The organism is Sphingobium abikonense NBRC 16140, assembly GCF_001598335.1.
GTDB lineage: Bacteria > Pseudomonadota > Alphaproteobacteria > Sphingomonadales > Sphingomonadaceae > Sphingobium > Sphingobium abikonense.
The window spans coordinates 56,482-111,252 of record NZ_BCYT01000003.1 but is presented as its reverse complement, the minus strand read 5'-3'; the positions used below and the strand labels follow the sequence as shown (position 1 = coordinate 111,252).

Annotated in this window: 55 protein-coding genes and 1 tRNA gene (2 of these 56 cut by a window edge); 20 read left to right on the top strand and 36 right to left on the bottom strand. The window is 63.1% G+C overall.

Annotation, left to right across the window (positions count from 1 at the left end; translation table 11 throughout):
* The 17 genes from SAB01S_RS04330 to SAB01S_RS04255 form a co-directional block, all read right to left on the bottom strand.
* Positions 1 to 964, bottom strand: partial view of a contractile injection system protein, VgrG/Pvc8 family gene (locus SAB01S_RS04330; protein ID WP_083951153.1) — the 5' portion only. 47 nt of this gene lie to the left of the window's left edge; 964 of the gene's 1,011 nt are visible here — the first part of the coding sequence; its start codon is at positions 962 to 964; its stop codon lies off the left edge, out of view.
* A complete protein-coding gene (locus SAB01S_RS04325) occupies positions 961 to 1,374 on the bottom strand; it encodes a phage tail protein (protein ID WP_062731904.1) in 414 nt (137 codons plus the stop codon). Before SAB01S_RS04325 ends, SAB01S_RS04330 begins: the two co-directional genes overlap by 4 nt.
* 11 nt (positions 1,375 to 1,385) lie before the next feature.
* A complete protein-coding gene (locus SAB01S_RS04320; RefSeq protein WP_062731903.1) occupies positions 1,386 to 3,836 on the bottom strand; it encodes a phage tail tape measure protein in 2,451 nt (816 codons plus the stop codon).
* Positions 3,836 to 3,967 carry a GpE family phage tail protein gene (locus SAB01S_RS04315; protein WP_062731902.1) on the bottom strand — a complete coding sequence of 44 codons (132 nt, stop codon included), beginning with the start codon at positions 3,965 to 3,967 and terminating at the stop codon, positions 3,836 to 3,838. The genes SAB01S_RS04320 and SAB01S_RS04315 overlap by 1 nt, the downstream gene beginning before the upstream one ends.
* Before the next feature lie 8 nt (positions 3,968 to 3,975).
* A complete protein-coding gene (locus SAB01S_RS04310) occupies positions 3,976 to 4,284 on the bottom strand; it encodes a phage tail assembly protein (protein WP_062731901.1) in 309 nt (102 codons plus the stop codon).
* A 58-nt stretch (positions 4,285 to 4,342) separates the two neighbouring features.
* Positions 4,343 to 4,855 (bottom strand): phage major tail tube protein, encoded by a 513-nt coding sequence (locus tag SAB01S_RS04305; RefSeq protein WP_062731900.1) that lies wholly within the window; start codon positions 4,853 to 4,855, stop codon positions 4,343 to 4,345.
* A 41-nt stretch (positions 4,856 to 4,896) separates the two neighbouring features.
* Positions 4,897 to 6,069: a phage tail sheath subtilisin-like domain-containing protein gene (locus tag SAB01S_RS04300; RefSeq protein WP_062731899.1), complete on the bottom strand. Its 1,173-nt coding sequence runs from the start codon at positions 6,067 to 6,069 to the stop codon at positions 4,897 to 4,899.
* Between the two features lie 15 nt (positions 6,070 to 6,084).
* Positions 6,085 to 6,426, bottom strand: coding sequence for a GPW/gp25 family protein (locus SAB01S_RS04295; RefSeq protein ID WP_369405238.1), 342 nt, complete (start codon positions 6,424 to 6,426; stop codon positions 6,085 to 6,087).
* Between the two features lie 8 nt (positions 6,427 to 6,434).
* Positions 6,435 to 7,007, bottom strand: a complete 573-nt coding sequence (locus tag SAB01S_RS04290) for a phage baseplate assembly protein V (protein ID WP_083951171.1) — start codon at positions 7,005 to 7,007, stop codon at positions 6,435 to 6,437.
* Between the two features lie 195 nt (positions 7,008 to 7,202).
* Complete coding sequence (locus tag SAB01S_RS18400; protein ID WP_157078277.1) at positions 7,203 to 7,760, bottom strand: hypothetical protein; 558 nt, start codon at positions 7,758 to 7,760, stop codon at positions 7,203 to 7,205.
* Positions 7,761 to 7,907: 147 nt separating this feature from the next.
* The gene (locus tag SAB01S_RS04285; RefSeq protein ID WP_062731897.1) at positions 7,908 to 8,723 is read right to left on the bottom strand and encodes a hypothetical protein; all 816 of its coding nucleotides are present in this window, start codon (positions 8,721 to 8,723) and stop codon (positions 7,908 to 7,910) included.
* A gap of 2 nt (positions 8,724 to 8,725) precedes the next feature.
* Positions 8,726 to 11,164 carry a TrbJ/VirB5 family protein gene (locus SAB01S_RS04280; RefSeq protein ID WP_062731896.1) on the bottom strand — a complete coding sequence of 813 codons (2,439 nt, stop codon included), beginning with the start codon at positions 11,162 to 11,164 and terminating at the stop codon, positions 8,726 to 8,728.
* A 3-nt stretch (positions 11,165 to 11,167) separates the two neighbouring features.
* Positions 11,168 to 11,611, bottom strand: a complete 444-nt coding sequence (locus tag SAB01S_RS04275; RefSeq protein ID WP_062731895.1) for a hypothetical protein — start codon at positions 11,609 to 11,611, stop codon at positions 11,168 to 11,170.
* Between the two features lie 2 nt (positions 11,612 to 11,613).
* Positions 11,614 to 13,344: a gp53-like domain-containing protein gene (locus SAB01S_RS04270; protein WP_062731894.1), complete on the bottom strand. Its 1,731-nt coding sequence runs from the start codon at positions 13,342 to 13,344 to the stop codon at positions 11,614 to 11,616.
* Positions 13,344 to 13,985, bottom strand: a complete 642-nt coding sequence (locus SAB01S_RS04265; protein ID WP_062731893.1) for a phage tail protein I — start codon at positions 13,983 to 13,985, stop codon at positions 13,344 to 13,346. Before SAB01S_RS04265 ends, SAB01S_RS04270 begins: the two co-directional genes overlap by 1 nt.
* Positions 13,982 to 14,887: a baseplate assembly protein gene (locus tag SAB01S_RS04260; RefSeq protein WP_062732088.1), complete on the bottom strand. Its 906-nt coding sequence runs from the start codon at positions 14,885 to 14,887 to the stop codon at positions 13,982 to 13,984. Before SAB01S_RS04260 ends, SAB01S_RS04265 begins: the two co-directional genes overlap by 4 nt.
* Before the next feature lie 533 nt (positions 14,888 to 15,420).
* Positions 15,421 to 16,791: an IS1380 family transposase gene (locus SAB01S_RS04255; protein ID WP_062731892.1), complete on the bottom strand. Its 1,371-nt coding sequence runs from the start codon at positions 16,789 to 16,791 to the stop codon at positions 15,421 to 15,423.
* Between the two features lie 120 nt (positions 16,792 to 16,911).
* Between SAB01S_RS04255 and SAB01S_RS18395 the strand changes: the two genes are divergently transcribed.
* Entirely contained in the window at positions 16,912 to 17,493 is a 582-nt protein-coding gene (locus SAB01S_RS18395; RefSeq protein ID WP_157078276.1) for a hypothetical protein, read from the top strand.
* 44 nt (positions 17,494 to 17,537) lie between these two features.
* Here the strand turns inward: SAB01S_RS18395 and SAB01S_RS04250 are convergent, their stop codons facing one another.
* From SAB01S_RS04250 to SAB01S_RS04200, 11 genes are all read right to left on the bottom strand, one after another.
* Positions 17,538 to 18,209, bottom strand: coding sequence for a phage virion morphogenesis protein (locus tag SAB01S_RS04250; protein WP_062731891.1), 672 nt, complete (start codon positions 18,207 to 18,209; stop codon positions 17,538 to 17,540).
* Complete coding sequence (locus tag SAB01S_RS04245; RefSeq protein WP_062731890.1) at positions 18,206 to 18,724, bottom strand: phage tail protein; 519 nt, start codon at positions 18,722 to 18,724, stop codon at positions 18,206 to 18,208. The genes SAB01S_RS04250 and SAB01S_RS04245 overlap by 4 nt, the downstream gene beginning before the upstream one ends.
* Positions 18,724 to 18,846 (bottom strand): hypothetical protein, encoded by a 123-nt coding sequence (locus SAB01S_RS18965; protein WP_281179028.1) that lies wholly within the window; start codon positions 18,844 to 18,846, stop codon positions 18,724 to 18,726. The genes SAB01S_RS04245 and SAB01S_RS18965 overlap by 1 nt, the downstream gene beginning before the upstream one ends.
* Positions 18,847 to 18,856: 10 nt before the next feature.
* A complete protein-coding gene (locus SAB01S_RS04235; protein ID WP_062731889.1) occupies positions 18,857 to 19,252 on the bottom strand; it encodes a hypothetical protein in 396 nt (131 codons plus the stop codon).
* The gene (locus SAB01S_RS04230) at positions 19,249 to 19,734 is read right to left on the bottom strand and encodes a glycoside hydrolase family protein (RefSeq protein ID WP_062731888.1); all 486 of its coding nucleotides are present in this window, start codon (positions 19,732 to 19,734) and stop codon (positions 19,249 to 19,251) included. The genes SAB01S_RS04235 and SAB01S_RS04230 overlap by 4 nt, the downstream gene beginning before the upstream one ends.
* A gap of 2 nt (positions 19,735 to 19,736) precedes the next feature.
* Positions 19,737 to 20,069, bottom strand: coding sequence for a hypothetical protein (locus SAB01S_RS04225; RefSeq protein ID WP_062731887.1), 333 nt, complete (start codon positions 20,067 to 20,069; stop codon positions 19,737 to 19,739).
* Positions 20,070 to 20,072: 3 nt separating this feature from the next.
* Positions 20,073 to 20,297, bottom strand: a complete 225-nt coding sequence (locus tag SAB01S_RS04220; RefSeq protein ID WP_062731886.1) for a tail protein X — start codon at positions 20,295 to 20,297, stop codon at positions 20,073 to 20,075.
* Positions 20,297 to 20,779 (bottom strand): head completion/stabilization protein, encoded by a 483-nt coding sequence (locus SAB01S_RS04215; protein WP_083951151.1) that lies wholly within the window; start codon positions 20,777 to 20,779, stop codon positions 20,297 to 20,299. Before SAB01S_RS04215 ends, SAB01S_RS04220 begins: the two co-directional genes overlap by 1 nt.
* A 222-nt stretch (positions 20,780 to 21,001) precedes the next feature.
* Entirely contained in the window at positions 21,002 to 21,805 is an 804-nt protein-coding gene (locus SAB01S_RS04210) for a phage terminase small subunit (RefSeq protein ID WP_062731885.1), read from the bottom strand.
* Between the two features lie 39 nt (positions 21,806 to 21,844).
* On the bottom strand, positions 21,845 to 22,936 hold the full coding sequence (locus tag SAB01S_RS04205) for a phage major capsid protein, P2 family (RefSeq protein WP_062731884.1): 1,092 nt from the start codon (positions 22,934 to 22,936) through the stop codon (positions 21,845 to 21,847).
* A gap of 57 nt (positions 22,937 to 22,993) precedes the next feature.
* Positions 22,994 to 23,803, bottom strand: coding sequence for a GPO family capsid scaffolding protein (locus tag SAB01S_RS04200; RefSeq protein WP_083951169.1), 810 nt, complete (start codon positions 23,801 to 23,803; stop codon positions 22,994 to 22,996).
* 162 nt (positions 23,804 to 23,965) lie between these two features.
* Between SAB01S_RS04200 and SAB01S_RS04195 the strand changes: the two genes are divergently transcribed.
* The 6 genes from SAB01S_RS04195 (at position 23,966) to SAB01S_RS18390 (ending at position 32,694) form a co-directional block, all read left to right on the top strand.
* Positions 23,966 to 25,819 (top strand): terminase large subunit domain-containing protein, encoded by a 1,854-nt coding sequence (locus SAB01S_RS04195; RefSeq protein WP_062731882.1) that lies wholly within the window; start codon positions 23,966 to 23,968, stop codon positions 25,817 to 25,819.
* Entirely contained in the window at positions 25,816 to 26,865 is a 1,050-nt protein-coding gene (locus tag SAB01S_RS04190; protein WP_062731881.1) for a phage portal protein, read from the top strand. Before SAB01S_RS04195 ends, SAB01S_RS04190 begins: the two co-directional genes overlap by 4 nt.
* A gap of 139 nt (positions 26,866 to 27,004) precedes the next feature.
* Positions 27,005 to 27,805, top strand: coding sequence for a DNA adenine methylase (locus tag SAB01S_RS04185; protein WP_062731880.1), 801 nt, complete (start codon positions 27,005 to 27,007; stop codon positions 27,803 to 27,805).
* 380 nt (positions 27,806 to 28,185) lie between these two features.
* Positions 28,186 to 30,501, top strand: coding sequence for a glycosyltransferase WbsX family protein (locus SAB01S_RS04180; RefSeq protein WP_157078275.1), 2,316 nt, complete (start codon positions 28,186 to 28,188; stop codon positions 30,499 to 30,501).
* The gene (locus tag SAB01S_RS18025; protein ID WP_083951147.1) at positions 30,498 to 31,442 is read left to right on the top strand and encodes a glycosyltransferase family 2 protein; all 945 of its coding nucleotides are present in this window, start codon (positions 30,498 to 30,500) and stop codon (positions 31,440 to 31,442) included. The genes SAB01S_RS04180 and SAB01S_RS18025 overlap by 4 nt, the downstream gene beginning before the upstream one ends.
* 232 nt (positions 31,443 to 31,674) lie before the next feature.
* The gene (locus SAB01S_RS18390; protein ID WP_157078274.1) at positions 31,675 to 32,694 is read left to right on the top strand and encodes a hypothetical protein; all 1,020 of its coding nucleotides are present in this window, start codon (positions 31,675 to 31,677) and stop codon (positions 32,692 to 32,694) included.
* Between the two features lie 32 nt (positions 32,695 to 32,726).
* Here SAB01S_RS18390 and SAB01S_RS04170 read toward each other — a convergent pair whose 3' ends face one another.
* From SAB01S_RS04170 to SAB01S_RS04160, 3 genes are all read right to left on the bottom strand, one after another.
* Positions 32,727 to 33,581 carry a glycoside hydrolase family 99-like domain-containing protein gene (locus SAB01S_RS04170; RefSeq protein WP_169802546.1) on the bottom strand — a complete coding sequence of 285 codons (855 nt, stop codon included), beginning with the start codon at positions 33,579 to 33,581 and terminating at the stop codon, positions 32,727 to 32,729.
* A gap of 711 nt (positions 33,582 to 34,292) precedes the next feature.
* The gene (locus SAB01S_RS04165; protein ID WP_062731876.1) at positions 34,293 to 34,982 is read right to left on the bottom strand and encodes a helix-turn-helix domain-containing protein; all 690 of its coding nucleotides are present in this window, start codon (positions 34,980 to 34,982) and stop codon (positions 34,293 to 34,295) included.
* A 105-nt stretch (positions 34,983 to 35,087) separates the two neighbouring features.
* Positions 35,088 to 35,164 (bottom strand) — tRNA-Met (locus tag SAB01S_RS04160).
* 275 nt (positions 35,165 to 35,439) lie between these two features.
* On the opposite strand from SAB01S_RS04160, the gene SAB01S_RS04155 reads away from it, so the two are divergent.
* From SAB01S_RS04155 to SAB01S_RS04115, 9 genes are all read left to right on the top strand, one after another.
* Positions 35,440 to 36,849, top strand: a complete 1,410-nt coding sequence (locus SAB01S_RS04155) for a circularly permuted type 2 ATP-grasp protein (protein ID WP_062731875.1) — start codon at positions 35,440 to 35,442, stop codon at positions 36,847 to 36,849.
* Positions 36,850 to 36,853: 4 nt separating this feature from the next.
* A complete protein-coding gene (locus SAB01S_RS04150; protein WP_062731874.1) occupies positions 36,854 to 37,786 on the top strand; it encodes an alpha-E domain-containing protein in 933 nt (310 codons plus the stop codon).
* Between the two features lie 19 nt (positions 37,787 to 37,805).
* On the top strand, positions 37,806 to 38,678 hold the full coding sequence (locus SAB01S_RS04145; protein WP_062731873.1) for a transglutaminase family protein: 873 nt from the start codon (positions 37,806 to 37,808) through the stop codon (positions 38,676 to 38,678).
* A gap of 76 nt (positions 38,679 to 38,754) precedes the next feature.
* Entirely contained in the window at positions 38,755 to 39,492 is a 738-nt protein-coding gene (locus tag SAB01S_RS04140; protein ID WP_062731872.1) for a proteasome-type protease, read from the top strand.
* A gap of 111 nt (positions 39,493 to 39,603) precedes the next feature.
* A complete protein-coding gene (locus SAB01S_RS04135; RefSeq protein WP_062732085.1) occupies positions 39,604 to 40,212 on the top strand; it encodes a TetR/AcrR family transcriptional regulator in 609 nt (202 codons plus the stop codon).
* Between the two features lie 373 nt (positions 40,213 to 40,585).
* Positions 40,586 to 40,978, top strand: a complete 393-nt coding sequence (locus SAB01S_RS04130) for a hypothetical protein (RefSeq protein ID WP_062731871.1) — start codon at positions 40,586 to 40,588, stop codon at positions 40,976 to 40,978.
* Entirely contained in the window at positions 40,975 to 42,237 is a 1,263-nt protein-coding gene (locus SAB01S_RS04125; RefSeq protein ID WP_062731870.1) for an efflux RND transporter periplasmic adaptor subunit, read from the top strand. Before SAB01S_RS04130 ends, SAB01S_RS04125 begins: the two co-directional genes overlap by 4 nt.
* 87 nt (positions 42,238 to 42,324) lie before the next feature.
* On the top strand, positions 42,325 to 45,510 hold the full coding sequence (locus SAB01S_RS04120) for an efflux RND transporter permease subunit (RefSeq protein ID WP_062731869.1): 3,186 nt from the start codon (positions 42,325 to 42,327) through the stop codon (positions 45,508 to 45,510).
* 11 nt (positions 45,511 to 45,521) lie between these two features.
* Positions 45,522 to 46,928 (top strand): efflux transporter outer membrane subunit, encoded by a 1,407-nt coding sequence (locus SAB01S_RS04115; RefSeq protein WP_062731868.1) that lies wholly within the window; start codon positions 45,522 to 45,524, stop codon positions 46,926 to 46,928.
* Between the two features lie 43 nt (positions 46,929 to 46,971).
* Here the strand turns inward: SAB01S_RS04115 and SAB01S_RS04110 are convergent, their stop codons facing one another.
* The 4 genes from SAB01S_RS04110 to SAB01S_RS04100 form a co-directional block, all read right to left on the bottom strand.
* Positions 46,972 to 47,565, bottom strand: a complete 594-nt coding sequence (locus tag SAB01S_RS04110) for a nitroreductase family protein (protein ID WP_062732084.1) — start codon at positions 47,563 to 47,565, stop codon at positions 46,972 to 46,974.
* 83 nt (positions 47,566 to 47,648) lie between these two features.
* Entirely contained in the window at positions 47,649 to 47,810 is a 162-nt protein-coding gene (locus SAB01S_RS18385; RefSeq protein WP_157078272.1) for a hypothetical protein, read from the bottom strand.
* A 346-nt stretch (positions 47,811 to 48,156) separates the two neighbouring features.
* Complete coding sequence (locus SAB01S_RS04105) at positions 48,157 to 49,014, bottom strand: SMP-30/gluconolactonase/LRE family protein (protein ID WP_062731867.1); 858 nt, start codon at positions 49,012 to 49,014, stop codon at positions 48,157 to 48,159.
* On the bottom strand, positions 49,014 to 50,162 hold the full coding sequence (locus SAB01S_RS04100) for an aldose epimerase family protein (RefSeq protein WP_062731866.1): 1,149 nt from the start codon (positions 50,160 to 50,162) through the stop codon (positions 49,014 to 49,016). The genes SAB01S_RS04105 and SAB01S_RS04100 overlap by 1 nt, the downstream gene beginning before the upstream one ends.
* A 124-nt stretch (positions 50,163 to 50,286) precedes the next feature.
* Between SAB01S_RS04100 and SAB01S_RS04095 the strand changes: the two genes are divergently transcribed.
* Positions 50,287 to 51,594 carry a sugar MFS transporter gene (locus SAB01S_RS04095; RefSeq protein WP_021226474.1) on the top strand — a complete coding sequence of 436 codons (1,308 nt, stop codon included), beginning with the start codon at positions 50,287 to 50,289 and terminating at the stop codon, positions 51,592 to 51,594.
* A gap of 90 nt (positions 51,595 to 51,684) precedes the next feature.
* Here SAB01S_RS04095 and SAB01S_RS04090 read toward each other — a convergent pair whose 3' ends face one another.
* Complete coding sequence (locus SAB01S_RS04090; protein WP_174525614.1) at positions 51,685 to 52,449, bottom strand: FadR/GntR family transcriptional regulator; 765 nt, start codon at positions 52,447 to 52,449, stop codon at positions 51,685 to 51,687.
* A gap of 183 nt (positions 52,450 to 52,632) precedes the next feature.
* On the opposite strand from SAB01S_RS04090, the gene araD1 reads away from it, so the two are divergent.
* The 3 genes in view from araD1 to SAB01S_RS04075 are tightly spaced (at most 21 nt apart) and all read left to right on the top strand, a layout consistent with a single transcriptional unit that may run on beyond the window.
* Complete coding sequence (gene araD1 / locus SAB01S_RS04085) at positions 52,633 to 53,625, top strand: AraD1 family protein (RefSeq protein ID WP_062732082.1); 993 nt, start codon at positions 52,633 to 52,635, stop codon at positions 53,623 to 53,625.
* 5 nt (positions 53,626 to 53,630) lie between these two features.
* On the top strand, positions 53,631 to 54,557 hold the full coding sequence (locus SAB01S_RS04080) for a Gfo/Idh/MocA family protein (protein ID WP_062731865.1): 927 nt from the start codon (positions 53,631 to 53,633) through the stop codon (positions 54,555 to 54,557).
* Between the two features lie 21 nt (positions 54,558 to 54,578).
* Positions 54,579 to 54,771, top strand: the beginning of a protein-coding gene (locus SAB01S_RS04075; protein WP_062731864.1) for an alpha-N-arabinofuranosidase. It continues 1,373 nt past the right edge of the window; 193 of the gene's 1,566 nt are visible here — the first part of the coding sequence; it begins with the start codon at positions 54,579 to 54,581; its stop codon lies off the right edge, out of view.

The following is a 54,771-nucleotide window of genomic DNA, read 5'->3' as shown; positions in this document are numbered from 1 at the left end:
TGTCGAGCCGGTGGGTCACTTCCGAAACCAGCCATTGGGTCGCATCGATTTCCGCCTTGAACCCCGTCACCGCTATGCGGGCTTCGGGCACGGCGTCGGGTCGGCCTAGCGCCAGCTTCATGTCGAAGGTCGCGGGCGCCCGCTTGATCCGGTCGCGTTCGGCGCTGGCCGCGCGGCGCGCCGACGCCTGATCGGGATAGACCTTGCGCAGCTTCTTAGCGCCGTCTTCCGCGCCCATGGTGACGGTCTGGCGCTTGGCGCTGCCCCTGTCATGCCAGGTCGCGGTCACGCCTTCCTGCCCGTCGCGCTTCTGCCGCTGCCACTGGTGACGATCGCCGTCACGGCGGCGAATGGTCAGGGTCGGCAGCGCCTGGCCGGTGCTGGTCTGGCCGGCGCCCTTGGGCGCGAAGATCAGATGCTTGTCCTTGATGGTGGCGACGGCGTCATTTTCCCGCCCCAGGCGGCGCAGGAAGGCGATATCGCTTTCCCGGCTCTGTGTGGCCGCCGGCAGCGCGATCGACGCCAGCGCGGGCGCTATGCGGGCCGTCAGGCCATTGCGCCCCGCCACCTCGCGCAGGACCGCGCTCAGTGTGGTGTTCTTCCAGCTTTGCGCGCGGCGATTCCTGATCGCGCTGGTGAAGTCGGCGGCGCGCGCCTTGATGGTGATCTGGTCGGGCGGGCCGCTGTGCGACACGTCATCGACCTTGAAACTGCCCTTGTCGATCAGCCCGACCGTGACATCGCGCCCCTGTTTCCAGCCCAGCTGGACGCGCAGCACGGCGCCCTCCTTCGGGATGGCCAGCGCGCCGTCATGATCGGTCAGGACAATATCCAGCTGGTCGGCTTCATCGCCGCGCTTTTCCGAAAGGGTCAGCGACACCAGGCGCGGGCGCAGCCGATCGGTCAGGTCCGCGCCGTCCAGCGTCACCCGCCAGTCCGCCATATTGTTGATGCGATCGGTCACGCCGCAGCCCCGGCGCTGTTGGTGGGCGCGGGATCATCGACCCGCAGCAGGTCGATGGCGAAGTCGATCCGGCGGGCCGCGCCATCGGCGAGCAGATAGGCGTGGCGCTCATCGATCGCCTCGATCACGAAATTGCCGTAGACGCTGCCGCCGCCATCGACCAGCGGCAGCGCCTCGCCATCATCGGCCATGGCGCGCAGATCATCGAGCGAGACACGGCCATCGGCAATCTCGGCATAGACCGAGCCGGATAGGCTGATCGTTTCGTCGCCCACGCCCATATATTGGGTGGCATCGCGTGCGCCGACACGGGTCGAGCGGGCATGACGCCACTGTGTCTTCCGCTGCATCTCGTCATAGGCGAGTGTCGGGATCTGGAACAGGAACATGCCAAGGGCCATCAGGTGCATGCAAGCCTCCCTCAATCGTCGCCAAAGCCGCGCGCGTGTCGTTCGCGCTCGATCTGCTCGATCGCGGCGCGCACCTGGTCGGCGATGTCCTGTGCGGGCGCCGCGCCGGCGTGGATGGTGATATTGTAGGTCGCCTGCATCGGTGCGGCGGCCGGGGCGGCAGCGGTGCCGGCGGGCTGCGCCATCGCCATGCCGGCGCCGGCGACCGCCGCGCCGGCGGCGCCGACGCTCAAGGCTCTCGTCATCTGGCCCGAAAGGTCGGTGATGCGCGCCAGCGGCCCGTCCGCATTGGCGGCTAGACCCTGATCCAGACCCGCCATGACGAAGCCGCCCAGCCCGGCGAACACGCGCGATGGCGAGTTGATGCCCAGCTTTTCCTTGAACCAGTTGGCGACCGAGGTTGCGGCATTGACAATCGTGGATTTCAGCGCGCCCAGCATCCCCGTTACGCCGTTGATCAGCCCCTGTATCAGGTTCCGCCCGATCTCGGTGAAGTTGAGCGATCGGAGATAGGCGAGCGCGGGCATGAAGGCGCGGATCAGCAGGCCGAGCGGGTGGAAGGACAGGAAGGCGTTGATTAGAAAGCCGATCGCGCCGGACACTATGGCCTTGATGCTGCCCCACAACCCGCCGAACCATCCGGCAATCGCCCCCCAATTATCGTAGATCAGGAAGGCGGCGGCCGCGACGGCGGCAATGGCCGCGACGATCAGCAGCAACGGCCCCAGGGCGATGCCCAGCGGCGCGGCGGCGGCGGTCAGGGCGGCGAAGGCGAGCGCGATGCCGCCGAGCAGGATCAGCAGCGCCGCCCCCACGCCCATGAAGATCATGATGCCCTTCGCCAGCAGCGGATGTTCCTGCGCCCAACCGCGCACGGCCGACGCGGCGGCGCCCACATATTCGGAGACCTTGACCACGGTCGGCAGCAGCGCCTTGCCCATGGTGATGTTGAGACCCGACAGGGCATTGCTCGCGAGGCCCGCCGCGCCCTCTGTGGTGGCGATGCGGTTGAGAAATTCCCCATGCATGGAGCCGGCGGTCTTGTTGGCGTCACCGACCAGGGCGAGCCGCTGTTTCAGCCCGTCGAGATTGGTCAGCATGGGCGCAATGGCCGCGACGCTTTCCGATCCGAATAGCTGGGTCAGGATACCCGACTGCTTGTCTGGGTCCAGCTTGCCGATGCGCTCCATGACGTCAATGATCGCGCCGGCGGCATCCTTCTGCATCCGCTTGCCGACGTCGGTCGCCTCCAGCCCCAGCGCCTTATAGGCTTCCTGCTGGCCCTTGGTCGCTGCTTCGCCCTTGGTCAGGGCCAGCATCGTGTTCTTGATGCCGGTGGCGGCGACTTCGCTGGGGATGCCGATGGAATCGAGGGTCGAACCCAATGCCGCGATTTCCGGCGCGGCCAGGCCGGCGACCTTGCCCAGCGGCCCGATGCGGGTGATGATGTCGGTGACATTGGCCGCTTTGCCGCCAAAGCGATTCGTGAGAGCATTGACGCCGTCGCCCAGGGCGCGGACGCCCTCCTGAGGCAGTTCAAAGGCGGTGCGCCACTTGGCCATCGTCTCGCCCGCGACGTCGGCCGTCATGTCGAAGGCCACGCCCATTTCGGCCGCATCGGTAGTGAAGGCGAGCAGTTGCTCGCGTTGATCGCGCATCGGCTTGCCGAACTTGTCCATGCCGACGCCTGCCGCGCCGGCGGCGCCGGCGATAGTCGCCAGTTCGCTGGCCGCCATCGGGATTTGCTCGCTCATGTCGAGGAAGTCGTTCGACATGCGATCGATCTGGGGCGACGCCATGTTCGTGACCTTGCGCACGTCGGCCATGGCGCTTTCCAGCGTCATCGCCTGTTTGGCCGCCATGACGATCGGCGTGCCGGCGGCGGCGCCAGCGGCGATCATGCCCAGGCCCATGCCGGTGGCCTTGTTGCTGACGTCGTTCAGCTTCTCGCTGTCGCGTTTCGCCTGGTTGACCTTCTCCAGCTGGGCGGCCTGCTGGCGCAAGACCCGGTTCGCGTCGGCGGTGCGATCGGCGAGCCGGTTTTCATGGGAGGCCAGATCGGCGACGTCGATGCCGGCGGCCGACAGCTTCGCCGACAGCTGCTGCAATTCCGCGCCGCCGCTGTCGAGGCGGGTGGCAAGCGCGGCGGCCTGTCTCTCCGCGCGCTCGAACTCGGTGCGCAGCTTCTTCGTCGGCTTTTCGGTCGCCTCCAGCTGGTCGCGCAGGGCCGCCAGTTTGGCCTGCGTCTCCTGATATTGGCGGGTGTCATCGGCGAAGCGGGATTCCGCGGACTTGAAGCGACCGACCTGCTTTTGCAGCGCGTCGAGGTTTTTCAGTTCCTCCTGCGTCTTCGCCAGATCCTTGCGCGCGGCGGACGACGCACCGGTGATGGATTTGAGCGGCGCCGTCACCTTGTCCAGCGCCTCAAGAATGACCTGTAGTCGGAGGTTCCTGTCGGCCATTATCGCTTTCCGGGTTTCTCAGGGTGTTGGGAGCGGCGCGCGGCCTGCGCGCGCCAGCCCATCAGTTCGGACAGGTCCATCCCGTCCATGGCCTGGGGCGGCCAGTGGAAGATGATGGCGACGTCCGCCATCGCATCATCTACTGATCGAGGAGCGCCGTGCGCTGCGACTTCTGAAGCAAAAAACTGCCGATCTCCGCGCCGCAGGCGAGCAGGTCCGCCGGCTCCATATTGGCCGCGTCCGCCTCTGTGATGACGGGCATGGCGATGCGGGGCAGCAGCTTGGTCAGCGCGTCGACCTTCAACTGGCCCAGATCGACCAGGGAGAGGCCGCGCAGTTCGCCGGACTTGGGCTTGCGCAGCTGGAGGGTTTCGATGGTCTGTTCGCCGCGCACGATCGGCGCGTCGAGCGTGATGGTGCGAAATTCGGGCGTGGTGGGCGCGGACATGATGCTCTCCGGTGGTCAGGGGAAGGGAGCTGGCCCGGCGCGGCGCCGGGCCGCAGGGTCAGTAGCTGCCGATCGCGGCGCGCAGTTCGGCGGTGCGGTCGACGCCACCGACAATCTCGATCATGTTGATGGGGTCGATCTCGATTTCGGTGCGGCCGTTCCAGACCAGCTTGTAATAGGCCAGCGCCATGGTGGCGGTGAACTCGCCCGGCTCGCCGACTTCCTGATCGCCCATCTCGATCTCGGAATAGCGGCCGCGCACGATGACCTCGATCGCGTCGACCGCGCCGCTGTCGTCCTGCTGATAGCCGCCGGCAAAGCGCAGATAGACGCCGTCGATCGTCGGCACGCCCCACTGGCGCAGCACGTCGCGCAGCGGGCCGCCGCCGGTGAAGGACATTTCCATGGCCTCCATGCCCATGTCCATCATGACCGGTGCGTTCATGCCGCCGCCGCGATATTCCTCCATCTTGCGGGTGAGGGTGGGCAGGGACACGGTCTTGGCCTCGCCACCATAGGCGAGACCTTCGTTGAAGAGGTTCATGTTCTTGAGGGTGCGGGGCAGGCCCATCGGAAACTCCTGTCGTGAAAGGGGGAATAGCGGGGCGGGGATCAGGCCGTTTCGGCCAGCTGGCTCGCAAAGTCGGCGAAATAGCTGTCGGTGATGCGCTGGCCGAAGGTCAGGTCTTCGAGCGGCGGCGGCACGGTATAGTCATAGTCGATGCGCAGCTTGCCGGCGGACAGGCTGGCCTTGCTGTTGTTCGCCTCATCGAACCAGGCATTGAAGCCCAGGACGATGCCCTGCGCCTTCAGCTGGCGGCCGAAGCCGTTGATGGTTTCGATGATGTCCTTCGCCAGCGCCGGGGTCAGCGGCTTGTCGAGCGCCCAGAGCATCCCCTTGACGATCGTATCGGTCAGCAGCTGCGCGACGCGCACCGTGCTTTCGAAGGCGAAGAGTTCATCGTCCGATGTGGTGCGGTTGCCCCAGAAGCGATAGCCCGTCCCGCCCCGGATCAGCGCCGTCACCTGCGCGGCGTTGAGCAGACCGGCCTCGCTCGCCTGATCCTCGATATCCCAATGGATATCCTTGCTGAGGCCGACCACGCCCTGCACCGCGACGTTGGACAGCGTCTTGTGCGGCCCGGTCTGGGTGTCGATCAGCGCGCGCAGGCCCATGGCGTGGGCAGCGGCGAAGCTCTGCACATTGGCCGCCGCCACCGTATCGAACACGACGAAATCAGGCATCAGCAGCATGAGTTCACGCGCGGCGAAGCCGGCGCGGTAGGCGGTGGCCGCAGCGACCGTCTCGCCGATCGCGCGGGCATAGACGAAGCCGCGCAGCTTCTTCGCCACTACCACCAGCGCGGCGGTGACGGCCTGCGTCTCAAGGCCGGGCGTGCCGAGAATCTTCGGCTTCACGCCCAGCTGGCCTTCGGCCGCCAGCAGCGCCTGCATCCCGGTCTTGATCCCGTCCCCGCCGGTGGTGCCGATGACATTGGCGTTGGTTTCGGCGGCGTCGGCCCCCTCGGCCACGCGCACGACGATCAGGACGGGGCGGGTCTGGTCGGCGATGGCGCGCAGCGACTTCGCCAGCGTCCCTTCGGTGCCGGCATCGCCGATCGCCGCCTCAATGTCGGTGATCAGCGCGGGGCAATCGAGCGGGAAGGTCGCCGCGTCGGCATCGTCGGCGGTGGCGACCAGGCCGATGATGGCGGTGGAAACGGCGGTGAGGGTGCGGGCGCCCTCATTGATCTCGGTAACGGTGATACCATGCTTGAACGGCATGAGGGTTTCCTTTGACTAGAGGGAGAGAGGCAGGACGAGGCGGGTGCGGGCATTGGCGGCGGGAAGGTCGGTTCGGTCGGCGTCGATGATGATTTTCGCCGCGCCCCGGTTTTCGCCGGCGGACAGGCTGACCCGGCGCAAATGCAGCCGGTCTTCCCAGCGGGTCAGGGCGACGGCGGTCGCCGCGTAGAGGCGCAGGATGTTCGCGGGGGTCATGGGCTGGTCGATCAGGTCGGGCAGCAGCGATCCATAGTCGCGGCGGCCGACGCGCGTGCCGATCGGCGTGCCCAGGATATCGCCCACCGACTGGATGATATGGTCGACGCCATCGAGCGCGCCGCCGGTCCTGCGGCTCATGCCCGCCATCACACCGGTCCCTGCGTCTGCGCGCCGCCCGCCTGCACGCCGCCATGCTTGTGGCTTTTGAGGCTGATGCCGCCGCCCAGCACGTCATCGGTCGCAGTCACCCGGCCATTGACGGTGAGATTCCCGTTGACGGTCAGGTCGCCGTTGATCGTGGTGTCGGCGTTGATGGTCGCCCCTTCGGGCGCGTCGATCGTAGCGGTGCCGCCGGCCGGTAGTGTGACGGCCAGCGCATGGGCCGCATGGTCATAGCGGATGACCGCGCCATCGGGCATTTCCAGATGGACGACATCGGGGGAATTGGAGGGCGGCGGGAAGGCATCGGACCACAGGCCGACGATGACCAGGCCGTTCGCCAGATCGCCTTCGGGACAGAGGACCACGCATTGTTCGCCCACGCTGGGCGGGGACCAGAGCCGGGCGCCGCCGGCGCGCTGGGCGACCCAGGGCAGTTCGCCGGTTTCAAGGTCGCCCAGCTGCACGGTGCAGGTGGCATTGGCATGATCGACCGACGCGACGGCGCCATATTGGATCGCCTCGCCGGCCATCTGCTCAAGATCGGGGGATTGCACCATGGCGGGACCATGGCGCGAGCGCGCGCGCCTTGCGCGGCCCTGCATTTGGACAGGCGGCTATCCAAATGCGAATTATCTATGTCTTTGGCTGAGGGACAGGACTAAGCACATCGGCGGCTTGTCGAAGTTCACTTCATCTCTCAAGCAGATGCAGAGACGGTAGCGCGCTGGTACGCTACCGTCTTGGTATATTGTTTACGAGTGAGTGCTGCTCCATGCCTGCCACACTGATTTCAGTTCGACTAATGGCTTTTCGCGCAGCCCCAGCTTCCACTGTCGGTCTATAGCAAATACAAAAGACGCAGCATCCGGATCGAAATCTGGGAGAGTGTTTTGGTTTGGTTGAAAGTGGAATGGGTGAGGTCGGTTGTACGTTGCTAATTTCGTCTGCCAAACATCATTTAGACCATTGTTGCATGCATTATGCGCAAGTGATCGGTAATTTTCAGGAACCGGCAAATCGCCTTGTAAAACGAGGGTCAGCAATCCTCGACTTTCAAAAGCAATGACAACTGGCCATAGTAAGCCCAAAAGATGTAGGCGCTCAATTGCACAAATTACGCGTTCATCGTGGTCTTCGTCCCATATGACCGCGAAATCATGAATTGTCATTTCACAAGTAGTATCACCTGCCTTGTTGCGACTTTGAGTTGAACGAAATACGGAGTATGGTGGATTTCCGCCGTTCGTCTCTATTGACCCTTTTTGGTCGTATAGGCAGGAAAATAGGTTCGAGTACTTATGATCTACCATGGTCATCTCCTTTCGAGAGTGCAGCATCACGCCACAGCGCGGGAACTTTCGGCTAACGCGCTAACGTTCCATTACCCGTTTGAACCACAGCCTGGCAAGCGCGCAGATCAGACATTTGTTGCTATTTGAACGCAAAAACGGCTCGGCTTACGCGATTACCCCCGGATATTTCTGCGCCAGCAGGCCAAAGAAGGTCTCGCGCACCGACGCCATTTCATCGCCATACATGTGCCGGTCGAACACATAGACGTCATGCACCGCGCCCTTGAACAGCATCGATCCGGCATTGCCCAGGGCGTTGAGCTTGCCTCCTATGACCAGCGGGCGGCCGCCTTCGGGCAGGCCCGACAAGCCTTCGGCCTGTAGCACATGCGGGACCGGCGAGTTGATGAACATCTGCCCCCGATCCGCCGCGCTGCTGTAGGTCATGCCAACCAGGAAGCGGCCGCCGGCGGTGAAGCGGTTGCCCGACGTCGCATTCTGTAGCGTTCCGTGCCGGTGATAGAGGGCGTTGTTGAGCATATAGAGTTCGCAGTCCTGCCCGCCATCGATCCCGGCATGGATGATCTGATAGGCGGTGCCGCTCGTCACCATGTCGGTCGCCCAGCGCAGCGCGACGAAGATCGTATAGTCGCCGGTGATTTCGACATCGCGGACATGGAGCGGCAGTTCATTGGCGCCGGTGATGCCGCCGGGCATGAAGATCGACGCGCGCCCGTCGACAGTGTCAGGGCCGACCGTGATCGCGTTTTCGCTGGTGAACGCGGTGACGCCCAACGGCCCCCAGACCCGCGTCGCGCTGCCCACGCTCTCATAATTGCCGTTGGCGGCCGTGATCCAGGCGCGCAGTCCGGCGAACTGGATGATCTGGCGGTCGATTTCGCTGAACTCCGTCAGATCGTCGGCCACGTCGGCGAAACCGGGAAGGGGGAAAGGCACGTTGATGATGCTGCCGAGCGGCATGGTCAGGACTCCTGCGTCGCGGTGATGACTTGGATATTGGCGAAGATGGGCAAGGGGCGCCCGTCGATCAGGGAGAAGCGTTCCCAATCGCTGCGGCGAAAGATGGTGCGCTGCCCGCCGGCATAGCCCTGGCTGGGCGGGTTGGTCGTGGTCTGGTTGCCATAGCCCATCCGCACTTCCACCACGGCGTCCGCCGGCAGCGCGCTCGCCAGATCGATGAGCAACCGGCGCGGGTTCGCGGGATCACGGCGCACGCGCGATATGGTTGGTGTCGCGCCGTTCAGGTTTTTTATGCTGGCGCCGCCATCCACCGCCGTCATCTGCACGGTTTCCGTGTCGAAGATGAAGGAATGGGTGAAATCGACCTTTACCTGACTGCCCAGCCAGGTGGCGGTGGTCATATGCAGCGCCGCATCCTGACCGCGCTGGAACCAGTCGTTCATGACGTCGGCCGCGATCGCCCCGCGCCATGTCTCGTCCGACGCCTTGTAGTGGATGGCGTCGCCGTCAAAGTCGCAGATATAGCCCGGCGGCAGGATATGGACATCGGCATGGGACGCGGCGATCTCCATCTGGGCGAGGCCGGACAGCGCCGGCTGCCGCAGGGAGCCGGCGGCCTGCACCGTCTGGGCGAGGAAGACTTGCGGCGCGTTCGCCTGCCCGCTGATCGCCACGATATCGGCCTGGGCGATCGGGATGAACGCCAGCAGCTGATCGCCCCAGGTCGCATTCGTCCAGTCCGCTTCGCCCTGTTCGATCAGCATGTTGACGCGCAACTGGAGGCCGTTGGCGTCGGCAATCTCCTTGGCGCGCGTGACCGAGGCGAGGAAGTTCAGATAGGGCTGGCGCCGGGTCGCGCCGTCCCAGAAGAGTTCGGCGAATTTGGAGGAGCCAAAGCCGAAGGAGGCGCAGGCGACATAGCGCGCACCGTTCCAGCCCCAGGGACCATTGAGGTGGATGGCGAGCGCGCTGCAATAGCTTTCGCGCGTCCACCCGCCCTTTTCATGCGCGCCGTCCTGCCCCAGCCCCTCGCGGATCGGCACCAGGCTGTTGATCCGGGCGGGATCGATGGGCACGTCGCGCGCATAGCCGCCGCCGGCAACCACGACATCGCCGTCCAGATTGCCCTGATGGGGAATGGTCCCCGTGTTCCAGGTAAGATTGAGCGCCCGAAACGGTCCTTTGCGCAGGACCGGCGGCGTGCGGATGGTTTGTGGCCCGGTGACGCCGGTGGGATTGGTGCCGTAACTGCCGGCCGCCACGCTGTTCGACTGGCCCGCCACGCCCAGATATTCCAGGATGGTGGGCAGGTCGCTGACCGGCGGCACCTTGTGCAGATGAGCATAGCGCACGGCATGGCGGGTGTTGCTGATTGCGTCATGGTCGTTGGTTTCGATACGCAGCAGGCCGGGCATGGTCACGGTCGCGCGGCGCACGGTTTCAAAGCCGGTGATGCCGTGCTGGCTGTAGGTCAGCTGAACCCTGGCCAGCGTCGTGCGGTTTGCGCCTTCGACCAGATAGAAGAGTTGGGGCACCTGATTGTCATCACCCTGCCGCAGCACGCGGCCATTGGCGTGCAGCGGCGCGAGGCGGACATGGCCGCCCGGTTCCCAGCCAGCGACCGCGCGGCCCGCGCCGTCGAACTCGGTCGGCCACCAGCCCTGACGCGGCGGATCGGTCATGAGGCCGACCGGCGCGCCGGGTAGTTCGATGCGGCGCGACTTCATGCTGTAGCGCACGGAGACGCGACCACGCGCGTCGGTGATGAGCGGAACATAGCCCCCCAGGATGATGGCGTCATGCCCCGGCAGGGCGAGATTGGCGATCTGGCGGCGGCCGGTGATCAGATCGGTGCCGTCGAGCGTCTGGCGGCCGTCGCTGGCATGGATATGGACCCGCCCCTTCACGAAGGATTGCGGCTGGGGCAGCCGCGCCGCCGCCAGTGCGGCGGCCTGACGGCGGGACAGGCTTTCGGCCTCGTCCGCCTGTTGCCGCGCCAGCGCCTCGTCGGCGTCGCCCTGGGCGCGGGCCTGCGCTTCGGCCTGGTCGCCCTGGATGCGCGCCTGCTCCTCGCCCAGATCGGCCTGAATGCGGGCCTGCTCTTCGGCCGAATCCGCTTGCACGCGGGACAGCGCTTCGGCGGTCAGTCCCTGTTCGCGCAGAGCCGCTTCACCGGCGATGCCCTGCGCCCGCGCCTGTGCTTCGGCAAGGTCGGCCGCTTCGCGTTGCAGCGCCTCGGCCGCGACGGCCTGCGCGCGCGCCTGCTGCTCGACGCTCAGCCCCTGGCCGAGCGCGCCGATGTCGACCTTCATCTGCCCGAAGCCGAGCGCGTCGAGATAGTCGCCGAGGCGCGCGCGCCCGGTTTCCTCCTCGCGCTCGATCAGGACGGTTTCAGCGCCGGTGAGGTTTTCGAACTCCGGCAGGTCGGCGATCTTGGGCATGGCTTACTCGGCTGGCCAGAGGGGATGGGATGCGATGATGATGGCCTTGAGGCCCGTTGCCGTGGCGGCGGCGATTTCCGCCTCGATCGCGTCGGAGGCGGCGCGGATCGCATCGATCAAGGCAAGGCGGGCTGCCCCCTCTGCCGATGGCGCCCGCTGATCGTTCAACTGGCGCCAGAGCGGGGCGGCAGCCTCGATCCGGCGCGCGGCTTCCCGTTTCGCCTGGGCGACAGCCTTTGCGCGCCGCTGGGCCAATGTCTGGCGGGGGATGGTGGCAAGGCAGGGCCGGCCATCTGCGCCGGCAAGGATCGCGCGCCCCTGCGACTGCCCTGCGATCAGCGCGCGATGTTCGTCCGCCGAGATGGGCACAGCGTCATCGGGGATGGCATCGCCATGCAGTGCGTCGGTGAAGAAGGCGCGCGCGCCGGGCGAAAAGAAGATGTCCATTTTCAATATCCGATCGCGATCCAGTCGAAGCCGTCGGCGCGGTTGTCCGCGCTGTCGCCCGCCTGGAAAAAGACGTTGAAGCCCGTGGTCGTTCGCTCGCGCATCTGCACGAAGAGATCGCGGACATTGCTGTCGGCCGACAGATAGGTGATCGGTCCGACCCAGATGCACGCGTTGGGGAAGGCGACCGGAAACACCATCGGCGCCGCCAGTTCGGTGGTGACGGTGGCGCGCATGGTGCCGGCCTGGACGATGATCGGCGTGCCGGGGATTCGGAACAGGGGGACGCTCGACTGCCATCCGCCCAGTTGCGTGAGGGCGCCGATCAGGCTGGCGGGCGTCACCGCCTTGCTGGCGAGCGCCCCTTCGGCCGTTTCGGCCACGCTGGCGGCTTCGACATGGAGCGCGCGCCCCTGCGTCAGGTCGCCGCCGCCAGTGACAAGGCCGCTGCCCGTGATCGTGAGCGCCGCCTGCACGGCGCGCAGGGCGGCAGGCGTGAGCGCGCAGTCGGTGGCGGTGCCGGCGATGGCTTCCGCCCCGCTTGCTGCCCTGACATCCACGGTGCGGGATTGGGTCAGATCGCCGCCGCCGGTGACAAGGCCAGTGCCACCGAGCGTCAGCGCGGCCTGCACAGCGCGCAGGGCAGCAGGCGTGAGCGCGCAATCACTGGCGGTGCCGGCAATGGCTTCCGCGCCGGTCGCCGCGCGCACGTCAACGGTGCGGGATTGGGTCAGATCGCCGCCGCCGGTGACAAGGCCAGAGCCACCGATCGTCAGGGCCGCCTGCACGGCGCGCAGGGCAGCGGGCGTGAGTGCGCAGTCGGTGGCGGTGCCGGCGATGGCCTCCGCGCCGGTCGCCGCGCGCACATCGACGGTGCGGGATTGGGTCAGATCGCCGCCGCCAGTGACAAGGCCAGTGCCGCCGACCGTCAGCGCGGCCTGCACCGCGCGCAGGGCGGCGGGCGTGAGCGCGCAATCGGTGGCGGTGCCGGCAATGGCTTCCGCGCCGATCGCTGCCCGCACGTCGACGGTTCGGGATTGGGTGAGATCGCCGCCACCCGTTACCAGGCCGGTGCCGGTGATGGTGCGTGCCACCAGCGCCGCGATGATCGCATTGAACCCGTCCGCCAGACTGTTGAGGTCCGCGTCGGTCGATTCGGACAGGGCGTTGATGGTGGCGGTCAGCGCCAGCGCGAGCGCATCGAGGCGCTGCCGCAACGTCAGGGGCGTGATGATGGTGTCATGATCGGCGCCGGCCTCGGCCAGTGCGGGGTCAGCGATCCGCGCGACGCCCTTCACCGTCTCGGTCGCCGGCGGCATGAGGAAGCTGGTATCGCCAAAGACGATGTCGCCCGCCGCGCCATTGCTGAAGGCGATATCGAGCGCGAGCAGGAAGAAGGCGATCGACACCTTGCGGAAGATCGGCGTTTCCTGGCTATAGACGGCGAAAAGCGAACCATTGGGCAGGAACAGGCCAAGGCCGCGAAGATCATAAATATCCTCGCTATTGTCCTGCGCCGTCATGTGGATGACGGTTTCGCTGACCGACTGGCCCGACACGGCGCTGATGCGTTTGAATTCGCCGGGCAGGCTGGTGATGGTGGGCGCCATCACGAAGGCGCTTTGCGTCAGTCCGACCTGCGCGATCTGAACGGCATCGGTCGCGCCGCTCTGCGCGTCGACCAGGGCGTCCAGCCCTGCTGCCGTGATCATCATGCGAATGGGATCGGCCATTATACCTCCAGAAAGGCGCCCAGCGCCGAAATGATGGGTTCGCCGTTCGCCGTCTGGAGGTAGGTTCCCCAGACCGGATCGGTGGCGCTGTGAAGATCGGCGGCGGCATCCATGCGGCTGATCCCGCCGGCCAGCGCGCCCGATGTCAGCCAGGCTTCGGCGTCCGCGCGCAGTTTGTGGACGGCGACCATGCGGGCGCGGACCGGCTTGACGGCGGCGATGTCGCGCAGGATTTGCGCCACCAGCGCTTCGTCATAGATGACAGGACTGTCGACCGAGAGGGGCAGTTCGAGCCGGAACATGTAGGGATCGAGCGTGTCGCGATCCTCGAACCATTCGACGATCCTGATCAGCGGGTCGAAGCGATCGAGGACGGTGCGCAGCGACGCCGCCGTGCCCTTGCGCCGGTGGAAGCCGATGGCGTCGGCCACCGCCGCGCGCTTGACCGCTTCGGGCCAGTCGGCATCCCAGATATCGACCGACAGCCCCCAGGCAAGCCATGGCAGATGGGCCGCCGGGCACTCCATGGGCGACCAGAGCTTGCGCATGTCGACCGGCAGATCGAGCAGGAAGGCTGTGACCTGTTCGAGCGCCTTTTCCAGCGGCGTCGAGCCGGGCGGCAGGACCGAAGCATAGGTCATTCGCCGGTCCCCAGATGCCGGGCGGTGACGCCGGTGCAGACAGGCGCCTGCGTCCTGCTGATCGCGATGTCCGCCGGCGGGCTGCGCAATATGATGTTCTGGACGCCGGCGACATGGGCGGCGGCGAAGATCGCCGATCGGGTGATGTCCATGCCCAGACGCCGGCTCTGCGCGACATAGGCATCCACAGCGGCCTTCGACGCGGCGAACACGACACCGCCATCGGGGCCGTTATAGGTGGTCAGATCATAATCGACGGCATATTCCACCAGCTGCGCTGACTGGACGGTCACATAGTCGGTCAGGGGGCGGCGCGTGTCGGCCGAGAGGTAGGCGGCGACCTTGTCGACCAGCGCGGGCGAGGCGCCGCCGTCGCCGGTGCGGGACAGTATGGCCACCAGCACTTCGCCGGGGGCAGGGCTGGTCGCGCTGGCGTCCAGCACGTCGGCATCGGCCGAAAGGGCGTGGGAGATATAGGCGCCCTCCGGCCCGGCGACCGAATAGCCTTCGGGCGCCAGCACCATGCGGCGGCGGAAATCATCGTCGCTTTCCAGCACCGCAGGCGCGCCGGTCGCTGCATCCGCCGGGGTGATGACCAGGCGCGCGATGCCGAAGGCGGCGGCGATATTGTCGAGATCGGCGCCGGTCGCATAGGCGGGCATGACGGCGCGGGCGGCATCGTTGATGCGCTGGCGCAGCAGCTGGACGAAATAGGAGAAGGTCTGGAGCAGCTTGGTCGCCGGGTCGCTGTCGCGGCTTTCGAAGGTCAGGCCGCTCGCGGCCATCTCGTCCTTCATGCGCGCGACGGCACCGCTCAGGATCGTTTCGAAATCCAACGGCTCGATAATGTCGGGCGCGAGCAAGCGCGAAAGATCAACGGCGGTATAGGGAGCGTCGGCCATGCCCGTCATGTCGGGCGAGCCGCGCCTCCAAGGCTACGGCCTGCATTTGGACAGGCGGCTATCCAAATGGAAGGGCGGATGCGGACCGCGCTTCAGGTCGCTTTGGTGTCGAAACAATTCATGATGGCGGAACCGCCGGTGTTCAAGATTGTCAAAAGCTTCGCATGCCGATGGGTAGATGGTCACAATGCAATCCTTTCGCCCAGTGCGGGTATACTTCTAGTTTCTCCTGCGTAATGAAATTGGCAAAACCTTGCCTTCTTGCTACCGCTGTCTGCGCATTTGAATCACAGAGACAACGGGGGATTGCACATATGAGAATGATAATTCTGCCTATCTTCGTGTGCGTAGGGCAACTGCTTAACCCGCACTATTCATGAGGCTGCAGCGCTGGGCTTGTTCGGCCGCGATGTGTCGACGGCTAGGTGATCAGGGCGAGCATCTCCACCGGTGTTTTTCACCGCGTCAGGATTAATGGGCTTTTCGAGGTTGATGGGCTGGAGCTTGGGGGAGCGGCGGCGTGGCCGCGCCGGCTATGTCGGCGCGGGCCTGAAGGCGGCGGCAACGGTTTGAAACGTGCTGGCCTCGGGGCAGGCTGACGCGAACGCGACGCGGATGCGCGTGGCGGTTTCGATGACGCGGGCGGCGACCTTGAGCAGCCGCAAGCGCAAGGTGGCGAACTCAGCAACGGCGAGCGCGGTTGTCTTGGGGATTGCCTGCTGGATGCGCCACATCAGCCAGTAGGCCGCGGTATGCAGAATCAGCCGCATCTGGTTGGCGTTGGCCGAGCGGCACGAGGTGCGATCGCTGGCGAGCTGCGATTTGTGGCGCTTGATCAGGTTTTCGGCCTGGCCGCGCGCGCAGTAGAGCGTGTCGTAGATGTGCTCGGCCGAACCATCGGTCAGCGAGGTGACGACATAGCGGATGTCCATGCCCAGCGTGCTGGCTTCAATCCGGGCGACGACGCGGCGCTGGCACTTCCAGCTCTTCGCCCCGTAGCGGGTCTCGGCATAGTTGCGCAGCACCGGATACTGGGCCTTGGCCCGCCTGACCGCGCAGGCATCGGCGACGGCAACGATGATCGGATCGGCACGCAGCGCGGCGTTGGTCGGCAGGCCGAACACGTAGTCGACGCGGTGCGCCTCGCAGAAGGCCATGACCTCGGGCCGGCCGTAATGTCCGTCGCCACGGACGGTGATGTGGGTTTCGGGCCAGTGCCGGCGGATATGGCGCACCAGGCGCCGGATGTGGCCGGCCGCTTCGGCGCCCGATGGCGTCTTGCCGGTGCACAGCAACATGGCAACCGGCCGGCCGGTGGCGGTGTCGTAGACATGGATCGGCAGGAAGCAGCGCTCGCCATGATGACCGTTCCAGAACGAGAGCTGCTGGTAGCCGTGGACGACATCGCAGGTGTCATCGATGTCCAGCGTCACCGCTGCCGGCGGGGCGGGATAACTGGTGCAATAGATGCCGATCATCGCGGCCATCATCCGGGCCAGTTCGCGCGTGGTCGGTGCGTTCTCCCAGCGGCTCATCGTCGGTTGGCTGGCAAGGCCCGAGCCGGAGCCCGGCAGCTTGCCCAACGCCAGGCGGAAGCCGGGATCATCGCGCAGAGAATCAAGGTCGTCGGCATCTTCGTAACCGCAGCAGATCGCCAGGACCCGCGCCCGCAGAATGTCGTCCAGCGCATGGATCACCCGAGAGGGCTCGCGCGGATCGGCAATACAGCTGGCGAGCCGCGCGCAAATCCGCATCTCGCGCTCGGCCCGCGCCAGAAGCAGAACTCCGCCGTCTGAGGTCAATCGGCCTCCGTCGAACGCCGCGCTCACTTTCTTGCGCCCGATGGCTGGAAACGAAAACCGGGGCGCGCTAACCTCGCTACCGGCGGGTGTGGCTTGTGGCATTTTCTGTCCTGAACAGGAATGGTGTAGACAACCAATTTCCTACTTCAGAACAGTGCCTTACGCCACTCTCGCCAACCTCCTCCTGCCCTCCGGTGAATAGCAAAGGTTAGCGGCTGTGCAATGATGGACAGAAGCGCGATGTCTTATAGGCCTGATATCAAAGGCGGCTATGGCCAACGGGTGTTCATCTGGAAGGCAGATTATTCCGCAGGTATCGCTTCGCAAGGCGGCGTATGCGCGCAAGGTGCGCTCACGGCAAATGCCAAGTCTATGGAAATGACAGCAAATCTTAGCAATGATATCGTTCAAATTGCTAAAGCATCGCCAAATTCACTGGGCGAAGGCGACTTAGCAAAGGTTGGCATTGCGGCCAACAACAACGTGATGCTGACGAACGCTACAAACGGCCAAACAGCATTCGCAAACATCGCATTTTTCTATCTATGTCAAATAACATTAAACAATAATTCTCGTAAATTTGTTCATACAGAAGGACATAGCGGGAAAACTCTTCAATCGGACACGGATTCGCTTTCGGGAGAAAATATCGTTCAGATGTGGAAAGATACGCTGGATAGAGTTTCGCTTATTTCATCAGATTCTGCGAAAACATCAGAAACTATTTCTAATAAATATGTCAATAATCAAGGATTGGAAGGGGCTGCCGAACCGCATGATGTTGAAGCGCCAGATAAAAACTGATGATAGGATTTCTGAATCAAACTCGAGACGGGTGGTAGCTTCTGTTAGTCCGTGGCGAGATGGGAATAAAGCAGGTCCAGCAACTGGTCGCGGTCCGCCGGGGTGGCGCCGATCAGTTCGCGGCGGGGATAGGACACGGCTTTCGCGCGGAGCGATGGCTTGTCGCGCAGGCCATAGTGATGGACGCTGGCGATCTGTGAGACCTTGCCGGTGAAGCCGACCCAGAAGCCCTGATCGTCGGTGCCGGTTTTCAGGAATCGGGACGATGCGAGGCGGCGGAACATGGCGCGGCGGCGCAGGCCGCCCCGGCGGCGCAGCTTGCCGCCGCCGGCATTGCGATGCTCCTCGGGCACCGGCAGCCATTTGACGATCCGGTCGAATTCGAAGGAGCGGATGCCGCCGGCCTCGATGTCGAAGCCGGTCATCATCCGGCCATTGCCCCAGGTGAAGCTCTTCATGATGACGCGGCGCGGTTCGCCGCCGCCACCCGAGGGATAGAGGAAACAGGCCGCGCCCCGGCCTGACACCGGCGGTTCTTTCTGCTTTCGTGCCTCGAACGCGGTCCCGTCCGGTTGCCGCTGGGCGCTGATGCGCTCGCGGTTGCTGATCGCCAGCGCGCGGGCCATCTTCCGCATCAGCGTGCGGCGCTCGCCCGACGACAGGCTGCGTAGCAGGCCGCCGGCGATGCGCTCGATTTCGGCCAGATCGTCGGTCATGCCGCCGGGGGAATGGCCGGGGTCAGCACGGCTTCGGGATCCTGCGTCTCCGCCAGCAATTCGACATTGCCGAATCCTTGCAGGAAGGACGCCTGCACGTCGGGCCAGCTGTCGGTGAAGTCCGGTTCGGGCGGATGATCGACGTCATAGCCGCTATGATCGGGGCGCGGCATGACCAGGACCATTTCAGTGAGGTCGATCGCGATTTCGATATCAAAGCATTCGCTGTCGAGCAGTTCGGCTTCGAAGCTGAAAGGCTGGCTGTCCGGTCGCTGGAGCAGCTGCGGCTGTTCCTTCTCGATCCATGCCAGCACCGGCACCATGATCAGGTCGGTGTCGCCGGCATAGTCGGTGATCAGCAGCTTGAGCGTATAGCTGTAGGTGAAGGACAGGCTGGCGGATCGGCGCGCGTTGACGGCGCCGCCCTCGACATAGATTTGCATCCGGTCAGGGTGCGTCCGAAATTCAGGCAGGGAGGCGGAGAGCCAGCGCCGCAAGCTGTCGGCCTTGCGCATCAGTGGTCCGCCTCGCCGCCGGCGGCGCGCGCCGCGCCTTGCAGTTCGATTAGCGTTGCGCGGATTTGCCCGGCGACGTCGTAGAGGCTGAGCAGGCTGGCATGGCACTGGCCGCCGGTCATCGCGCCGGCCTCAGTCCGCTGGACCGGGGGCAGGCGCGGCGGTGGCGCCAGCAGGGTCGCGGGCACCTTCGCCATTGGCCGTGGCGGCGGCGCGGTCGAGCAGGCCGACGCCATCAGCATCGACGCACATAGCGCCATAAACCGGGCGCTCGATGATTTTCTGGCTTTCATGATAGATTTCCCTGACATCGCCCTGTCGGGCATATTCGGCGGCCTGGGCGCGCTGCGCCGATGCATCGAGCCGGGCCTGCAACTGCTGGCGCTGCGTCTCGCGGGCGTCGTCGGCCCGCTTCTGCGCCGCCTGTTCCTGGGCGGCGCCGACGCGGGCGCCATAGGCAAAGCCGCCCATGCCGGCGAGGCAGGCGGCGAGCGCGGCGCCGAGGATCAGATGCGCGCGGCCGATCATGCCGCGCCGGTGCGCATCATGGTGGACAGGCGATCGGCGCGCTTGCCGACCTGCCCCGCCCATCTGGACTTGAGCATGTTGACGGCGGCATCGGCGTAGCGGCCCGCCTTCACCATCGCGAGGGTGTTCACGAAGCCCAGCAGGCTCCCGATGCCCAGATTGAAGCACATATTGAGCAGGATGCGCTGGCGCACCGCATCGAGCGTCCGCCACCAGCGCAGGCGACGGTCAAGGTCGGCCTCGCACCGGGCGATGTCATTGTCGAGCAGGGCGCGGGACTGGCTGCGGGTGATGCCGGTGGCGATGCAGCTGGCGAGGGTGATGCCCAGATCGCGCGTCTCCTGCGCGCTGATGCCGACATCGTCCAGATTGCGGCCGACGCCGATCGTCCGCTTGCCGGCGGTGCAGCGATAGACTTTCAGCCTTTCGCCCTCGTCGCGGACCAGTTCGGCGGCCAGGGCCGCCCGATCGAATAGGGGCATGATCAATCCTTCCGGGGCAGAAAGCGGTCAGCGATGCGGGAGGGCGCGGCGGCGAGCGTGTCGATCGCGGCGCGGGCGATGCGCGGGGTGGCGTCGAAGGCGATGAGCGCGATGGCGAAGGCGATCGATTGCGCGACGAACTGATTCCAGTCGGTGACCGCGACGATCGCCTGCGTCGCATAATAGCTGACCGTGGATCCCACGATCCATTGCAGGAAGCGCTGGCGGAACGGCAGGGCGGGCTTCCATGCCTGGGCGACGGCCGAGCCGATCAGCGACGGGGTCAGCGAACCGACCATTTCGGCCCCCGATTCGAGAAAGGTGCGAAGGTCCATGGATCAGCTCCAGAGTTGAATGAGCGGCAGGGTGCGGGTGGTGGCGGCTTCCTCGCTCGCGGGGACGATGACGACGGTGCCGAGCGGCAGGATGGAACCAAGGTCGGCAAGGCCGGGGTTGGCGTCGAGAACAGGCGTGATCTTGCCGGGGCCAAGCCCCGCCTCGCGCCAGAGCAGCTGGTCGAGCGTATCGCCTTGCCGGGCGACCAGGCGTTGCGCGCTCACCATCAGATCAGGTCCACGGTCGCGCGGGTCAGCCCCTTGATGTCGCGCACGGCGTGCTGCGCGTCGCGGCGCAGTTCGCCGATCGAGGGGGTGAGTTCGTCGGCCTGGTTGCCGCCGGCGGCCGTGGTGTCGAAGTCGCGGTGGCGGTCGATCAGTTCGGCCTTGGCATAGAGCGACACCGCGCGCAGGTAGCGAACGACCTGCACGCTCCTGCCGTCCAGCTGGGGCGCGGGCATGGCGGCCAGCGTGGCGTGACCGGCGGCGATGGCGGCGGCGGCGAAGGCGCGCAGATCGATTTCCACGGTCATGATCGCGGCGAGGATCGCGGCGCGCAGGCGCGGCGCCGTGATGCTGGTGGGGATGCGCGCGACGTCGCGCACGTCCGCCGTATCGACGTCGGGAAAAAAGCCGTCATTGACCACCGGCGCTTCGGGCGCGGGCGGCTGATCGACTTCGCCGGCGGGCGGGCGCGCGACGAAGGTCATGCCATCACCATGCGGGCGGCCAGATCGAGGACGGCGAAGAGGAGGATCGCGCCGCCAATGAAGATCGGCGGCGGCACATGCGGGAAATGGCTGTGATGGTTCATGGTGCCTTCCAATCCGGCCCGCCGGCTTACAGGGGTGGGGATCGGGTCAGATGCGGCCCTGCGGCCCGAAAGCCTCCCGCATCGCGCGATCCGCCCCTGAGCGCCGGGGGCGAGCCTGTCAGGCGGCGTTGTCGCCGCCCTGTTCCGTGTTCGGGTCGGGCGCGGCGGCGGGGATGGCCGCCAGCAGCTTGCCCGCCCGCTTGATTCTGTCCTTGACGCTGATGCGGTCATGGAGGCGCTGGGCCTCGGTCAGGCGTGCCAGCGCCTGTTGCAGCACCGGCTTGCCCTCTTTGGCGGCCATATCTGCGCCCCGGTCCAGCTGCTCGACGCCGATCGCCTTCATCAGCTTGGCGCGGACCTGATCGTGAATGTCGAGATGGCCGGTCAGGTCGGCTACTTGCTCCAGCGTGGCGAGCGAGAAGCTCTCGTTCGCGCCCTGCGCCTTGATCGCGGCGTCGGCGATTTCCTCGATCAGGATGGTCGCCGCGTCGCGCTGGTAGCGCGAAGGCATGGCGACCCTGTGCCGCATGATGAATTCGGCAAGGGTGATGGCGGCGTCATAATCGCCAACGTCGATCAGCCAGACCATGCAGGTCGGGACGACTTCGGCGGCAAGGCCCGCGCCCACGCCCGCATCGGCGGCGATGATCCCTTGCACCCAGGCGCGATATTCGGGCAGCATTTCGCGCTTGGCCGCGACCTTCGCGTCGATCGAGCGGATTTCCTTGAGACGCCGCAGATCATGGGTCAGGCGCAGGCCGATCTGGCGGGCGGCGATGTCCGCCGGGGAAGGCTTGGCCGCCCCCGCTGCCCGGAGAGGGGAAACAGCGGGGGCGGTTGCCCCTCCATGTGCAGGTGCAGCCGCTGCGCTGATGGTCTGGGCAGCGAGGATGCGTTCACGGTGGCGGCGAGCGAGGCTCATGCGCGTGTCCTGTCAGATGGAGGTATTGGGGAAGCGCGATCAGGCCGGTTTCTTGCCCATCACGATATTTTCCACGAGGGCGGCGCGGCCATAATCCTCGACCACATAATCCTCGTTGACCGACTCATAATTCTCGATCTGGTCGAGCGCCGGTTCGTCCTTCACCTGACGGCGGCGGGTTTCTTCCTGCACATAGATGGCCAGATTATCGAGGCTGGTGATCATCAGCGCATCTTCGGGGAAGAAGGGCACGATGACCGCGCGCTTGCCGGCCAGCTGCTTGGGCAGGGTCAGGATGCGATGCGCGGCCTCATTCTCGGTCGCGGTCGCGCCCGCGCCCTGGAGCAGGTTCAGATATTTGTCCTTCACCAGCGCCCAGCCGACGATGACGACAAGGTCGGTGTCGCTGCGATGCCAGGGGTCGAGCAGGTCGAGCGCGTCGAACGCCAGCGCGTCGAGATTGGCATAGTCGGCGTCGGCCGTGGCGACGTTGGTCTGATCGCCGTCGACCACTTCGACACCGGCGGCGACATAGATCGCCTTGGTGGGATCGGTGGTCAGGGCGCCGTCGTCCAGCACGCGTTCGGCCGCATGGGTGCGGATCTTGTGCAGCCAGCCTTCGTTGACGTCCTGGAGCAACGGATTGGCGACGCGGTCGGTGGCAGCGGCGACCGACGTGCCGTTGAAGCCGATCATGATCCGGTCGCGACCCTGCTGTTTCAGGATGACGTCGCGCAGCAGCGTCTGGAATTCGGGGCGATGGCGCCAGGCGTCGAGCTTGGCATATTTGATCGCCGTGTCATAGTTGGTCTGGCGGCAGTGGTAGCCGCCGTCATCGCTGGTATCGGTCGGATCGGTGGGGGTGCGGCGGTTGCCGGCGGCGGTGTTGGTGCGGCTCGCGATCGGGCGGGTGGCGCCGACGCCGACCTTGGCGCCGGTCTGGCTGGGGACCATGACGACGCTGACCGAACTCAGGAAGTCGCTCGACTCCTGGATTTTCTCTTCCAGTTTCTGTTCGACATTGGGCGCGACGGTGAACTTGGTCGACGTGACTTCGGCGGCCTCGACGCCATTGAGCAGCGCGATCTGGCTGACATAGGCGGCAAAGGCGATGCGGGTTTCTTTACGCATGGGGACTCCTGAGTGCGGGGGCGGGCGCCGGTGTGGTCGGAGGGGTCTGGGGACGGATCAGCAGTCGGTGACGATCGCAGCCTTGCCGCCGGTGGCAGGCGCGCGCTTGAAGGTGCCGGGCTTTTCCTCGCCCTTGAGCCGCGCCTCCATCGCGTCGAAGCGGCTGCTGAGCGCGGCGACGGCATCATTGGCGGGCTTCACCGCCGCCGCGATCTGGTCGCCCATGATCGCGGCGAATTTGGTCATGTCGAAACCATTGTCATTGGCCGGGGGCGGCGTCTGCGCCGGTTCGTCCTTGGGCTTTTCCTTGGCGAACAGGCTGGTGAAGGCGCTCATCAGCCCCGTCTTCACGCCTTCGGCGATGGTGGCGCTGTCGGTGGCCGGCTCCAGTTCGATCGCGGTTTCGTAAGCGGTCGAGAAGATGTTGCTGCGCGACTGCGCCGCGAATTTGAGCGCTTCGGTGCCGAGCGACGCCGGGCTGTCAGTGACGGCCAGGCCGACCAGATAGGCTTCGCCGGCGCCGGCGAAATCCGGGTGAATTTCCATGCTGGTGAACAGCTTCTGCCCGGCCTTGTTGATGGTGAGCAGCTGATCATTGGCGTCGATTTCGGCATAGAGACCGAGCAGCGTCTTCTTTTCGCCGGCGAGCGTCAGTTCGACCTCTTCGGTCTTGAGCGACAGGACCGAGCCATAGGCGTTGAACGGCTTGTCGGGACTGTAGCCGGCAATATGTTCGCAGTTGATGCGCGCGGTGTAGGTCGCCGGGTCATAATTGGCGGCCATCTGCTCCAGCCATTCACGCTGGATCACGCGACCATCGACAGTGGCGCCCTCGACGCCGACGCGGAAAAACTTGCTCTTGGCCATGATCGGTCCGGTTCCCGTGGTTGCGGGGCGGCGCGCCCCTGATGACAGGAAGGCAGAAAGGGACCGATGCCGGGCCAGCCTCAAGCCCCTGCATTTGGACAGGCGGCTATCCAAATGGACCACGGTGATTAGCGGCTGATCCGCGCGGCATGGTCCGCCGCGATGACCCAGCAACCGATCCTCCCCGGCGCGCCGTCTGTCCTGTGGCAGTTCGACCCGCGCCGCCATGCGCGCAGCCTCTACTGGCGCGGATGGGGCGTGACGCAGATCGCCGACGAGTTCGCGCTGCATGGCGTGGTGAACGACAAGGGCGGGCCGATCCCGCGCGCGACGATCGAGGCATGGAAGCAGCGCGACCGATGGGATGATGCGCCATCGATCCGGAAGGTCGAGGACGGTATTGAAATCCGCCTGCTGACGCTGGTCGCGAAGGAAAAGAAGACCAGCGCCGATTATGTCGAGATCGAAGCGCTCAACCGCTCGATCGAAAGCCTGGCCAAGGTCCGCCGCTATGAGGCGCCGGGTGGCCATGCCGGCGACCTGAACGACAAGGTCGCCAACCGCAACGCTGGGCCGCGCAAGAAGGCGAGGAAGAATCATTTCACCGCCGATCAGGCCGCCGAACTCAAGCGCCTCTTCCTCGACGGCCTGTATGATTATCAGCACCGCTGGTGGCAGGCGAAGGATCAGCGCACCCGCATGATCCTCAAGTCGCGCCAGATCGGTGCGACCTATTATTTCGCGTTCGAGGCGCTGATCGACGCGATCGAGACCGGGCGAAACCAGATATTCCTGTCCGCCTCCAAGGCGCAGGCGCATCAGTTTCGGTCCTATATTGTCAGCTTCGCCAAGCTGGTGGGCGTGGCGCTGACCGGCGATCCGATGCTGATCACGTCGGATTTGCGCCCAGAGGAAGAGGCTGCGGCCGAACTGCATTTTCTGGGCACCAATTTCCGCACCGCCCAGGGCCGCCACGGCAATTTCTATTTCGACGAATTTTTCTGGGTCCATTCGTTCGAGGAACTGAACAAGGTCGCCTCGGGCATGGCGACGCACAAGAAGTGGCGCAAAACCTACTTTTCCACGCCCAGCAGCGTCGCGCATCCCGCCTATCCCTACTGGACTGGCGACAGGCGCAACCGCCGGCGCAAGAAGGCCGACCAGATCAAGATCGATGTCAGCCATGCGGCGCTGGCGATCGGCAGCGTCGGCCCGGATCGCATCTGGCGCAACATCGTCAACATCCGCGACGCAGAGGCGGGCGGGTGCGACCTGTTCGATATCGAGGAACTGGAAGACGAATATGCGCCCGACGAATTCGCCAACCTGTTCATGTGCGATTTCGTGGACGACAGCCTGTCGGCCTTCAAATTCAACGATCTGATCCGGTGCGGCTGTGACAGCCTGGTCGAATGGCTGGACTTCGATCCCGAGGCGTCGCGCCCCTATGGCGAGCGCAATGTGTGGGCCGGCTATGACCCGCAGGAAAGCGAGACGGGCGACAATGCCGCGCTGGTGATCGCCGCGCCGCCGCTGATCGAAGGCGGCCCGTTCCGCATCCTTGAGCGCCACCAGCTGCGCGGCCTCGATTTCGAACAGCAGGCCGAATTCATCAAGGCGATCCTGAGCCGCTACCACTGCACCTATCTGGGCATCGACGCCAAGGGCGTGGGCGCGGGCGTGTATCAGCTGCTGGCCAAGGTCGGCGCCATGCCCGGCTGCACCGTGGCGAAGATCGAATATTCGCTCGAACTCAAGGCCCAGATGATCATGAAGGCGCAGAATGTCGTGCGCCGGGGCCGCATCGCCTTCGATGCCGGGATGCTCGACATCGTTTCGGCCTTCGTGTCGATCAAGAAGACCCTGACCACCAGCGGGCGGAACGTCACCTTCAAGGCGGGGCGTGGCGGTGATGACGGCCACGCAGACCTCGCCTGGGCGACGATGCACATCCTGATGAACGAGCCGCTCGACGGCAAGGAAAAGCCCAAGGGCACGATGGAGGTATTGGAATGAGCAAGCGCGCGCGCAGGATGAACCGCCGTGAATCGGCCGAGGCGGCGCGCGGCGCAATCGTCGCGGCCAATGACAATCGCGGTGTCACCGCCTTCACCTTCGGGGATCCCGAACCGGTCAACAGCCGGGCCACCATGCTGGACATGCTGGAATGCTATCACAACCAGCGCTGGTATGAGCCGCCGATCTCGCTCGACGGACTGGCGCGCACCTATCGCGCGTCGCCGCATCATTCGAGCGCCATCATCCTCAAGCGCAACATGCTGGCCGCCAGCCTGGAGCCTTCGGCCGTGCTGTCGCGCAAGGCTTTCGCGGGCATGGTGCAGGACTATCTGGTTCTGGGCAATTGCTATGTGCAGGCGGTGCGCAACCGCCTGGGCGGGGTGATGCGGCTCGATCATGTGCTGGCCAAATATACGCGGCGCGGGGTCGCGCCGGGCAGCTTCTGGTGGGTGCCGGGCTATCGCAACGAAGTCGAGTTCGAGGCGGGCACGGTCCATCATCTGCTGGCGCCCGATATCAATCAGGAAATCTATGGCCTGCCCGAATATCTGTCGGCCCTGCAATCCGCGCTGCTCAACGAGAATGCGACCCTGTTCCGTCGCCGCTACTATGAGAATGGCAGCCATGCCGGCTACATCCTCTATGCCACCGGCGAATTTGCTGATGGCGATGTCGACGCGATGCGCGATGCGCTCAAGCGGTCGAAGGGGCCGGGCAATTTCCGCAACCTGTTCGTCCATTCGCCCAGCGGCAAGGAAAGCGGCATCCAATTGAAGCCGATCGCCGAGGTGGGCGCCAAGGATGAATTTGTCGGCATCAAGAACACGACGCGCGATGACGTGCTGGCCGCGCACCGCGTGCCGCCCCAGCTGCTGGGCATCGTGCCGGCGAACGCGGGCGGGTTCGGCGATGTGAGCAAGGCGACCGACGCCTTCTTCGAACTGGAGATCGAGCCGTTGCAGAGCGTGTTCCTCGAACTGAACGACCAGCTGGGTTTAGAGGCCGTCCGCTTCCGCAAGCGCGAGAAAGCCTCGCCCGAATAGCCGAATTCCCCAAGAGCGGGGATGACCGCGCTGCAACGCGGCCACCGACGAGAATCGCGCTCGCCACAACCAACCGGCCACCCTGGCCGCCCCGCCCCTGACACCAGGGCGGTGGTTCATCTGTGAGCTAAAATCCTACATGTCACTCGAAAAAATTCGCCCCGTTTCCCCCGCCGCCGCTTACATCGGCGGCAAGCGCAATCTGGCATCGCGCCTGGTGTCGATCATCGGGCGCGTGCCGCATGACAGCTATGCCGAACCGTTCGTCGGCATGGGCGGCATCTTCCTGCGGCGGAAGGAACGGCCCAGGGCCGAGGCGATCAACGATGTCAGCGGCGATGTGGCCAATTTCTTCCGCGTGCTCCAGGAGCATTATCCCTATTTCATCGACATGCTGCGCTGGCGGTTGTCGAGCCGGTCAGAGTTCGAACGGTTGCGCGCCTTGCCCGCCGATCGGCTGACCGACTTGCAGCGCGCGGCGCGGTTCCTCTATTTGCAGAAGCTGGCATTTGGCGGAAAAGTTGAGGGCCGGAACTTCGGCATCCGACGAGAGGGGCCGTCGCTGTTCAACATCACCAAGCTGGAGCCGATGCTGGCCGATATCCATGAGCGGCTTGCCGGTGTCGTCATCGAGCAGCTGGGCTATGGCGAGTTCATCCGCCGCTATGACCATGCGGGCGCGCTCTTCTACCTCGATCCGCCCTATTGGGGCTGCGAAAGCGACTATGGCCAGGACGTGTTTTCGCGCGGCGACTTCGAGCAGCTGGCCGACCAGCTGGCGGGCATCAAGGGCAAGTTCCTGCTGTCGATCAACGCGACCGATGGCGCGCGGGCGACGTTCTCCCGGTTCAATGTCGCGGATGTGCCCACCACCTATACGATCGGCGGTCAGGCCAAACCAGTGACGGAACTGATCGTCAGCAATTTTGTGCTGCCGTGAGTGGGCAGGGCCGGTGCTGCGGTGCCGGCCCGATACGACCCGAAAAGTCAGAGGATATCCGATAAGCGCCTCAGCATATCGCCGGCCATCAATGCACCGACCGCAATGCAGATGGCGATCACGACCCCGCCACTTTCGGGGCGGCGGCAGCGGTTCGCGGTCAGACCACTTGTGCAGCATTGTCTTGACGATTGTCCGAACTCCCGGAGCGGAGATGGCCGTGCTGCAACGGGCTAGCGACGAAAATTGCGTTCACCGCAACTGCCTATCAGCGCAACAGGCCCGCCAAACGGAGTCTAACTTGGGCCTCAACAAATGATTGCATCGGTTAGGGCTTCAGTTTTAATGCGTGCTGTCGGTAGCATTGGGGGTTGTAAAAAGTGCATTCAGATCAAGGCGATTCGGTTAAAGACGCGGCGGTATCGAAGAAAGATGCTTCGCCGCATGACGCACTCAAGGGGCATCCCCGGCAACAGTCCGATGCAATTGAGCCACCGATGGTTCCCGCCTCTTCAGTCCCTAAACCGGCTAAGATATCGCCTCTTCAAGACCTCAAGAATCTCGAAGCTGCGCCTGCTTGGCGAGGTTGCGTCGATGGATTCTCGGAGTGGAATATTCGCGGTTGGGTGTTCTCGACAAAAAACGTGATGGTTCCCGTGAGCCTGGATATATACATCTGCGGCATCCATGTAACAACGACAACTAGTCGCTACGGTAGGGTCGACATTGACCAGATTATTGGCCTACCGATAAAAGCAGGCTTCCAAGTCAGTGCTCAGGCGATCAGTTCCGAAGCAGCAACGCGTATTTTTGATGCTCTGAAGGCGCTGGATAAGGCCGAGCAGCCTATCGAAAACATCGTTGCAGTAAAGATCGCCGATAGCGACATAGCATTGCCATTCAGCAATAAAGTTCGGTCAGAGAAAATCAGTGTCAGTACGTTGCTACCGATTTTGGACGCAATTGTCGGCACACGCTTGCGCAATGAATATATTAGAGTCCGGGATCAGTTGATTTCAGGGCCGTCAGTTTATGAAGCTGATGCAGATGCCGTGAAGCCGATCGCCTTCTATCTTCCGCAATTTCATCCGTTTCCGGAGAATAACGAGTGGTGGGGAGAAGGCTTTACCGAGTGGACCAATGTAGTTGGCGCGAAGAGCTTTTTCTCTGAGCACCACCAACCGCATGTGCCGGCCGATTTCGGTTATTACGATTTGCGCGTAGAAGACGTCCAGCGGCAACAGATCGACCTAGCGAAGCGCTATGGAATTCAGGGCTTTTGCTATTATTATTATTGGTTTTCTGGAAAAAAACTGATGACAATGCCGATTGATCGGCATGTCGAGCAGAATTTGGATCTCGATTTTTGCTTGTGCTGGGCCAATGAAAACTGGTCGCGCCGTTGGGACGGCTCCGAATCTGACGTATTGATGGCGCAGCGGCATGTCGAAGAGGATGATGTCGACTTCATTAATTCGTGCATAGACTATTTCAAATCGGAAAAATACATCAAGATCGACGGCGCTCCGCTGCTGCTGGTATATCGCATTTCGTTGCTCCAGAATCCGTTGAGCACGATTGCCCGCTGGCGACAGATTGTACGGTCTCATGGTTTTCCTGACTTGCATGTCAGTATGGTGGAAAGCTTCGGCCTAAATGATCCAAACTCATATGGGTGCAACAGTAGTTGCCAGTTCCCCCCCCACGGCGTCGTCTCCCCCGAAATCAATTCCAAGATCAAGGAATTGGATCCCGAATATCGGGGCAAGATATATGACTACCGTGAGGTTGTCCGCTCGGAGATAGCTCGACCTGCTGCTGATTACATGCAGTTTCGTTGCGCGATGCCCTCGTGGGACAACACCAGCCGCAAAGGCAAGGACGGCAACATATTTGCCTATTCATCGCCTGAGTTATTCGAAACCTGGTTGAGTTACCTCTGTGCACAAGCCCGGACAAATCTCCCGCCGGAGTCTCGGTTCGTTTTCATCAACGCTTGGAACGAATGGGCGGAGGGCGCTCACCTTGAGCCCGACGCCAAGCATGCTCATGGATTTCTTGGCGCAGTGCGAACCGCGCTTAGTCATGATCGCGGGGTGATGGCTGCACTCGATATGACCACAGGTAACGAGCAGATCGGACCGGTCCGCGCCGCCGATGTGAAAATCCTTGTTGAAAAGATGTGGAACGCCAACCATCAACTCCAACGCATTATCAAGAATTATGAGGGGGCCATCGGCGATCGCGCTTCTCCGTTCGTCCAAGTCAATAGCCAGTGGTACAGGAGTGAGAAGGGAGAGCGGGGCGACAGAGTTTGGCTCGACAGCGTCAACGGTCGTCCGGGCCATGACACGCGAATCCTGTTGCTTTCAAAACAACAAAATCTTTCACTTAGAGGGTGGATTAACGCGCCTGCCATTGCCCTAAGTCCATCTCTGCCCGTGTTCGCTTGCCTGGAATCTACGGAGACTAAGGGGCTTTCGTATTTCGCGACGATCTATGATCGCGAACCTCGGGAAGACATTATAGGCTCGCTTAACCTTACTGAAAGCTCGCTGTGGTGCGGTTTCGCATTGAAGGCTGATCTCCAAGGAGTGGCGCCAGGAGCGTATCGAATCAGCTTGATGCTCTCTCTGCCCGGCGACTTGAAGGCAATGATTTCGGTACCAACTTACGTCGAACTGGTGGTTTCATGACATTCATTCCGGGCAATTGGACTGCTATCAGCGATCCCTTAGTCAGTGTCGTCATTCCAAGCTATAATCATGAAAGCTATCTCTATGAATGCCTGAAGTCGGTCAGCGATCAGTCCTATGCTAATATTGAGATCATCCTGGTGGATGATTGTTCCGCTGATGACAGCTTCGCCTTTGCCACGAATCTGCTTAGGACGCCATTTGGAAGTCGGTTCAGTCGCGTCGACGTAACCAAAAATGATGTGAATATTGGAGCCCACGCAACAATCAACAAAGGCATTGAAAGAGCCAGGGGAGAATTGATTACGGTCATCAACTCAGATGACCAATTTCTTCCTGATCGTATAGCAAGCATCGTTAGAGAGATGAAGAGAAGCAGGACTGATGTTGGCTTCAGTCTAGTTAATGTGGTAAATGACGGCGGAGATGCCTTTTCCGATGAAGAGCTTGCGCCATTTGTTCATTTCACCATTCGTCAAGCGCTAAACTTGCAGCGAGATGTAACGACTGGGTTTAGCCTTCTTCGGCAAAATGTGGCTGTGTCGACTGGAAACATGGTATTCAGTCGCAGAATATATAATGAAATCGGTGGTTTCCTATCGCTTAAATATTGTCATGACTGGGATTTTATCTTGCAGTCGCTTTTTTACTGTGAGCCTACAGCAATTCTTCAACCCCTCTATAACTATCGCCTTCATCCGCAAAATTCGTTTAAGGGGTTGAGTCATATGGCTGAAGTGGAGACCGAGGTCGTCATTCGACGCTTCTTCCGCCGTGTGATTGATGCTGCACCTCTCAATTCACTATGCCCCAGTCCTTGGACTTGGCCAGGATATTTCGAGCAATTCGTTGCTCAAAATGGCATGTCGCGCTTTTTCGACAGAGAAATGGGCCGCGGAATGAAAAGCTGGCGCATTTACGATCGACAAAGCGCCGCTTAAGCCAATATGGGAGAGGCAAGGTGGTTCTTGAGCCGCGTAAATACAATATGCACGGTCAGAACTAGCGACGGAACAGATGTAAAACGCGGTGATTTCGTGTCAGTAGATCGAAAATTTGGAGTTGATGTGAAAAATTATTGACTCCTAATCTATCGCAATTTCGAAAAATTTTTACTACGTATTCTGAGGCGTAGATTTGTTACAGATATTTTACTGACCGAGGTAAAATGCTATGAAGAAAAATATTTTCATTCATGTTGGTTTCCACAAAACTGGAACGACAAGCATTCAGGTTGCATTGACGCAGAGGAGAGAATTTCTCTCCAAGCTTAATTACTTGTACCCACATGCCGGTGTTCCAGATTGGGCGAAGTTTGGGCACCATCTTTTGCCTTGGTCTGTATTCGAGATTGAAGACAATCTTCCATCCCTTCATGGCTATCGCGCTACATTCTCTCAGTCAAAAAAGAGAGATATATGGAACCGCCTACGACAAGAGATTGCCAGGTCCGACAGTGAGAATGTGATTCTATCTTCGGAAGAATTTGATGTCTGCTCGGCTGCAGAAATTGAGAATGTCGCGAGGCAACTGAAGGGATATAATATCAAGCCGGTAGTTTTTGTGCGAAATTTACCTGACCTGATAGAGTCTCTATATAACACAACGGTTGTCCACTCGTCCGGGAATCGGCCGTTCGTGGATTTCCAGAAAAATCAACGTAGCCGCCTCGATGTGGCTCAATTCGTTGAAGATTGGGCGAGCGTATCTAGTGATGGAAAAGTAACAGTATTAAACTACGACGATCCCATGGTAAGGCGAAATAGTGTCAGAGCATTCCTCAACGCTATAGGAATTGATTCATCTGACATGAATTTAGTTTCTGATTCTAGGTATAACGAGAGCCTGCCGATCTTCGCGACAGAATTAATCATTCATTTACATCAGAAAGGAGTTGGAGAGGATGAGATAAATAGATTTATTGATAATCTAAGGAAGATTGATTTTAAGGATGAGGCATTTCGCAATTATACATTGTATTCTAATAATTCAAGAATTGAATTGGATCGAAAATATCTCGAAGAGATTGAGAAATTGCGCAGCGCGGACTATGTTCAAGGGCTAAGTGATCAAGTCAATAACAATAATGATAGAATGGATAAGGCCTATGTTGGAAATCATGTTCATGCGATGCTCGCGCTCGTGCGCGAAATAAGCACTTCTAAGGATGTTCAGCCGCTACCTCGGCGGTGAGGTTCAGTGCAGAAACCTTGAAATTTGGCATTTTATTCGCACCCATCGCTTTCACCTGAGCAATTGGATTCTTTTGACCCTTTTGATGCTGACCGAAGGGCGATCTTTAAGGATCCGAGTCTGTCGAAATCATCGGCCAGCGTCGGGTAGAGCCAACCTCCTTCGTCAAACTCGTTCCACGCATATATCAGAATGGCTGGTGTTGCAGGATGAGCAACGGCGAAGCGCAACGCGTTTCCGACGTGGGCATGGAACGCTGCCGCAGACGGCTGATTGAAGCTTATTCCCTGCCTAGTTGGCCTCGATTCCCAAGGTACGGGATTATTCATTCTCGGGCGCCTGTCCCATCCAGTCATGACCGTTGGGATTAGCGCGCGGTATGTCATGGCATCTTTTTGCCATTGCGCTTCGGCGCAACTGGTTAGGTCGCGAAAGGTGCTTCCCGCGCGCGAACATACAATTGAATAATGACCGACCGCATCAAATCCGGCTCTCATCAACTCGGATGACGGTTCTGTTCCGGGAGCTAGCAGCGCAGCGATCTCCACGCGCGTCCGAGACTTGTTGCGCGCCATCATTCTGAAGGCTTCGATTGTTTCCTGAAGCTTGTTCATCCCGCTGCTGGGGGCAGTGCCCTTATTGGAGATGAAGATGGAATATAGCGGGAGCCCGGTCGCCGACTTCTGATAACCGGGATGGGCAAGAAGCTTGGAATGGTCATCGATTAGAGACTGGTCATTCATAAAGCGTCCGGCGCTGCATATGAGGCTGAAGTTGATTTTTGAGGCACTCTGGCTTTGCAAATAGTGCTGGAAGGCTAGGTGCATCGGATGCCCTTTCTGGTAAGCCATGAATGCCCAGAAATCCAGGCCGGCAGCAGCGGCCATATCTATTTCCATGTCGATCTGAGATTGGCTGATGCGTGGAAAGCAGGCGAGAGTTTCTGAGCAGTGACTGCCGAAAGTTGGAATACGACCAGCATACTCAGTGGCTCCTAATGTCTTCGCCACCGCTTCGGTTATCGTTGAGCCAGGAGCGTACCACGCGTCCCATCTGATGGCGCCTACTGGTACATTCGGTCGATCTTTTGCGTAAGCCATTGGTGCAACGGCGGCGAGACCCAACCCCTGAATTAGTGATCTACGGTTTAGCATCTTCTTCGTTTCCGCCCGTGTTAGATTCAGGTCAACGCATCCGAACCCTCACAGTTGCAGGACAGGAGGCATGGACCTAGTCGTCCATCGGAAGTTAGCAAGGGGTTGCCCCTAAAAGCGCGCTTTTCCCCCCGCCTCGCCCGCGCGCTTTTTATGTCCCTTTTGATGCATTAGCGGCCTTTGCCGCGAGACGGCCTAAGCCCTAGGCTGAAGTCGATCCGAACACAGCGCTACGCTGATGCACATAGATGCACCTGCCGTGCCCCGAACGCCACGGTCGAGGACCGCGCTAATTTCACCCTGGGCGCCCCCTGGGCAGCCCCCGGTGGCGCGTAAGCGGCACCGGCCCCCAACGGTGCGTCGAGAGTGCTTCTTTGCCTTGTAGGGCGACAACAGCGGTGGTTCCTTCAAATGTACGCCTGGCGGAGCCAGTCCTTTCCCCTTTTATATTTCTACCCCTGGATAGTGTCGGGTCTTCCGACTAGCGCTATCCCGATTATCGAGCGCACCGCTCAACGAAATTAACGCGGACATAAGGGTAGGATCGTCGGCCGGTTTCGGCGGCGACTGCATGCCCTCGGGAGCTTTGCCGCGCCGCTTGATGATCTTCCGACGCAATGCAGCTTTGAAGGTTGCCCAGACACGCCTGGGTGCTGAACTGAGATCGAAATAAAAGGCATTGCTGATCTGTTCGCGTTGCGGTCCGGCCTGTCCGACCGTCTCTGCGACGATTGTGCGGCGAACCCAGCGCAGCCCAAGCCATTTCGCGAAGCGCTTGCACGCTTCGATCGCTGTAGAGCGATGACAGCCCGCACGATCCGCCAACTCCTGATAGCTGGGATCGAGTTGACCGGTCTTGAAATCCATCAGCTTGAGGAAGCTGAGCAGTATCCGTCGATCGCCATCTTGGAGCCGGTCATGCTCTTTGTAGCGCGTCACGCGTTGATCGTGCAGCAGTTCGTCAAATGCTTGGAGGACAGCAGCAATCCAGTCCCAGCCGTGCTTTACTGGCTGGAAGACCTGCGCCCGCTGATCGTCGACGTCATAGCTATTCCGGCGCGGGGTGCGCTTCCGATCGGGGTCTTTGCGGTCGGCGAATGCGCCAGCGATCTCGCCAAGCGAAAGCGCGCTCATGCCCGCGTGCCTTGGGGAAAAGCAGAAAAGTCCAGTTGCGTCTTGCGTTCGCCGAGCACAGTATGCCCCTAGAAAACGCAAAGTTCCAGAAAGGTATCTTACCGTTGGTAGCGGAGGAGGGACTTGAACCCCCGACACGCGGATTATGATTCCGCTGCTCTAACCAGCTGAGCTACTCCGCCCCAAGGGGCATCGCGCGGCGCCATGGCCGACGGTGAGGCGGCGCTATATGCTGCGGCGGTCGACCGGTCAACGGGGCGCGCGAAAAATTTGGACGGGATGCGGTGCGCTTCTCAAAATCCCGAGTAAAAACGAAGATAAACGACTTTTCCGCCATTTAGGGTCAACGCTCTGGCAACCTTTTTGCCGCTCGCCACTTTTGCCTTGCATTCACCACGGCGCGGCGCACTAATATTGCAATGCACAACCGGCCGCCGGCCGAGGGAGGATCGTCCACTTGCCCTTCCATGAGATGTTTGAGCCCGACGGGTCGATCCGCCCCTGTTATGACGAAGTGCAACAATGGGTGGACCGCACCGGCATCGCCGGGCTCAACCGACGCATGGACGAGGCGGAGGCGATTTTCCGGCGCATCGGCATCACCTTCGCCGTCTATGGCGAAGGCGGCGATCCAGAACGGCTCATCCCCTTCGACCTGCTGCCGCGCATCTTCACCGCCAATGAATGGCGCATATTGGACAAGGGCATCCGCCAGCGCGCCCGTGCATTGAACGCCTTCCTGCATGACGTCTATCATCGCGGCGAGATCGTGAAGGCGGGCATCATGCCGGCCGACATCATTTACAGGAACAGCGCCTATCTGGCCGAAATGGCCGACTTCACGCCGCCCGGCAAAGTTTACAGCCATATCGTGGGCATCGACATCGTGCGGACCGGGCCGGGCAGCTTCGAAGTGCTGGAAGATAATTGCCGCACGCCTTCGGGCGTGTCCTACATGCTCGAAAATCGCGAGATCATGACGCGCATGTTCCCCGAACTGTTTGCCCAGGGCGTGGTGGCGCCGGTCGACGATTACCCCGCCGAATTGCTCAAGAGCCTGAAGGAAGTTGCCCCGCCCGCCTGCAAGGGCGACCCGGTCGTCGTGGTTCTGACGCCGGGATCGCTCAACAGCGCTTATTATGAGCACAGCTTCCTCGCCGACCTGATGGGCGTCGAACTGGTCGAACCGGCGGACCTGTTCGTCGACGATGATCGCGTGTGGATGAAGACGACGCTGGGGCCAAAGGCGGTCGATGTCATCTACCGGCGGATCGACGACGAATATATCGACCCGCTGGTCTTCCGCCCCGACAGCCTGCTGGGCGTGCCCGGCATCTTCAACGTCTACCGCAATGGCGGCGTAACGCTGGCGTCGGCGCCAGGGTCCGGTATCGCCGACGACAAGGCGGTCTATATCTACGTGCCGGAGATGATCCGCTTCTATCTCGGCGAGAGGCCGATTCTCGACAACATCCAGACCTGGCAGTGCGGCAAGCCGGACGAGCTGAAATATGTGCTGGACCATCTGCACGAGCTGGTCGCCAAGGAAGTCCATGGGTCGGGCGGCTATGGCATGCTGATCGGCCCCAAGGCGAGCCATGCCGAAGTGGAAGCCTATGCGGAGCGGATCAAGGCCAATCCGGGCGAGTTCATCGCCCAGCCCACGCTGGACCTGTCGACCGTCCCGACGCTCGGCCCGGCATCAATCGTGGGCCGCCATGCCGACTTCCGCCCCTATTGCCTGGTCGGCAAACAGATCCGCCTCGTGCCCGGCGGCCTCACCCGCGTCGCGCTGACCGAAGGGTCACTGGTGGTCAATTCCAGCCAGGGCGGCGGGGTCAAGGATACCTGGGTGCTGCAGGAATGATGCGATGCTGAGCCGGACCGCCGAAAATCTCTTCTGGATGGCGCGCTACATGGAACGTGCCGAAGCCACTGCGCGGCTGCTGACCATGGGGCAGCGCATGGCGATCCTGCCAGGCGCGCATCATCGCGACGAATGGCGGTCGGTGGTGCGCGCGACGGGGGCGGAATATCGCTTTCCCGAAGGCTCGACCGTGACCGAAAGCGACGCCGTCGCCTATTTGATGCTTGACCTCGACAATGCCAGCTCGATCCGGTCCTGTTTGTTGAAGGCGCGCGCCAATGCCAAGTCCGCCCGCACCATGTTGACGCAGGATATGTGGGAAGCGCTGAACGAGGGCTGGCGCAAGCTCGACAGCTATGACGTGGCCGAAGCGCGGCAGCAACTGCCCAGCCTGATCGACTGGGTCAAGACCCGCGTCATGACCTTTCGCGGCGCGGCCCATTCGGGCCAGTTGCGCAACGAAGGCCATGATTTCCTGCGCTGCGGATCGGCGCTGGAGCGGGCGCAGATGACGCTGCGCCTGCTCGACGTCAAATATTATGTCCTGCTGCCCGAAACCGAAGTCATCGGCGGCAATCGCGATCATTATCAATGGACGTCGGTGCTCTATGCGCTGTCGGGCGCGCGCGCCTATCATCATGTCTATGGCGGCACCTACACGCCCTGGCAGATTACCGACTTCCTGATGCTCAATCGCCTGTTCCCGCGCAGCGTCGCCTATTGTTACGACCAACTGGCCTACCGGCTCAATCGCCTGGCCGGCTGGCATGATGCCAAGGGGCCGTGCCATGACACGGTCAAGGACATGGTGGCGGGGCTGGAAAGCCAGGACAGCGGCGAAATCTTCCGACAGGGTCTGCATGAAACCGTGCAGCATGGCCTGATGGTGACGAACAGACTGGGCGCGGAGATCGCCCAGACCTATCATTTCGGCTGATGGCGCGGATGACCTCATCATGAAGCTGATTGTCCGCCATCAGACCATCTACAGCTATGCCGCAGCCGCTGGCCGCGTAGCCATGCGGCTGAAGCTGATGCCGGTCGATACGCCCGCGCAGCGCGTGCTGGACTGGCAGGTATCCGTGAACGAGGAGCCGCTCACCAGCTTTCGGTCCAACAGCTATGGTGAGAAGGAAGCGATCTGGGTGCGGCACGACCGGTTGGACCATGCCGTCATCGTGGCCGAAGGGCTGGTCGAAACCCAGGAACGCCATGGTGTGCAGGGGCATCTGGGCAGCAAGGTCGATCCGCGCTATTTCCTGCGCGACACCCGCCTTACTCGCCCGTCCGAGGCGATAGCGGCAATGGCCAGGTCCTTGCCGGCCGACGGCGGCCCACTCGCGACGCTGCACGCCCTGTCGGCCGCCGTCAGCGACGCGGTCCAGTATCGCGCCGGCGTCACCACCGCCGACACATGCGCGGCCGACGCCTTCGCGCTGGGCGCAGGCGTGTGCCAGGACCATGCGCAGGTCTTCATCACCGCCGCTCGCACGATCGGCATGCCGGCCCGCTATGTATCGGGCTATCTGCTCGCAGGCGAAGGCGACACGCTGCACGAAACCCATGGCTGGGCGGAAGCCTGGCTGCCGGACCTGGGCTGGATCGGCTTTGACCCGTCCAATCGCGTCTGCGTCACCGAACGCTATCTGCGCGTCGCCAGCGGCCTGGACGCCGACGATGCCGCGCCGATCCGCGGATCGGTGACGGTCGCAGGCGACATCTGGATCGACGCCGACGTGCGCATCGCGCAGGCGCAAGAGGGCGTGGAGGAACGGCAATTGCAGCGACAGCAGCAACAAAGCACACCCCCACCCCAAGCCGCAGGTTGAAAATAGCGGTCGCACGTCGGATGGAGGGTCCGACGATTCGTCGATCGGGTCAATTGCATCGGGAGGCCGGGGGGCCGTGACTTATTGTGTGGCCGTGCGCGTCGACCAGGGACTGGTGATGCTGTCCGACACCCGCACCAATGCGGGCATGGACAATATCGCGCGCTTTCGGAAGAGCTTTACCTATCATGTGCCCGGCGAACGGGCGATCACCCTGCTATGTTCGGGCAATCTGTCGATCACCCAGGGGGTGAAGTCGATGTTGAGCAAGGCCATCAAGGAATCGGCCTTCGACCCCGATATCGAAACCATCCTCAATTGCGACACCATGTATCGCGTGGCGCAGATTGTTGGCGCTTCGATGCAGGCGATGCAGCAGCGCTATCGCGAAAATATCGAAATGGGCGGATCGGGCGCCAGCGCGTCGATCATGATCGCGGGCCAGCGCCGGGGCGGCAAGCCTCGCCTCTACCTCGTCTATTCGGCCGGCAATTTCATCGAGGCGACCGAAGACACGCCCTTCTTCCAGATTGGCGAGCATAAATATGGCAAGCCGATCCTGGACCGGATCATCGCCCGCGAAACCAGCCTGGAGGACGCGACCAAGGCGGTGCTGGTGTCGATGGATTCGACGCTGCGCTCCAACCTGTCGGTCGGCATGCCGCTCGATCTGGTCGTCATCCCGACCGACATGTTCGATTTTCGCGTCCGCACCCGCATCGAAGCGGATAATGAGGAATTCGCGCGCATATCGCAAAGCTGGAGCGCCGCACTGCGCAAGGGGTTCGAGGATTTGCCCAACGTATTGGACTGACGCCGCCGGCCCTGACGACATATTTCGACAGCAAAAGCGACAGGTCGAAGCCATTTGCCCGAAGCCCGCGGCACTGGACATCTTGGTCAGACGACCTATATACCGATCGGTATGGAAACGGTGACACAAAGCGGGAGGGGCAGGCCACGAGAGTTTGATCCCGAAGAAGCGCTGTCGGCTGCGTTGCAGGTGTTCTGGCGTCGCGGCTATGAAGGGGCGTCGCTCGCCGAACTCACCGAGGCCATGGGCATCACCAAGCCCAGCCTTTATGCCTGTTTCGGCAACAAGGAATCGCTGTTTCGCAAGGCGCTCGATCTCTACGAGCGCGACAAGCTGTGCTATATGAAATCCGCGCTGGACGCGCCGACGTCGCGGGAGGTGGCCGATCGGTTGTTGCGTGGATCCCTGGCGATCCAGACCAACAGCACCGATCCCAAAGGGTGCATGGGCGTCATCAGCGCGGTGGGCGGCACCGCCCATTCCGAATGTATTCGCGACGAAATCCTGACCCGTCGGGCCTCATCGGATCGCGCGCTGGTCGCGCGGCTGCAACGCGCGAGGGATGAAGGCGACCTGCCCGACCATGTCGATCCGGCTGGTCTGGCCTGTTATCTGTCGACGGTGTTGCAGGGCATGGCCGTGCAGGCCGGCGCGGGTGTCGCGGTGGAACGGCTGGAAGCGCTGATCGACACCACCCTGTCGATGTGGCCGGGACGCTGAGGCCCGCTTCCATGCCGCATCGCAAATAAATACCTACCGGTACAGAAAAGCCTCTTGACCGGACAGCTCCGGTTAATATATACCGCCTGGTATAGAAGGAACTGGGCGCTGGCCCGGGGAGGTCAATCTTGAACAACATTCCCATCATCATCCGCTGTCGCTGACGGCGGGCTAGTGGCGCGCATCGGGTCCGCCCGGTCGCACCATTTTCATCATCACAGCCTGTTCCCCTGACGTGCAGCCGCGCGGTCAGACGGGATGGTCTGCGCAAAATTCGGACGCAAGCCGCGGGACGCCACCAGCGTGATTCCCGGGATAAGGCCGCGCGTCCGCTTCAGGCAGGTTTTCAACAGGGACAGGAAGGAGCATCCTCATGGCTTTCCTTGATTTCAGCCAACCCATGGCCGGCCCCGCTCCGGTCGCGTCAACAGCGCAAGCGGTTGCCGCCCCCACCGACTTCACCCCGCAAGAATGGCAGATCGTCTCGCTGGCCCGCACCGATGGCCTGCGGTCGCTGCAGGGACCGGGGCGCTTCGTCCGCCTGCGCCGCTGGATTTTCGGCGAAGACACCAATTTGGCGCTCGCCAGCGAGAGGCTGGAGGCGCTGCGCCGCCTGGCCGTCGAAGCCTGGCACCGCGGCTATGCCGTATCGCTCTCAGCCCTGGCCGCTTTCCGCGCGGCCGGCTTTTCCACCGCGCAGCTGGAATTGCTGCTCGCCACCATCAGCGCGGGCCGTCACGCCCGCCCACGCCGGAGTTTTGCATGAACCAGATGACCAAAATCACGACGGACGGCGCGCACGACGCAGCGCCTCACAGCACGCGCCGGCGCTGGTCGCGCCGCCAGGGCGGCATCGCCGCGATCGCCCTGGTGGTGGCGCTGGGAGGCATATGGAAGCTGGTCGACAGGCCGCAAGCGCAGGCGCAGGCAGCTCAGGTCGCCACGGTGGGCATATCCGCGCCGCTGCAACGCGTCGTGACCCAATGGGACGACTATGTCGGCCGCTTCGCCCCCAGCCAGACTGTCGATATTCGCCCCCGCGTGTCGGGCGCCGTCACCGCCATTCATTTTCAGGACGGCGATTATGTGCGCAAGGGCCAACCGCTCTTCACCATCGACCAGCGGCCGTTCCGCGCCGCGCTGGCCGAAGCCCGGGCAAGCGTGGCATCAGCGCGCAGCGCGCTGCTGCTGGCGCAGAATGACTATGCCCGCGTCCAGCGCCTGACCGGCGACGAAGCGGTTTCCGCAAGCGAAGTCGATGCCCTGCGTTCCCGGTTGCAGGCGGCCCAGGCGGAGCTGGCGGGCGCGCAGGCGCGCGAACGCAGCCGCGCGCTCGACGTCGAATTCACGCAGGTTCGCGCGCCCATTTCCGGCCGCGTGTCGGATCGTCGCGTCGATATCGGCAATTTGGTGTCGGGCGCGGAGGGCAATGGTGCGACCCTGTTGACCACGATCAACAAGCTCGACCCCATTTACTTCAACTTCGACGCGTCCGAAGCGCTTTACCTCAAGTCGCAACGGGATCAGGCCGATGGTGGCCTGGTCGAGGTGCGATTGCAGGATGAGGCCGATTATCGCCACAAGGGCCGGCTCGACTTCACCGACAATGGCCTTGATCCGCGATCCGGGACGATCCGCATTCGCGCGGTGTTCGCCAATCCCGACAATTTCCTGACGCCGGGCCTGTTTGGCAATATGCGCCTGGCCAATGGCGGGAAGGCGAACGCCCTGCTGGTGCCGGACGCAGCGATCCAGTCAGACCAGGCGCGCAAGACGGTGCTGGTCGTGGGCAAGGATGACAGCGTTGCGGCCAAGCCCGTCGAACTGGGACCCGTTGTCGATGGGCTGCGCATCATCCGCAGCGGCCTTGACCCCCAAGACCGCGTCGTCATCACCAATGTTCAGGCGGCCATGCCCGGCGCCAAGGTCGCGACCCGGCCTGCAACGATCCGGCCTGCGCCAGCGCCCGTGACCCCGGTCGACAGCGTGGCCCCGGCCGCGGCGCAGGCGACGTTCGCCCGATAAGCGTCCGTAACTGCCCGATATTCCAAAGCCCGTGATCCGGCCGCGCCGGATCGCGCGGCATCCCTTTCGCTCGCAAAGGACGATCCGATGCGCTTTTCCCGTTTTTTCATCGACCGGCCGATCTTCGCCGCCGTGATCGCGGTGGTCATCACCGTGGTCGGCGCGCTGGCCTTTATCGGCCTGCCGGTCAGCCAATATCCCGACATCGTGCCGCCCACCGTGACGGTGTCTGCCCAATATCCCGGCGCATCGGCCGAAACGGTTGCATCGACCGTCGCTGCCCCGATCGAGCAGGAAATCAATGGCGTCGACGACATGCTGTACCAGAGCAGCCAGTCGACCGGCGATGGCAAGGTGACGATCACCGTCACCTTCAAGATCGGCACGGACCTCGACGCCGCGCAGGTGCTCGTGCAAAACCGCGTCGCGGTCGCCGTGCCGCGCCTGCCCGAGGAAGTGCAGCGGCTGGGCGTCGTCACGCGCAAGACCACGCCCGAATTCCTGATGGTCGTGAACCTGCAATCCCCCGACGGCACGTTCGATCGCAATTACCTGTCCAACTATGCGCTGACACAGGTGCGCGACCGGCTGGCGCGGCTGGACGGCGTGGGCGATGTGCAATTGTTCGGATCACGCGATTATGCGATGCGCATCTGGATCGACCCGGACCGGGCCGCTGCGCTGGACCTGACCGCCGGCGAGATCGTGTCGGCGCTGCGCGCGCAAAATGTGCAGGTGTCCGCCGGGTCAATCGGCCAGCCGCCCTACGACCGGGGCGAAGCCTTCCAGATCGGCGTGGAAATGCAGGGCCGGCTCAAGACGCCCGAGCAATTTTCCGACATCGTCATCCGCAGCGACGCCGACGGGCGGCAAGTGCGCGTGCGCGACGTCGCCCGCGTCGAACTGGGCGCGCAGGATTATGGCATCAACACCTATCTGTCGAACAAGCCCACCGTCGTCATCGCGGTGATGCAGCGGCCCGGATCCAACGCGCTCGACGCGGCGGAAAAGGTGCAGGCGGAAATGGATCAGCTGTCGCAGCGTTTCCCCAAGGGGCTGGAATATAGCGTAATCTATAACCCCACCGAATTTATCAGCCAGTCGATCGACGCCGTCTATCATACGCTGATCGAAGCTGTGCTGCTGGTGGTGCTGGTGATCCTCGTCTTCCTGCAGAACTGGCGGGCTGCGATCATTCCGATCATCGCCATTCCGGTATCCCTGATCGGCACCGCGACGATCCTGGCGGGCTTGGGCTATAGCCTCAACAACCTGTCGCTGTTCGGGCTGGTGCTGGCGATCGGCATCGTCGTCGACGACGCCATCGTCGTGGTCGAAAATGTCGAGCGCAATATCGAAAACGGCCTGTCGCCGTTGGAGGCCGCGCGCCTGTCCATGGACGAAGTGTCGACCGCGCTGATCGCGATCGTGCTGGTGCTGTGTGCGGTGTTCGTGCCGACGCTGTTCATCACCGGCATTTCAGGCGCCTTCTATCAGCAGTTCGCCGTCACCATCTCGACCGCGACGGTCATTTCGCTGATCCTCTCGCTCACTTTGTCGCCGGCGGCCGCCGCGCTGCTGCTCAAGCCCAAACATGGCCCCCGCGACCGCAGCGGCGATCCGGTCTGGCGGCAGAAGCTGGGCCAGGGCGCTGACGCGTTCAATCGCGGGTTCGACCGGATGAGCGCGGGCTATGGCCGGCTCACCCGCTTCCTGGTCGCGCGGCCCAAGAAGATGCTGCTGACCTATGCGGGCCTGATCGCCGCCACCATCGCCCTGTTCTGGGTGACGCCCGGCGGTTTCATTCCCGCGCAGGATCAGGGCTATTTCCTGGCCGTCGTCCAGCTGCCTTCGGGCGCGTCGCTGGAGCGCACGGACAAGGTGACGCGCGAGGTCGCGGAGAAGATCCTGCCGATCAAGGGCCTGCGCGGCGCGGTGATGTTCGCCGGCTTCCACGGCCCGTCGCAGACGCAGGCCCCCAACAGCGCGGCCATCTATTTCCCGTTCAACAGCTTTGCCGAGCGGGAGAAGGAAGGCGTCACCTATGCGGGCATTATGGAGCAGGCGAACAAGGCGGTTGCGGGCTATGACAAGGCGCGCATCCTGCTGGTCCCCCCGCCGCTCATCCAGGGCATCGGGTCCGCCGGTGGCTATCGCATGATGCTGGAGGACCGGGAGGGGCGCGGCTATGCCGACCTTAACAAACAGGCCAATGACCTGATTGCCAAGGCGAACCAGTCGCCCAGCCTGTCGATGGTCTACACATTGTTCGACGTTGGCACGCCACGCGTCTATGCCGATGTCGATCGCCGCAAGGCCGACCTGCTGGGCGTGCCGCCCGAACGCATCTTCGAAGCGATGCAGGTCTATCTCGGCTCCGCCTTCGTCAACGATTTCAACCTGCTAGGCCGCACCTATCGCGTCACCGCGCAGGCCGATGCGGACCATCGCGGATCGGTGGCGGATATCGCGAACCTCAAGACCCGCTCCAACAGCGGGCAGATGGTGCCAATCGGGTCCGTCGCGACCTTCGAGGACAAGACCGGTCCCTACCGCGTGGTGCGCTACAATCTGATGCCTGCGGTGGAGATCGATGGCGACACGGCGCCGGGCTATTCGTCGGGCCAGTCGCTCATGACGATGGAGAAGCTCGCGGCACAAGCGCCGTCCGGCTATGGCGCGGAATGGACGGGCGTCGCCTTCCAGCAGAAGAGCGCGGGCAATACCGCGGGCCTCGTCTTTGGCATGGCGGTGTTCTTCGTCTTCCTTGTGCTGGCGGCGCAATATGAAAGCCTGACGCTGCCGCTGTCGATCATCCTGATCGTGCCGATGTGCCTGTTCGCGGCCATGCTGGGCGTGAACCTGCGGGGGATGGACAATAATATCCTCACGCAAATCGGCCTGGTCGTGCTGATTGCGCTGGCGGCGAAGAACGCCATCCTGGTGGTCGAATTCGCCAAACAGGCGGAGGAAGACCAGGGCCTGTCGCCCATCGAGGCGGCGGTTCAGGCGGCGCAGACCCGGTTGCGGCCGATCCTGATGACCAGCTTCGCCTTCATCCTGGGGGCGGTGCCGCTGGTGATCGCAAGCGGTGCGGGCGCGGAATTGCGCCAGGCGCTGGGCACGGCGGTCTTCTTCGGGATGACCGGCGTCACGGCCTTCGGCCTGCTCTTCACCCCCACCTTCTATGTCGTGTGCCGCGCGCTGGGCGATCGCTTCGCCCGTCGCCGGCCCGGGCAGGCGGACGCAAGCGCGATCCAGCCCGCCGAATGAGGACGTAAATCATGACGAGGACTTTCATCACCCTGCTGCTTGGCGCCAGCGCGCTGACCGCCTGTGCCGCCGGGCCGGATTATCGCCCGCCCGTAACGCCCACCAGTGCGGCCGCCCCTTTCATCGGAGCGGAGGACCCGGCGGTCGCACAAAGCCCGGCGCAGGATCATTGGTGGCGGCTTTATGACGATCCGCTGCTCGACACGCTGGTGCGTGACGCGCTGGCTGCCAATACCGACATCCGCGTTGCGGTCGCCCGGCTGGAGCGCGCCCGCGCCCAGCTACGCGGCGCGCGGTCGGACCGGCTGCCCAGCACGACGCTCAGCGGATCGCCGACCTATGGCCGCGCGTCCCAGGCGCAGACGCTGCCCGGCATGGATCGGGAAAACTGGACCATCGATATGGGACTGGACGTCGCCTATGAGGTGGATCTGTTCGGCCGGGTCAAACGGTCGATCGAGGCGGCACGCGGCGACACTGCGGCGGCCGCCGCCGATGCCGACGCCGTGCGAGTCGCGGTGGTGGCCGATACAGTGCGCGCCTATGTCGACGCTACCACGTCGGCCGAACGGATCGCTGTTGCCCGTCAGACGGTGGATTTGCTCGATCGGTCTTTACGCATCACCCAGGCCCGCTTTGACGTCGGCCGGTCGGACCGGCTGGACGTGGTGCGCGTGACGTCGCTGCGCGATCAGCAGGCCGCACTCATCCCGTCGCTGGAGGCCGATCGTAATGCCGCTTTGTTCCGTCTTGCCACGTTGACCGGCCGCACGCCGCAGGACCTGCCGGACGCGGTACGCGCGGCGCGGCGGACGCCCGACCTGACACAGCCGATTCCGGTCGGCGACGGCCGCGCGCTGCTGGCGCGACGACCCGACGTCCGGGCGGCGGAGCGGCGACTGGCGGCGGACACGGCGCGGATCGGCGTGGCGACGGCCGATCTCTATCCCCGCATCACGCTGGGCGGATCTGTCGGCACAACAGCGATCGGCGGCGGCAATCTGTTTGGCGGCGGCCCCCTGAACTGGTTGCTGGGCCCGCTCATCAGCTGGGCCTTTCCCAACCAGGAGGCCAATCGCGCCCGCATCGCCGCAGCGCGCGCCGATGGCGACGCCGCGCTCGCCAGCTTCGATGGCACCGTGCTGAGCGCGCTGGAAGAAACGGAAACGGCGCTGTCCAATTATGCGCAAGCGCTGTCCCGGCGCGCCGCGCTCCAGACCGCGCGGGACGAAGCCGCGCGGGCAGCACGCATCAGCACGGCGCGCCAGCGGGAGGGGCGGATCGATTTCCTGACCGTTCTCGACGCGCTGCGCACCCAGGCGGCGGCCGACGCAGACCTGGCGAGCGCGGACCGCGCCGTCGCCTTCGCGCAGGTCGACCTGTTCCGCGCGTTGGGCGGCGGCTGGACGGACGGTTGAAGGCCGGCAGGCGGGGCGCACATCCCCGCCTGCCGTCGTGCCATCAGTCGCGGAAATTGCCGGCGAAGGCGAAGTCCTCGATCGGTTTGCGGCCGCTCGGCATCTCGCGGGCCTGCAAATGGTCGGGCAGAATGCCTTTGTCCGCCTGACGGCCGATGGCGACGGCGGCTTCCAGACGGAAGCGGTCGGGCACGGTGAGTTCGGTCCGGGCGCGATCGAAATCGACTCCGGCCATGGCATGCGTGTGATAGCCCATGCGCGTCGCCTGCAACGCCAGCGCCAGCCATGCCGCGCCGGCGTCGAAACTGTGGCTGTGCGAGGGCTTCACCTCATCGGATCCCGGCGCTGAGGTCAACGTGTCGGACAGCACCATCATTAGCACCGACGCCTGTTTCGCCCAGACGCTATTGCCCGGCACCAGCAAGTCCAGGAACCGCTGCCAGTCCGCACTGTCGCGATGGGCATAAAGGAACCGCCAGGGCTGGTAATTGGAGGCGGACGGCGCCCAGCGCGCTGCGTCGAACAACGTATCCAGATCCTCCTGCGGTATCGCCGATCCATCAAAGGCGCGCGGCGACCAGCGCTCCAGCAGCAGGGGGTCGACAGGACGGGAAACGGCGCGCGGGTTTGTTGCCATGATTTGCCTCATAAGGATGAACGTCGCGCCATCCATGCCCGGCCATCGCGCCGAAACGAAGCCCTAAATTGGCAACATAGCGTTCAGTCGACGCTTTCGCGGACATGCAACGGCGCGCGCAGCTCGGTGTCCCCGTCACTATTATCATCATGCGTGTCGAGCAGAATAATCGCGGGGTCGCGGATCAGCGCCTGTGTCAGGCGCGTCCACCAGGATGGCGCTGCCTCTCGCTCGATATGGGTCATGGCTCTCCTTCGCGCCGACTCGTCGCGGCTTACTATCATTATGATAGAGATAAGCCGGGCAAGCAATCTTCGCCGCGCGGACAGAAATGCTTGCGCCGTAACGTCGCCAAAGAGGAGATCGTGATAGAAGCAAAATCGACCCGGACAGCCTTTGGACGCGTGCAGTTCGCCAAAGGCTGTCCGGGCGCAACGTCGTCTGCCTTGGAGAGGGAATGACAACGTTGTCCAAGCTTGGTAGAGGCATTTGGCGGCAATTGCAAGTCTGCTGATGCGCAGTGGATGGAATGAAAAAGGGAGCAGTGAGCGCTGGCTCACCGCTCCCGGTTTTTTGAAATTTTGCGCTTTTTCAGCCCGCGAACAGATGCGTGGGCAAGCCCTTCACGCCGCAATCGACCTCAAAAAAGCCGCCATCATGCTCCGACGGGTCGTCCAGCCCGACCGTCGCTGAACTGACGAACATGCGATCAAGATCGCGGCCGGCGAAGCAGATATTGGTCACCTGCCGCGCCGGCAAGGCGATCGCGCGATCAAGCTGGCCCTCAGGCGTGAAGCGGCTGATCCGGCTACCGCCCCAATGCGCCACCCATATATGCCCGTCAGCATCGACGGTCATGCCATCGGGATAGCCGTCCGCCTCTTCAAACTTGATGAAGGGTTCGCGATCCGTGGCCCCTTCCTCCGTCCGGCGGAAGCGGTACATTTGCCGCCTGGCCGTATCGCTATGATAGAGCCATTGGCCGCAGGGCGAAAAACAGGGGCCGTTGGGCACGCGATAGCCACTGTCGATGACGGCCCAGCCATGATCGGGCACAAGGCGGTAGAGCGATCCGCGATCATGCTCTTCCGCCATATCCATCGTCCCGCACCAGATATGGCCTTGCTGATCCGCCTTGCCATCGTTCATCCGGTTGCCGGGAAAGTGCGGTTCGGGGTCGCCGATGGGCTCAATCGTCAGCGGGTCGAGCGTCAGCGCGGCAAAGCCGCTCTGAAAGCCGGCGATGAAACCGCCCGCCTGCCGTTCCGCCAGCCAGCCGAGCGGTTCCAGCATGGCGACCCGGGTGACGGCCCCGTCGTCAAGCGACAGGCGGTTGAGCGCGGGGGCGAGGATGTCGACCCAGTAGACGGCGTTTTCCCGCGCCGACCACAATGTCCCCTCCCCCAATATGTCCGCGCCTTCCCGCGCGATCATCCGCCATTGCGGCATCAGCGCTTCACCGACAGCCGATAGATCATCTGGTGGTGATAGGGCTTGCCCGGATCGACCCGCGCCGACAGGAAGGCTGGTTTATTGGGCGCGTCGGGGAATTTCTGCGGTTCCAGCGCGATGCCATCGCCCATGCGGTAGAGATGCCCCCCCTTGCCGACCAGCGTCCCGTCGAGGAAGTTGCCTGCGTAGAACTGCACGCCCGGCTCGGTCGTCAGCACTTCAAGCACCCGGCCCGACACCGGGTCCTCCAGCCGCGCGGCCAGTTCCGGCGTCCGGGTCGCGCCCTTGTCGAGCGCCCAATTATGGTCATAGCCCCGGCCATAGACGATCTGCTGATCGCGACCGTCGCGAATGCCGTCGGCCACGCGGCGGGCCGTGCGGAAATCGAACACGCTGCCATCGACCGGCTTCAATTCGCCCGTCGGGATCAGGTTGGCGTCAACCGGCGTGAAGGCCTTGGCGGGGATGGTCAGCACATGACCCAGCGCGCCTTCGGGCGATCCTTCGCCCGCCAAGTTGAAGATGGCATGATTGGTCATGTTGACGATGGTAGGCTTGTCGGTCTTCGCGTCGAAGGCGATGCCCAGATTGCCGTTTTCGTCGAGGGTATAAGTGACGGTCACGTCGAGCTTGCCGGGATAGCCCGCGTCGCCATCAGGACTTGTGAGCGCCAGCACCGCCTTGGCAGTCGGGCCGCTCTTGATCGAGACGACCTTCCAGACCTGCTTGTCAAAGCCCTTGCCGCCGCCGTGAAGCGAATTGACGTCATTGTCATTGACCGGCAGCTGATAGGACGTGCCGTCCAGGCTGAACTTGCCACCAGCAATACGATTGGCGTAGCGGCCGACCGTGACGCCGAAATAATTGGGATGGTCGGCATAATCCTTGGCGTCGTCATAGCCGAGCAGCACGTCGGCAATTTGCCCATCCTTGCCCGGCGCCATCAATGACTGAAGCGTCGCGCCATAGGTCAGGATCTTCGCCGTCACGCCCCGGCCGTTGGTCAGCGTCAGCGTTTCGATGGCCGCGCCGTCGATCGTGCCGGCCGGCGCACGGCTCGCTTCGGCGGCAAGCGCTGTTCCGCTTGCGAGGCTGAGGGCGAGCGCATATGACAACGCTGTTTTCAACGTGACGACCTTTCGCATTGGACTTCCTCCCGGTGACGCGCGCCCATTGACGGGCGGTTTCGCGGGATATACTCCGACAAAATTGGCGTGCGCAACCCTTGATCGGTCGCCCGCCGCCTGGAACTGCACTGGAGAAGGATGAATGGCAGGACCGATCTCGTCTGGCGCGGCGCCGGCCGCAACGCATAATCCCGGCACGCGCTACGGCCCCGCCCTCGCGCTGCTTGCCAGCCTCTTCTTCATGTGGGGCTTCATCACCGTCATCAACAACACGCTGCTGCCGCATCTGCGCAGCGTGTTCGATCTAAGCTACACCCAGACGACGCTGATCGAATCAGTCTGGTTCATTGCCTATTTCTTCGCCTCCATTCCGTCGGCCAAGCTGATCGAACGGGTGGGCTATCAAAAGTCGATGGTGATCGGCTTGCTCATCATGGCGGCGGGCGCGCTGGGCATGACGCTGGCGGCGTCCATTCCGTCCTATGGTGTGACGCTGGTCATGCTGTTCGTGATCGCCAGCGGCATCACGCTGTTGCAGGTCGCGGCCAACCCCTATGTCGCGGTCGTCGGCAAGCCGGAAACCGCCTCCTCGCGCCTCAACCTTGTGCAGGCGATGAATTCGGCGGGCACGATGCTGGCGCCCATGTTCGGGGCCTATCTGATCCTGGGCCGGTCGAAGGGGGGCACCGCGCAGGGCGAGGTTGTCCTCACCCAGGCCGAGCGACTGGCCGATGCGCAGTCGGTCATCCTGCCTTATGTGCTGGTGGCGATCGTGCTGACCGTGCTGGCCGTGGTGATTGCCCGCTTTCCCCTGCCCGCCATGGGCAATGCGACGCAGCGCCACAACAAGGAAGAGCGCAAGAAACACTCGCTCTGGAAGCACCGCAACCTGGTGTTCGGCATTCCCGCGATCTTCATCTACCTGATCGCGGAAATCGGCGTCGCCAACCTGTTCATCAACTTCGTCAGCCAGCCGCAGATCGCCAACCTGACACATGAGCAGGCCGGCAATTATCTGACCTTCCTCTGGGGCGGCATGATGGTCGGCCGCTTCGCCGGCTCCGCGATCATGCAGCGCTTCGATGCCGGCCATGTGCTCGCCGCCTTCTCGATCGGCGCGTTCATCGTGATGCTGGTTACCGTCTTCACCACCGGCCCCATCGCCATGTGGTCGCTGATCCTGGTCGGCCTGTTCCACTCCATCATGTTCCCGACCATCTTCACGCTCGGCATCAAGGGGCTTGGGCCGCTGACCGAGGAAGGGTCGGGCCTGCTCATCATGGCGATTGCCGGCGGTGCGCTGGTGGTGGTGCAGGGTTGGCTGGCCGACCATTATGGCCTGCAGACCAGTTTCCTGCTGACCGCTGCCTGCGAGCTTTATGTACTCTTTTACGCGCTGTGGGGGTCAAAGACGACCAACGCGCTGCCGGACCAGCAAATCGAGGCGTAACGAGCCGAGGGGTCGCACCATCGGACAGGAAAAAGGGCCGGCACATGGGATATGTGCCGGCCCTTTTTTTTCGTTTCGCTTTCTGCGCTTCTATCGCTCCATCGCGCTGGCCGTGTCTTCCAGTGCGAGATCGACCAGCACGCCCATCGCCTCTGCCGCGGCCTGCGGGTCGCCCGCCACGATGGCATCATAGACGCGGACATGGTCGGGAATGGGATTGCGCGGCAGGGCGCGGGCGCGCTGCTTGAATTGGGTGGTCCAGTTGACCGCCGCACCGATGCTGGCGGTCAGCACCAGCAACGCATCGTTGCGCGTCGCATTGAGGATCGCATTGTGAAAATCCCGGTCCGCGGCGCGACCGGCCTCGGTCGCCAGCGTATGACGACGCATCGCGGCAAGCGCGTCCTTCATGAGCTTGAGGTCATCCTTGTCGCGCCGCTGCGCCGCCAGCCGTGCCGCAGCCGGTTCGACGATTGCGCGCAATTCGAACAGGTCGCGCACGAACTGGATATCCGGCTCCCCGGCAAAGGCCCAGGCGAGGACATCGGGGTCCAGCAGGTTCCAGCGCGTGCGCGGCAGGACGCGCGTGCCTGCCTTGGGCCGGCTTTCCACCAGCCCCTTGGCAGTCAGCACCTGAATTGCCTCACGATAGGCGCTGCGCGACACTTCCAGTTCTTCGGCGAAGGCGACTTCGCCAGACAGCGTATCTCCGGGCTGATACTGCCCTGACAAGATCGCCGTGCCCAGCTTGTGGGCGATCGCGCCGTGCAGCCGTCGACCCGGCCCTCGCGTCGCCCGGTCCCTGCCGTTGCCAACCGCCTCTTCCGCTTGCAACGACGGACTTTGCTTCACCATTCGGGCTCCTCCCACCTCGATCCTTTGAGGCATAGTTTGCTGTAAAATACAATCATTGCCTTTGCCATCGCCTTGCAATATGTCGGAGTAATTCAGTTTCATCGCGCGGGCGGCATGGCGTCGCTCGGGCAGCAGCTATTTGGTCGGGACCAGCGCCGGCAGGGCGCGCGGGAGGAGAGCTTCATGTCATTGCGTCTGTTGCAGCATCGTTCGGATTCGGGCGAGCGCGCCGTCATCGCGGCGCAAGGTGATACCGCCTGTTTCGTCCCGGGCTTCACCAGCATCCGCGCGCTGGCGCTCCATGCGATCGCCCAGGGAATCGACTTGGCGCAGGCGGTGGTGAATGCCGGTCAGGGCAGTGCGATCGACATTTCGGCGGAATATGAAGCAGGGCGCCTGCTGGCTCCGATCGACCATGACGACGGCGCGCATGTGCTGATGACCGGGACCGGCCTTACCCATCTCGGGTCGGCCGAAGGTCGCGACAAGATGCACCGGGAAGCGGCCGCAGCGGAAAAGCAGACCGATTCCATGCGCATGTTCCTGGAAGGACTGGAAGGCGGAAAGCCGGCGGCGGGCGAGGTCGGGCAACAGCCCGAATGGTTCTACAAGGGCGACGGGTCTCAACTGGTCAATCCCGGCGCGCCCTTCACCATGCCCGCCTTTGCCCAGGATGGTGGCGAGGAACCGGAACTGGCCGGCGTCTACCTGATCGGCGAAGACGGCACGCCCTATCGACTGGGGCTGGCGCTTGCCAATGAGTTTTCCGACCATGTCACCGAACGGCACAATTATCTCTGGCTTGCCCATAGCAAGCTGCGCCAGGCCTCGCTGGGTCCGGAATTGCTGGTGGGCGCGCCACCCGAACATATCGAAGGATCAAGCCGCATCCTGCGCGATGGCGACGTGATCTGGGAAAAGCCGTTCCTTTCGGGCGAAGGCAATATGTCGCACAGCTTTGCCAATCTGGAACATCATCACTTCAAATATGACCTGTTCCGCCGGGCCGGTGACGTCCATGTCCATTTCTTCGGCACCGCCACCCTGTCCTTCAGCGATGGCGTGACCTGCCAGGAAGGCGACGTGTTCGAAATCCTCGCCGCGCCCTTCACGCTGCCCGTTCGCAACGCGCTCACGCGCGCTGCACCTGTCCAGGTCGCCGTCAAGACGCTCTGATCCCCATGGACCCGATCCGCATCGCCATCGTCGGCATCGGCAAGATCGCGCGCGACCAGCATGTGCCGGCGATCGGGGGCAATGGCGCGTTCAGCCTGGCCGCAACCGTCAGCCCGCATGATGCGGGCCTGCCCGGCGTGCCCCATCACGCCAGCCTGGACGCCTTGCTGGCACAGGGGCCGGCGGTGGATGCGGTCGCGCTCTGCACCCCGCCGCAGGTCCGCTATGATCTGGCGGCGCAGGCGCTGGGTCGCGGCGCGCATGTGTTCCTCGAAAAGCCGCCCGGCGCCACGCTCGCTGAAGTGGAAGCGCTGAAGACCCAGGCGGACAAGGTCGGCGCGACATTGTTCGCCGCCTGGCACAGCCGGTTTGCCGCCGGCGTCGCCCCTGCGCGCGCCTGGTTGGCCGAGCGTCGCATCGACAAGGTTTCGATCATCTGGCGGGAGGATGTGCGCGTCTGGCATCCGGGGCAGGCATGGATCTGGCAGCCGGGCGGGCTCGGCGTTTTCGATCCGGGCATCAACGCCCTCTCCATCGTCACCCATATCCTGCCGCGCCCTTTCTTCCTAAATGACGCGACATTGGTGCTGCCGGAAAACCGCGCCGCGCCGATCGCGGCCGATCTGGTCTTTCGCGACACGGCCGGCGCGCCCATCCATATGGATCTGGACTGGCGGCAGACCGGCCCGCAAAGCTGGGACATCGTGGTGGATACCGACGCCGGCACGCTCCGCCTCAGCCAGGGCGGCGCGGTACTGACCCTGCCCACCGGCACCGAACATGGCGACGATATCGAATATGCCGGACTCTATAGCCGCTTCGCCACGCTGATCCGGGGTGGCCGCAGCGACGTCGATACAGCACCGCTCCGCCTCGTCGCCGACGCTTTCCTGCGCGGCCGCCGCGAAACCACCGACCCTTTTCACGACTGATTGCAACAGGAGAGGACCGATATGATCAGTTATTTGCGCCGCGCGACCGCCGCGCTGCTGCTGGCGACCAGCGCGCTGGCGGCCCCGGCCGTCGCCGACACCGACGGCACACCGACCAGCGCGACCATCCACGCCGACACGCCCGGCCCAGTCTATGACCGGCGGATATTCACCCAATTTGCCGAACATCTGGGTAACGGCATTTATGGCGGCC

What these genes read in the sequence shown, in the direction of transcription:
- SAB01S_RS04165 (WP_062731876.1), bottom strand. Translation starts at nt 34,982, where the DNA reads ATGAGCGCGCTTTCGCTTGGCGAGATCGCTGGCGCATTCGCCGACCGC.
- SAB01S_RS04115 (WP_062731868.1), top strand. Translation starts at nt 45,522, where the DNA reads ATGACGAGGACTTTCATCACCCTGCTGCTTGGCGCCAGCGCGCTGACC.
- SAB01S_RS04255 (WP_062731892.1), bottom strand. Translation starts at nt 16,791, where the DNA reads ATGCCACAAGCCACACCCGCCGGTAGCGAGGTTAGCGCGCCCCGGTTT.
- SAB01S_RS04130 (WP_062731871.1), top strand. Translation starts at nt 40,586, where the DNA reads ATGGCTTTCCTTGATTTCAGCCAACCCATGGCCGGCCCCGCTCCGGTC.
- SAB01S_RS18400 (WP_157078277.1), bottom strand. Translation starts at nt 7,760, where the DNA reads ATGGTAGATCATAAGTACTCGAACCTATTTTCCTGCCTATACGACCAA.
- SAB01S_RS18390 (WP_157078274.1), top strand. Translation starts at nt 31,675, where the DNA reads ATGAAGAAAAATATTTTCATTCATGTTGGTTTCCACAAAACTGGAACG.
- SAB01S_RS04170 (WP_169802546.1), bottom strand. Translation starts at nt 33,581, where the DNA reads ATGGCCGCTGCTGCCGGCCTGGATTTCTGGGCATTCATGGCTTACCAG.
- SAB01S_RS04215 (WP_083951151.1), bottom strand. Translation starts at nt 20,779, where the DNA reads ATGACCTTCGTCGCGCGCCCGCCCGCCGGCGAAGTCGATCAGCCGCCC.
- SAB01S_RS04260 (WP_062732088.1), bottom strand. Translation starts at nt 14,887, where the DNA reads ATGGCCGACGCTCCCTATACCGCCGTTGATCTTTCGCGCTTGCTCGCG.
- SAB01S_RS18385 (WP_157078272.1), bottom strand. Translation starts at nt 47,810, where the DNA reads ATGACCCATATCGAGCGAGAGGCAGCGCCATCCTGGTGGACGCGCCTG.
- SAB01S_RS04280 (WP_062731896.1), bottom strand. Translation starts at nt 11,164, where the DNA reads ATGCCCAAGATCGCCGACCTGCCGGAGTTCGAAAACCTCACCGGCGCT.
- SAB01S_RS04150 (WP_062731874.1), top strand. Translation starts at nt 36,854, where the DNA reads ATGCTGAGCCGGACCGCCGAAAATCTCTTCTGGATGGCGCGCTACATG.
- SAB01S_RS04185 (WP_062731880.1), top strand. Translation starts at nt 27,005, where the DNA reads ATGTCACTCGAAAAAATTCGCCCCGTTTCCCCCGCCGCCGCTTACATC.
- SAB01S_RS04210 (WP_062731885.1), bottom strand. Translation starts at nt 21,805, where the DNA reads ATGAGCCTCGCTCGCCGCCACCGTGAACGCATCCTCGCTGCCCAGACC.
- SAB01S_RS04105 (WP_062731867.1), bottom strand. Translation starts at nt 49,014, where the DNA reads ATGCCGCAATGGCGGATGATCGCGCGGGAAGGCGCGGACATATTGGGG.
- SAB01S_RS04320 (WP_062731903.1), bottom strand. Translation starts at nt 3,836, where the DNA reads ATGGCCGACAGGAACCTCCGACTACAGGTCATTCTTGAGGCGCTGGAC.
- SAB01S_RS04135 (WP_062732085.1), top strand. Translation starts at nt 39,604, where the DNA reads ATGGAAACGGTGACACAAAGCGGGAGGGGCAGGCCACGAGAGTTTGAT.
- SAB01S_RS04295 (WP_369405238.1), bottom strand. Translation starts at nt 6,426, where the DNA reads ATGAGCCGCAGGACCGGCGGCGCGCTCGATGGCGTCGACCATATCATC.
- SAB01S_RS04290 (WP_083951171.1), bottom strand. Translation starts at nt 7,007, where the DNA reads ATGGTGCAATCCCCCGATCTTGAGCAGATGGCCGGCGAGGCGATCCAA.
- SAB01S_RS18025 (WP_083951147.1), top strand. Translation starts at nt 30,498, where the DNA reads ATGACATTCATTCCGGGCAATTGGACTGCTATCAGCGATCCCTTAGTC.
- SAB01S_RS04230 (WP_062731888.1), bottom strand. Translation starts at nt 19,734, where the DNA reads ATGCCCCTATTCGATCGGGCGGCCCTGGCCGCCGAACTGGTCCGCGAC.
- SAB01S_RS04190 (WP_062731881.1), top strand. Translation starts at nt 25,816, where the DNA reads ATGAGCAAGCGCGCGCGCAGGATGAACCGCCGTGAATCGGCCGAGGCG.
- SAB01S_RS04315 (WP_062731902.1), bottom strand. Translation starts at nt 3,967, where the DNA reads ATGGCGGACGTCGCCATCATCTTCCACTGGCCGCCCCAGGCCATGGAC.
- SAB01S_RS04285 (WP_062731897.1), bottom strand. Translation starts at nt 8,723, where the DNA reads ATGCCGCTCGGCAGCATCATCAACGTGCCTTTCCCCCTTCCCGGTTTC.
- SAB01S_RS04195 (WP_062731882.1), top strand. Translation starts at nt 23,966, where the DNA reads ATGACCCAGCAACCGATCCTCCCCGGCGCGCCGTCTGTCCTGTGGCAG.
- SAB01S_RS04120 (WP_062731869.1), top strand. Translation starts at nt 42,325, where the DNA reads ATGCGCTTTTCCCGTTTTTTCATCGACCGGCCGATCTTCGCCGCCGTG.
- SAB01S_RS04110 (WP_062732084.1), bottom strand. Translation starts at nt 47,565, where the DNA reads ATGGCAACAAACCCGCGCGCCGTTTCCCGTCCTGTCGACCCCCTGCTG.
- SAB01S_RS04225 (WP_062731887.1), bottom strand. Translation starts at nt 20,069, where the DNA reads ATGGACCTTCGCACCTTTCTCGAATCGGGGGCCGAAATGGTCGGTTCG.
- SAB01S_RS04200 (WP_083951169.1), bottom strand. Translation starts at nt 23,803, where the DNA reads ATGGCCAAGAGCAAGTTTTTCCGCGTCGGCGTCGAGGGCGCCACTGTC.
- SAB01S_RS04310 (WP_062731901.1), bottom strand. Translation starts at nt 4,284, where the DNA reads ATGTCCGCGCCCACCACGCCCGAATTTCGCACCATCACGCTCGACGCG.
- araD1 (WP_062732082.1), top strand. Translation starts at nt 52,633, where the DNA reads ATGTCATTGCGTCTGTTGCAGCATCGTTCGGATTCGGGCGAGCGCGCC.
- SAB01S_RS04100 (WP_062731866.1), bottom strand. Translation starts at nt 50,162, where the DNA reads ATGCGAAAGGTCGTCACGTTGAAAACAGCGTTGTCATATGCGCTCGCC.
- SAB01S_RS04125 (WP_062731870.1), top strand. Translation starts at nt 40,975, where the DNA reads ATGAACCAGATGACCAAAATCACGACGGACGGCGCGCACGACGCAGCG.
- SAB01S_RS04275 (WP_062731895.1), bottom strand. Translation starts at nt 11,611, where the DNA reads ATGGACATCTTCTTTTCGCCCGGCGCGCGCGCCTTCTTCACCGACGCA.
- SAB01S_RS04205 (WP_062731884.1), bottom strand. Translation starts at nt 22,936, where the DNA reads ATGCGTAAAGAAACCCGCATCGCCTTTGCCGCCTATGTCAGCCAGATC.
- SAB01S_RS04080 (WP_062731865.1), top strand. Translation starts at nt 53,631, where the DNA reads ATGGACCCGATCCGCATCGCCATCGTCGGCATCGGCAAGATCGCGCGC.
- SAB01S_RS04235 (WP_062731889.1), bottom strand. Translation starts at nt 19,252, where the DNA reads ATGATCGGCCGCGCGCATCTGATCCTCGGCGCCGCGCTCGCCGCCTGC.
- SAB01S_RS04095 (WP_021226474.1), top strand. Translation starts at nt 50,287, where the DNA reads ATGGCAGGACCGATCTCGTCTGGCGCGGCGCCGGCCGCAACGCATAAT.
- SAB01S_RS18965 (WP_281179028.1), bottom strand. Translation starts at nt 18,846, where the DNA reads ATGACCGGCGGCCAGTGCCATGCCAGCCTGCTCAGCCTCTACGACGTC.
- SAB01S_RS18395 (WP_157078276.1), top strand. Translation starts at nt 16,912, where the DNA reads ATGATGGACAGAAGCGCGATGTCTTATAGGCCTGATATCAAAGGCGGC.
- SAB01S_RS04250 (WP_062731891.1), bottom strand. Translation starts at nt 18,209, where the DNA reads ATGACCGACGATCTGGCCGAAATCGAGCGCATCGCCGGCGGCCTGCTA.
- SAB01S_RS04090 (WP_174525614.1), bottom strand. Translation starts at nt 52,449, where the DNA reads ATGGTGAAGCAAAGTCCGTCGTTGCAAGCGGAAGAGGCGGTTGGCAAC.
- SAB01S_RS04325 (WP_062731904.1), bottom strand. Translation starts at nt 1,374, where the DNA reads ATGCACCTGATGGCCCTTGGCATGTTCCTGTTCCAGATCCCGACACTC.
- SAB01S_RS04145 (WP_062731873.1), top strand. Translation starts at nt 37,806, where the DNA reads ATGAAGCTGATTGTCCGCCATCAGACCATCTACAGCTATGCCGCAGCC.
- SAB01S_RS04220 (WP_062731886.1), bottom strand. Translation starts at nt 20,297, where the DNA reads ATGGTGAGCGCGCAACGCCTGGTCGCCCGGCAAGGCGATACGCTCGAC.
- SAB01S_RS04305 (WP_062731900.1), bottom strand. Translation starts at nt 4,855, where the DNA reads ATGGGCCTGCCCCGCACCCTCAAGAACATGAACCTCTTCAACGAAGGT.
- SAB01S_RS04300 (WP_062731899.1), bottom strand. Translation starts at nt 6,069, where the DNA reads ATGCCGTTCAAGCATGGTATCACCGTTACCGAGATCAATGAGGGCGCC.
- SAB01S_RS04245 (WP_062731890.1), bottom strand. Translation starts at nt 18,724, where the DNA reads ATGCGCAAGGCCGACAGCTTGCGGCGCTGGCTCTCCGCCTCCCTGCCT.
- SAB01S_RS04265 (WP_062731893.1), bottom strand. Translation starts at nt 13,985, where the DNA reads ATGACCTATGCTTCGGTCCTGCCGCCCGGCTCGACGCCGCTGGAAAAG.
- SAB01S_RS04270 (WP_062731894.1), bottom strand. Translation starts at nt 13,344, where the DNA reads ATGGCCGATCCCATTCGCATGATGATCACGGCAGCAGGGCTGGACGCC.